This window comes from Priestia flexa (assembly GCF_021441905.1).
In the GTDB taxonomy this organism is placed as follows: domain Bacteria; phylum Bacillota; class Bacilli; order Bacillales; family Bacillaceae_H; genus Priestia; species Priestia flexa.
This window is the reverse complement of sequence record NZ_CP090431.1, coordinates 1,153,289-1,210,959: the sequence shown is the minus strand read 5'-3', so window position 1 is coordinate 1,210,959 and position 57,671 is coordinate 1,153,289. Positions and strand designations below refer to the sequence as shown.

Annotated in this window: 57 protein-coding genes, 1 other RNA gene, 1 pseudogene, 1 riboswitch and 1 other annotated feature (2 of these 61 running past the window's edge); of the genes and pseudogenes, 8 read left to right on the top strand and 51 right to left on the bottom strand. The window is 38.2% G+C overall.

The features are described from left to right. The 8 genes from LZP85_RS06130 to LZP85_RS06100 form a co-directional block, all read right to left on the bottom strand. On the bottom strand, positions 1-43 hold the beginning of the coding sequence (locus LZP85_RS06130; protein ID WP_226639455.1) for an alpha/beta fold hydrolase. It extends 659 nt beyond the left edge of the window; only the first 43 of its 702 coding nucleotides appear in the window; the start codon lies at positions 41-43; its stop codon lies beyond the left edge, outside the window. Continuing rightward, the gene (locus tag LZP85_RS06125) at positions 33-263 is read right to left on the bottom strand and encodes a hypothetical protein (RefSeq protein WP_224840117.1); all 231 of its coding nucleotides are present in this window, start codon (positions 261-263) and stop codon (positions 33-35) included. Before LZP85_RS06125 ends, LZP85_RS06130 begins: the two co-directional genes overlap by 11 nt. A 60-nt stretch (positions 264-323) precedes the next feature. Continuing rightward, positions 324-1,556, bottom strand: coding sequence for an MFS transporter (locus LZP85_RS06120; RefSeq protein ID WP_025910318.1), 1,233 nt, complete (start codon positions 1,554-1,556; stop codon positions 324-326). A 56-nt stretch (positions 1,557-1,612) separates the two neighbouring features. Further along, positions 1,613-1,848, bottom strand: a binding site (T-box leader). Between the two features lie 72 nt (positions 1,849-1,920). Beyond that, positions 1,921-3,120, bottom strand: coding sequence for an MFS transporter (locus tag LZP85_RS06115; protein ID WP_226639454.1), 1,200 nt, complete (start codon positions 3,118-3,120; stop codon positions 1,921-1,923). A 209-nt stretch (positions 3,121-3,329) separates the two neighbouring features. Beyond that, on the bottom strand, positions 3,330-3,461 hold the full coding sequence (locus LZP85_RS20730; RefSeq protein WP_257788887.1) for a hypothetical protein: 132 nt from the start codon (positions 3,459-3,461) through the stop codon (positions 3,330-3,332). A gap of 220 nt (positions 3,462-3,681) precedes the next feature. Continuing rightward, positions 3,682-4,281 (bottom strand): response regulator transcription factor, encoded by a 600-nt coding sequence (locus LZP85_RS06110; RefSeq protein WP_025910316.1) that lies wholly within the window; start codon positions 4,279-4,281, stop codon positions 3,682-3,684. Further along, complete coding sequence (locus LZP85_RS06105) at positions 4,278-5,423, bottom strand: sensor histidine kinase (RefSeq protein ID WP_119544098.1); 1,146 nt, start codon at positions 5,421-5,423, stop codon at positions 4,278-4,280. The genes LZP85_RS06110 and LZP85_RS06105 overlap by 4 nt, the downstream gene beginning before the upstream one ends. A 76-nt stretch (positions 5,424-5,499) precedes the next feature. Then, positions 5,500-6,552, bottom strand: a complete 1,053-nt coding sequence (locus tag LZP85_RS06100; protein ID WP_119544099.1) for a Delta(5) desaturase DesA — start codon at positions 6,550-6,552, stop codon at positions 5,500-5,502. 397 nt (positions 6,553-6,949) lie between these two features. On the opposite strand from LZP85_RS06100, the gene LZP85_RS06095 reads away from it, so the two are divergent. After that, entirely contained in the window at positions 6,950-7,132 is a 183-nt protein-coding gene (locus LZP85_RS06095) for a DUF3231 family protein (RefSeq protein WP_309599134.1), read from the top strand. An 87-nt stretch (positions 7,133-7,219) separates the two neighbouring features. Here LZP85_RS06095 and LZP85_RS06090 read toward each other — a convergent pair whose 3' ends face one another. Next, complete coding sequence (locus LZP85_RS06090; RefSeq protein ID WP_076513218.1) at positions 7,220-8,011, bottom strand: histidinol-phosphatase HisJ family protein; 792 nt, start codon at positions 8,009-8,011, stop codon at positions 7,220-7,222. Between the two features lie 219 nt (positions 8,012-8,230). On the opposite strand from LZP85_RS06090, the gene LZP85_RS06085 reads away from it, so the two are divergent. Together LZP85_RS06085 and LZP85_RS06080 are read left to right on the top strand one after the other, a co-directional pair. Then, positions 8,231-9,100 carry a permease gene (locus tag LZP85_RS06085; RefSeq protein ID WP_226639453.1) on the top strand — a complete coding sequence of 290 codons (870 nt, stop codon included), beginning with the start codon at positions 8,231-8,233 and terminating at the stop codon, positions 9,098-9,100. Between the two features lie 12 nt (positions 9,101-9,112). Continuing rightward, positions 9,113-9,952: a TIGR03943 family putative permease subunit gene (locus tag LZP85_RS06080; RefSeq protein WP_234562077.1), complete on the top strand. Its 840-nt coding sequence runs from the start codon at positions 9,113-9,115 to the stop codon at positions 9,950-9,952. A gap of 42 nt (positions 9,953-9,994) precedes the next feature. On the opposite strand, the gene LZP85_RS06075 is transcribed toward LZP85_RS06080, so the two are convergent. From LZP85_RS06075 to LZP85_RS06030, 10 genes are all read right to left on the bottom strand, one after another. Continuing rightward, on the bottom strand, positions 9,995-10,543 hold the full coding sequence (locus LZP85_RS06075) for a calponin homology domain-containing protein (RefSeq protein ID WP_025910306.1): 549 nt from the start codon (positions 10,541-10,543) through the stop codon (positions 9,995-9,997). 122 nt (positions 10,544-10,665) lie between these two features. Next, on the bottom strand, positions 10,666-11,385 hold the full coding sequence (locus LZP85_RS06070; protein ID WP_061784825.1) for a serine hydrolase: 720 nt from the start codon (positions 11,383-11,385) through the stop codon (positions 10,666-10,668). A 62-nt stretch (positions 11,386-11,447) separates the two neighbouring features. Further along, the gene (locus LZP85_RS06065; protein ID WP_025908189.1) at positions 11,448-12,458 is read right to left on the bottom strand and encodes an ABC transporter ATP-binding protein; all 1,011 of its coding nucleotides are present in this window, start codon (positions 12,456-12,458) and stop codon (positions 11,448-11,450) included. 12 nt (positions 12,459-12,470) lie between these two features. Next, positions 12,471-13,379: a C40 family peptidase gene (locus LZP85_RS06060; protein WP_119543044.1), complete on the bottom strand. Its 909-nt coding sequence runs from the start codon at positions 13,377-13,379 to the stop codon at positions 12,471-12,473. A gap of 17 nt (positions 13,380-13,396) precedes the next feature. Continuing rightward, a complete protein-coding gene (locus tag LZP85_RS06055) occupies positions 13,397-14,323 on the bottom strand; it encodes a S66 peptidase family protein (RefSeq protein WP_062954732.1) in 927 nt (308 codons plus the stop codon). A 102-nt stretch (positions 14,324-14,425) separates the two neighbouring features. Continuing rightward, entirely contained in the window at positions 14,426-16,045 is a 1,620-nt protein-coding gene (locus tag LZP85_RS06050) for a peptide ABC transporter substrate-binding protein (protein ID WP_119543043.1), read from the bottom strand. A 43-nt stretch (positions 16,046-16,088) separates the two neighbouring features. After that, on the bottom strand, positions 16,089-17,087 hold the full coding sequence (locus LZP85_RS06045; RefSeq protein ID WP_076513229.1) for an ABC transporter ATP-binding protein: 999 nt from the start codon (positions 17,085-17,087) through the stop codon (positions 16,089-16,091). Between the two features lie 7 nt (positions 17,088-17,094). Then, positions 17,095-18,039, bottom strand: a complete 945-nt coding sequence (locus tag LZP85_RS06040; RefSeq protein ID WP_374955882.1) for an ABC transporter permease — start codon at positions 18,037-18,039, stop codon at positions 17,095-17,097. A gap of 2 nt (positions 18,040-18,041) precedes the next feature. Next, entirely contained in the window at positions 18,042-18,971 is a 930-nt protein-coding gene (locus LZP85_RS06035; RefSeq protein ID WP_119543041.1) for an ABC transporter permease, read from the bottom strand. A gap of 15 nt (positions 18,972-18,986) precedes the next feature. After that, the gene (locus LZP85_RS06030) at positions 18,987-19,811 is read right to left on the bottom strand and encodes a M55 family metallopeptidase (protein WP_025908196.1); all 825 of its coding nucleotides are present in this window, start codon (positions 19,809-19,811) and stop codon (positions 18,987-18,989) included. 320 nt (positions 19,812-20,131) lie between these two features. Here LZP85_RS06030 and LZP85_RS06025 point away from each other — a divergent pair, with 320 nt between their 5' ends. Next, the gene (locus LZP85_RS06025; RefSeq protein ID WP_182840826.1) at positions 20,132-21,427 is read left to right on the top strand and encodes a purine/pyrimidine permease; all 1,296 of its coding nucleotides are present in this window, start codon (positions 20,132-20,134) and stop codon (positions 21,425-21,427) included. Between the two features lie 42 nt (positions 21,428-21,469). Here LZP85_RS06025 and LZP85_RS06020 read toward each other — a convergent pair whose 3' ends face one another. Then, positions 21,470-25,645 (bottom strand): C39 family peptidase, encoded by a 4,176-nt coding sequence (locus tag LZP85_RS06020; RefSeq protein ID WP_119543039.1) that lies wholly within the window; start codon positions 25,643-25,645, stop codon positions 21,470-21,472. 219 nt (positions 25,646-25,864) lie between these two features. Here LZP85_RS06020 and LZP85_RS06015 point away from each other — a divergent pair, with 219 nt between their 5' ends. Continuing rightward, the gene (locus tag LZP85_RS06015) at positions 25,865-26,239 is read left to right on the top strand and encodes a DUF4183 domain-containing protein (protein ID WP_234562075.1); all 375 of its coding nucleotides are present in this window, start codon (positions 25,865-25,867) and stop codon (positions 26,237-26,239) included. A gap of 54 nt (positions 26,240-26,293) precedes the next feature. Here LZP85_RS06015 and LZP85_RS06010 read toward each other — a convergent pair whose 3' ends face one another. Together LZP85_RS06010 and LZP85_RS06005 are read right to left on the bottom strand one after the other, a co-directional pair. Further along, positions 26,294-26,674 (bottom strand): DUF4183 domain-containing protein, encoded by a 381-nt coding sequence (locus tag LZP85_RS06010; RefSeq protein WP_119543037.1) that lies wholly within the window; start codon positions 26,672-26,674, stop codon positions 26,294-26,296. A gap of 98 nt (positions 26,675-26,772) precedes the next feature. Further along, the gene (locus LZP85_RS06005; protein ID WP_119543036.1) at positions 26,773-28,002 is read right to left on the bottom strand and encodes a bacillibactin exporter BcbE; all 1,230 of its coding nucleotides are present in this window, start codon (positions 28,000-28,002) and stop codon (positions 26,773-26,775) included. A gap of 321 nt (positions 28,003-28,323) precedes the next feature. On the opposite strand from LZP85_RS06005, the gene LZP85_RS06000 reads away from it, so the two are divergent. Further along, positions 28,324-29,541, top strand: a complete 1,218-nt coding sequence (locus LZP85_RS06000; RefSeq protein ID WP_206782947.1) for a NupC/NupG family nucleoside CNT transporter — start codon at positions 28,324-28,326, stop codon at positions 29,539-29,541. A 33-nt stretch (positions 29,542-29,574) separates the two neighbouring features. On the opposite strand, the gene LZP85_RS05995 is transcribed toward LZP85_RS06000, so the two are convergent. The 4 genes from LZP85_RS05995 to LZP85_RS05980 form a co-directional block, all read right to left on the bottom strand. Further along, complete coding sequence (locus LZP85_RS05995; protein ID WP_035320105.1) at positions 29,575-29,847, bottom strand: hypothetical protein; 273 nt, start codon at positions 29,845-29,847, stop codon at positions 29,575-29,577. 202 nt (positions 29,848-30,049) lie between these two features. Further along, positions 30,050-30,322, bottom strand: a complete 273-nt coding sequence (locus LZP85_RS05990) for a DUF2564 family protein (protein WP_025908203.1) — start codon at positions 30,320-30,322, stop codon at positions 30,050-30,052. 55 nt (positions 30,323-30,377) lie between these two features. After that, positions 30,378-30,560: a zinc-finger domain-containing protein gene (locus tag LZP85_RS05985; protein WP_025908204.1), complete on the bottom strand. Its 183-nt coding sequence runs from the start codon at positions 30,558-30,560 to the stop codon at positions 30,378-30,380. Positions 30,561-30,587: 27 nt separating this feature from the next. Then, positions 30,588-31,241, bottom strand: a complete 654-nt coding sequence (locus LZP85_RS05980) for a ribonuclease H family protein (protein WP_061784817.1) — start codon at positions 31,239-31,241, stop codon at positions 30,588-30,590. A 203-nt stretch (positions 31,242-31,444) separates the two neighbouring features. Here LZP85_RS05980 and LZP85_RS05975 point away from each other — a divergent pair, with 203 nt between their 5' ends. Continuing rightward, positions 31,445-31,843, top strand: coding sequence for an RNase H family protein (locus LZP85_RS05975; RefSeq protein ID WP_119543035.1), 399 nt, complete (start codon positions 31,445-31,447; stop codon positions 31,841-31,843). A 9-nt stretch (positions 31,844-31,852) separates the two neighbouring features. Here the strand turns inward: LZP85_RS05975 and LZP85_RS05970 are convergent, their stop codons facing one another. From LZP85_RS05970 to LZP85_RS05935, 8 genes are all read right to left on the bottom strand, one after another. Beyond that, positions 31,853-32,119, bottom strand: a complete 267-nt coding sequence (locus LZP85_RS05970; protein WP_242529579.1) for a DUF6123 family protein — start codon at positions 32,117-32,119, stop codon at positions 31,853-31,855. 73 nt (positions 32,120-32,192) lie between these two features. After that, positions 32,193-32,651 carry a divergent PAP2 family protein gene (locus LZP85_RS05965; protein WP_061784838.1) on the bottom strand — a complete coding sequence of 153 codons (459 nt, stop codon included), beginning with the start codon at positions 32,649-32,651 and terminating at the stop codon, positions 32,193-32,195. A gap of 96 nt (positions 32,652-32,747) precedes the next feature. Beyond that, positions 32,748-33,077: a hypothetical protein gene (locus LZP85_RS05960; RefSeq protein ID WP_119543034.1), complete on the bottom strand. Its 330-nt coding sequence runs from the start codon at positions 33,075-33,077 to the stop codon at positions 32,748-32,750. A 172-nt stretch (positions 33,078-33,249) separates the two neighbouring features. Further along, positions 33,250-33,513 (bottom strand): YpbS family protein, encoded by a 264-nt coding sequence (locus LZP85_RS05955; RefSeq protein WP_025909382.1) that lies wholly within the window; start codon positions 33,511-33,513, stop codon positions 33,250-33,252. Between the two features lie 13 nt (positions 33,514-33,526). After that, on the bottom strand, positions 33,527-34,279 hold the full coding sequence (locus tag LZP85_RS05950) for a DNA polymerase beta superfamily protein (protein WP_167556153.1): 753 nt from the start codon (positions 34,277-34,279) through the stop codon (positions 33,527-33,529). 1 nt (position 34,280) lies between these two features. Further along, on the bottom strand, positions 34,281-37,907 hold the full coding sequence (locus tag LZP85_RS05945) for a dynamin family protein (protein ID WP_226639451.1): 3,627 nt from the start codon (positions 37,905-37,907) through the stop codon (positions 34,281-34,283). A 374-nt stretch (positions 37,908-38,281) separates the two neighbouring features. After that, positions 38,282-38,848: an isoprenylcysteine carboxyl methyltransferase family protein gene (locus LZP85_RS05940; protein ID WP_119543031.1), complete on the bottom strand. Its 567-nt coding sequence runs from the start codon at positions 38,846-38,848 to the stop codon at positions 38,282-38,284. Between the two features lies 1 nt (position 38,849). Further along, positions 38,850-39,938, bottom strand: a complete 1,089-nt coding sequence (locus LZP85_RS05935; RefSeq protein ID WP_119543030.1) for a type III polyketide synthase — start codon at positions 39,936-39,938, stop codon at positions 38,850-38,852. A gap of 201 nt (positions 39,939-40,139) precedes the next feature. On the opposite strand from LZP85_RS05935, the pseudogene LZP85_RS05930 reads away from it, so the two are divergent. Continuing rightward, a pseudogene (locus LZP85_RS05930) lies at positions 40,140-41,512 on the top strand (IS1182 family transposase); the annotation flags it as partial. 223 nt (positions 41,513-41,735) lie between these two features. Here the strand turns inward: LZP85_RS05930 and LZP85_RS05925 are convergent. From LZP85_RS05925 to LZP85_RS05845, 17 genes are all read right to left on the bottom strand, one after another. After that, complete coding sequence (locus LZP85_RS05925; RefSeq protein ID WP_119543029.1) at positions 41,736-42,275, bottom strand: GNAT family N-acetyltransferase; 540 nt, start codon at positions 42,273-42,275, stop codon at positions 41,736-41,738. Positions 42,276-42,568: 293 nt separating this feature from the next. Next, positions 42,569-43,879 carry a nucleobase:cation symporter-2 family protein gene (locus LZP85_RS05920; protein ID WP_119543028.1) on the bottom strand — a complete coding sequence of 437 codons (1,311 nt, stop codon included), beginning with the start codon at positions 43,877-43,879 and terminating at the stop codon, positions 42,569-42,571. 1 nt (position 43,880) lies between these two features. Further along, positions 43,881-44,474: a xanthine phosphoribosyltransferase gene (locus tag LZP85_RS05915; protein WP_025909375.1), complete on the bottom strand. Its 594-nt coding sequence runs from the start codon at positions 44,472-44,474 to the stop codon at positions 43,881-43,883. 107 nt (positions 44,475-44,581) lie between these two features. Further along, positions 44,582-44,683: riboswitch (purine riboswitch) on the bottom strand. 125 nt (positions 44,684-44,808) lie between these two features. Further along, positions 44,809-46,326 carry a carboxypeptidase M32 gene (locus LZP85_RS05910; protein WP_119543026.1) on the bottom strand — a complete coding sequence of 506 codons (1,518 nt, stop codon included), beginning with the start codon at positions 46,324-46,326 and terminating at the stop codon, positions 44,809-44,811. 143 nt (positions 46,327-46,469) lie between these two features. Then, positions 46,470-48,407, bottom strand: a complete 1,938-nt coding sequence (locus tag LZP85_RS05905; RefSeq protein ID WP_061785351.1) for an ATP-dependent DNA helicase — start codon at positions 48,405-48,407, stop codon at positions 46,470-46,472. A gap of 208 nt (positions 48,408-48,615) precedes the next feature. Next, entirely contained in the window at positions 48,616-48,801 is a 186-nt protein-coding gene (locus LZP85_RS05900) for a hypothetical protein (RefSeq protein WP_119543025.1), read from the bottom strand. A gap of 147 nt (positions 48,802-48,948) precedes the next feature. Continuing rightward, the gene (locus tag LZP85_RS05895) at positions 48,949-49,431 is read right to left on the bottom strand and encodes a hypothetical protein (RefSeq protein ID WP_119543024.1); all 483 of its coding nucleotides are present in this window, start codon (positions 49,429-49,431) and stop codon (positions 48,949-48,951) included. A gap of 104 nt (positions 49,432-49,535) precedes the next feature. After that, complete coding sequence (locus LZP85_RS05890) at positions 49,536-50,681, bottom strand: THUMP domain-containing class I SAM-dependent RNA methyltransferase (protein ID WP_061785354.1); 1,146 nt, start codon at positions 50,679-50,681, stop codon at positions 49,536-49,538. Between the two features lie 165 nt (positions 50,682-50,846). Further along, positions 50,847-52,511, bottom strand: a complete 1,665-nt coding sequence (locus tag LZP85_RS05885) for a glycoside hydrolase family 13 protein (protein ID WP_206782945.1) — start codon at positions 52,509-52,511, stop codon at positions 50,847-50,849. 135 nt (positions 52,512-52,646) lie between these two features. After that, the gene (locus tag LZP85_RS05880; RefSeq protein ID WP_025909369.1) at positions 52,647-53,273 is read right to left on the bottom strand and encodes a response regulator; all 627 of its coding nucleotides are present in this window, start codon (positions 53,271-53,273) and stop codon (positions 52,647-52,649) included. A 22-nt stretch (positions 53,274-53,295) separates the two neighbouring features. Then, a complete protein-coding gene (locus LZP85_RS05875; protein WP_061785355.1) occupies positions 53,296-54,324 on the bottom strand; it encodes a sensor histidine kinase in 1,029 nt (342 codons plus the stop codon). Further along, positions 54,321-55,037, bottom strand: coding sequence for a cell wall-active antibiotics response protein LiaF (gene liaF, locus LZP85_RS05870; RefSeq protein WP_061785356.1), 717 nt, complete (start codon positions 55,035-55,037; stop codon positions 54,321-54,323). The genes LZP85_RS05875 and liaF overlap by 4 nt, the downstream gene beginning before the upstream one ends. Positions 55,038-55,160: 123 nt before the next feature. Further along, positions 55,161-55,784, bottom strand: coding sequence for a PspA/IM30 family protein (locus tag LZP85_RS05865; RefSeq protein ID WP_119543021.1), 624 nt, complete (start codon positions 55,782-55,784; stop codon positions 55,161-55,163). Positions 55,785-55,796: 12 nt separating this feature from the next. Then, the gene (locus tag LZP85_RS05860) at positions 55,797-56,150 is read right to left on the bottom strand and encodes a lmo0954 family membrane protein (RefSeq protein ID WP_224840119.1); all 354 of its coding nucleotides are present in this window, start codon (positions 56,148-56,150) and stop codon (positions 55,797-55,799) included. Positions 56,151-56,341: 191 nt separating this feature from the next. Beyond that, positions 56,342-56,724, bottom strand: an RNA gene (rnpB, locus tag LZP85_RS05855) — RNase P RNA component class B. A 68-nt stretch (positions 56,725-56,792) separates the two neighbouring features. Further along, entirely contained in the window at positions 56,793-57,128 is a 336-nt protein-coding gene (gene gpsB / locus LZP85_RS05850) for a cell division regulator GpsB (RefSeq protein ID WP_025909364.1), read from the bottom strand. Between the two features lie 103 nt (positions 57,129-57,231). Continuing rightward, positions 57,232-57,671 carry the 3' portion of an SLOG family protein gene (locus tag LZP85_RS05845; protein ID WP_025909363.1) on the bottom strand. 112 nt of this gene lie beyond the right edge of the window, so 440 of the gene's 552 nt are visible here — the last part of the coding sequence; the start codon falls outside the window, past its right edge — the gene reads right to left on this strand; it ends in the stop codon at positions 57,232-57,234.

Sequence of the window (57,671 nt, the reverse complement as noted above, 5' to 3'; positions counted from 1 at the left end):
CCACAACTACGACTTTGTACGTATGTGATAACTCAAAAATCAACAGCTGGAGCAGGTGTTCCAAGGCCAGCTAATAATACAATTGTTTGTTTCCCTTTACCTTTTTGATAGATATGCATCTGCTTTCCCTTTACTTCTACAAGCTCTCCTAATGGTGGATATCGTTTGTCTTCCACAACAGTCAACACTTGATGCAAGGTTATCCATGTTACACACGCTACAGCTAAAGATATACTTACTCTTTTTATTATTTTTTTAAACATATAAGCCCTCCTACGATTTAACTATTAATAAAACGTTTGAAGACTCATTTAGTTGCTTATTCATGTACTCACTTTTTCTACACTAACGTTTTTTCTTTGAACAAGTACCCGTAAGCTACAAGTCCATACTGCCAAAGCTACAATAATCATTAAAGCAGCTCCTATTATAACGACCAAGCGTATGGAGATCACTTCTACTAAAATGCCAAACAATGCGGTTACAATAATAATACATAGACTTTCTACTAATCCATATAGGCTTCCAACTCGCCCCATTATTTCAACTGGAATATACGTTTGATAAAACGTATAAAATGCCGCGTTCGCAAATGCCATTGCAAACGATATCAAGGCGCATCCGCAGGCAGCTATAAAAAATGTAGTTGAATTTGTAAATAACATATACCCTCCAGCTGTTAGCATGCTCCCCATACCAAGGAGCCAAGATGTAGGAATTTTTTCAACTATTATGGTATTAAGAAGCGCACCGATAAGTACACCTCCACCAGCTATGCTAACCAATAGTCCATACTCTCCCTCTGTTAAACCTAGTTCCTTTACTGAAAAAGCAGCTTCGAGTGAATCAGTTGCGGTCATCAACACCGTCATGAAACTAAAGAGTAAATAAATAAGCATAACTCCCACTGCGTGCCGGCTAAAAGAAAATACAAGATGCCAATCCTGTTTAATCATGTAAAATGATAACCTTTGAACCTTTTGTGTAGTAAACCCCTTTGGCTCTATATTTGGCACAAACCAAAGCAGCAGCGCCGAAAGCACTAATGCGATACTGTTAATGCAAATAGCAGTTGCTGGTGTACCGACCATCACTAATAAACCCGCAACGGCTGGTCCTGTAAAAAATGCTCCTGCATCAAGAAGACTTCTAAGTGAATTGAATCTTTTACGCTTCTCTTCTGGTAAAAACTTTGTTATATACGCCATAGATGTTGGTTCATACGCTGCGCCTACAGCGGTTGTAATTCCAACCAGTACATAGATTACGAGAAGTGAATTTGAAAAAGCCAACCATAAAATAACAGCGGCTTGGATCAGGTTTAATCCAATCATTACGTGCTTTTTGTTTAAACGATCAATGAGACTCCCAGCCCATAGGTTCGTTAACATCGCAGCTGCTGCTCTAACAATATAAAGAGTTGAAACGGCTAGGGCTGAACCAGTGATTTGTAACACAACTAAGTTCAAAGCAATAAAGTAAATCCAACTCCCGATTCCTGAAATGCCAATACTTGCTAGAAGTAATAATCGTCCGCGCAATTCTGTCTTCTTCATTAATTCTCTCCTCCTTTAATCCATAAAAAAAACTCGCCCCCAAGACATAATACTGTCTTGGGGGCGAGTTTTTACCGCGCTGCCACCCCAGTTTATTGACATGTCACCACATCAATCTCATCAGGTACAATCATACCTTAGCTCTGTAACAGGAGCACCCGTCATATCATCCCTTAAATGTTCCGATATGCCTCTCTGAGACTTGGTTCAACAAATTCACTTTGACCCGTTTTCAGCTACCGGGCTCTCTGTGCAAAGCTTATTTATTTACTCTTCTCTTCACCGCGTTTAATTTTTCTATATATTACCACAAACTATTAAAATATGTAAATAAAAAGAAAGAAAGAGACTGCGCTCTTTCTTTTTATTTATTCGCAAGTGCGCTATGTTTTAGTGTACGCTTTTGCCACACTATCGTAATACCGAGCGTTACAAGTAATAAAACAAGACCTAGTACAAACGGATACATAATTTGCACATCAAATAAAACGCCAGCAAGAGTTGGACCTAAAACGTTTCCGATACTCATATAAGCATTATTCATTCCCATTGCAAACCCTTGTTCATTTCCGGCCATTTTTGAAATAAGCGTATTTAAGACTGGACGAAGAATAGACGTTGCAAGGAAAATAATAAGCGAAATGACAAAGAATAAGCTGTAGCTCCCTGTGAATAGTGACAATAGAAATCCAAGTGCTGCCACGCCGATAAAAATGTTTAATACTGCTATTTCACCAAATATACGAACGATGCGATCTACTAGAAACAGCTGTACAATCACGCTAACAATCCCTGTTGCTGTAACCATTAAAGCAATTTGCTGTGGCGTAGCCCCATACTGTTTATCTAAAAATAGACCAAGAACTGACTCATACGCCATTAGCCCAAAGCTCATCACAAGAGTAATAACCAGCGGTATAAAATAAGGCATCTTAACAGAACGTGCTAGTTTCGAAACCATAGATTCATTATCTTGAATAGCTGCTCGTGCTGCTGTAGCTTCTTCTGTTTCACTATTTTCTAATAGCATCATTGAAAATAAAACAGCTACAAGAGATACAAGTGCTGAGACTAAAAATGGAATCTTCAAGCCAAAATCAGCTAAAAAGCCACCAATTCCAGGCCCAATTACAATTCCTAGAGACATAGCCGCTGATACAAGACTGTTTCCTTTTGCACGCTGCTCCATCGTTGTAATATCCGCAACATATGCAAAGATAGCAGGAATAAGTAAAGCTGCACCCACTCCACCAATGACGCGAGATGCATAAAGTAACCAAATGGAATTGACTGCGTAAAAGATAAACATAGACAGCGTTAAGCCAGCAAGTCCATATATAATCATTTTTCGTCGTCCGTATTGATCGGACCACTTTCCTGCAATTGGTGAAAAAATAAGCTGAGCACCTGCAAAAATAGCAATCATTAGCCCCGCTGCAGTTCCCCCCTGATTAATTGACTGTAAATAAGCAGGTAAGATTGGAATAATGATTCCAAAACTTCCAACCGCAATAAACATATTAATCATTAAGATAATGATTTTTTTTCTTTGTTCTCCCGACATTCGAGCTGTCTCTCCTCCTATTAGAACACAAAAATAGCATGCTACAGCAGTATACTTCATGTTCATTTTTTTCTACACGTAGTATAACTTATACTGATAGACATGCTGTTGTCAATTAGTTAATCTATTCTTTTTTTCATATAATAAGCGGTAGCGCCGTTAAGAAACGAAGCGCTACCGCTTATGTATGACGGGATGCTGAACACGTATCAATTTGCTTCTCGTTTAATATGTCTAATCTTTCTTTGAGACTGCTGAAACAAATAAACAAGGTAAGAATGTAATTCGAAGCGATCACCTTGAATGAAGTCACCAAACATTAACTTTTCCTGTTTTACCATTTCTGTTTCATCTCCTCTACTGTTCAATTAACCACAAATATTTCCTATCCATTATGTTTATTTTATTAGCCATTCTTTTTCAATTAAATAATGTTGTGAGAGCAATCAGCTCTTCTGCTTTCATTATAAACGAAATCGCTTACAATGTAAAATAATAATATCAGAAAATTTAGAATAAACACAAAAAAGAGGGCATAGTAATATGTCCCCTTTTTTCCTTTTATTTAAACCAACCTTTTTCTTTAAAACGCGTAATAGCTTCAATGCGATTTTTCACTTCAAGCTTATCCAAGATGGTGGAGATATAGTTTCTTACGGTACCGGTTTTCAAAGACAGCTCTTCTGCAATTTCTTTTGTATTTTTCCCATCAGCTACAAGCTGCAGTACTTCTTTTTCGCGCTCCGTTAGCGGATTTTCTTCCGCATATACATCATCCACAAGCTCAGGAGCATAAATTCGTCTTCCTTGCATTATACTTCGAATGGAACTCGCTAGCTCTTCACTTGGGCTATCCTTCAGCAAGTAACCGCTAACTTTTGCTTTTAACGCTCGTTGAAAATAACCAGAGCGTGCAAAAGTCGTTAAAATAATCACTTTGCAATCGAGTTCTTCCAGCTCTTCTGCTGCTTCTAGCCCTGTTTTAAGAGGCATTTCGATATCCATGATGCAAACATCGGGATGATGCTGACGCGCAAGAGCTACTGCTTCTTCTCCATTCGATGCTTTCCCAACGACTTCCATATCATCTTCTAAGCTTAGCAAAGAGCCTAAAGCACCTAACAGCATCCGCTGATCTTCCGCTATAACGATTCGAATCATTTCTCTTCCTCCTTTTCCACTTGCTTACGCACGCTCGGAACTTTCACAATAATCTTTGTTCCTTCATCTGATTGAATATCTAGCGTTCCGTTTACAAACTCTAATCTTTCTCTCATACCAATAAGTCCATTTCCGTGTTGAAAAGCATCTTTACTTGCAATGCCTTGTCCATTATCTTGAATGGTAATCATAATTTCATCTGTAGATTGTACAATATTCACTTCACAGCAAGAGGCTTTACTATGCTTTACAACGTTTGTTACCGCTTCTTTTAAACACATGCTTAAAATATTCTCTGTCAGAGGAGAAACGTTTGATAAAGCCAATTCATTATGAATAAACTCTATTTCAGCTACGCTAAGTATTTGTTCTACGCGTACGAGTTCCTCTTTTAATCGAATCCCCCTCATCTGAGACACTAGTTTACGAACTTCATTTAACGCTGTTCGTGCGGTTTGCTGAACGTCTTTTAACTCTGCTCTTGCCTGCTCTGGATCTTTATTGATCAGCTTACGTGCCAAGTCACTTTTTAATCCAATTAGGGATAGCTTTTGCCCAAGCGTATCGTGAAGGTCACGAGCAATTCGCTGTCTTTCCTCTTGTTTGACCAGCTCTGAAATTCGCTTATTTGCGTCTTCTAACTGCTCCTCTAAGCGCTCTCTTTTCTTACGGTTATAGATTGTAAATGGAAAGATGATGACGCTCATATAAATGATAATCATAACCGGAAGTTGGCGAACAAACAGCTCTTCTTGAGCAACCATATTATAGTTTAGTGAAATGGCTGTGCTGACTAAATGAATAATATAAAGCGTAATAAATGTAAGCCATTTTTGAACATTTCCTATGAAATAAGCGAGAAAAAAAGCAAAGTAAAAGGAAAAATAAACGTAGCTAAAAAGCGTCGTCATCGCGATGGATATACTAATGAGGAGAATTGTCCATACATAAATAGGCCAGCCTTTTGATATAAAAGCAAACCGATAAAAAATAAAGAAGAGAATCGTTAACAAAATACCTAACACAATCTCATTCATTGAAGAAGACTGAAAAACAAAGTAAAAAGGCAGTAAACTAAAAACTGTCCATATGTAAGGAGACATTCCCGTTATCTTTTGAAAAATTGTATCCTTTTTCTTCATGACGCAAACCCTCTTTTACTTTCATAATTAATGCCATATATGATTATCGTATCATAATCACATATGGCATTGAGTATTATTTTACATTTGCTCTAGAATATACCGCTACTCTTTTTTGTCGTTCTTCACGGCTAAATGTTTTTAGATGGTTAAAACCAACAAATTTCTTTTGATCTTCGTCCCATAAATGAAAGCGTAAAGACTCTAAGCTGGTGCGAAGCGTAATGGTCGGCACATTTTGAAGCGGCTCGGTATTATTATGAGCAGCTTCTAAGTGATAATTCGGAACCCGAGGGCTCAAGTGGTGAACATGATGGTAGCCAATGTTACCCGTTAACCACTGTAACACTTTCGGAAGTTTGTAAAAAGAGCTCCCTTCAACTGCTGCCTGCACGTACTCCCACTCTTCATCTGCCTCAAAGTACGAATCTTCAAACTGATGCTGTACGTAAAATAACCAAACACCTAGTGAACCTGAGATTAAGAAAATCGGACCTTGAACCATTAAAAATGACTGCCATCCTAGTGTTAAACATCCAACTGTCACAATAAGCGCAATCGCAACGTTTGTAATGTACGTATTGATGCGCTCAGCTCGCTTAGCTCCTTTACGATTAAAGCGATTTGTAATCAAGAACACATAGATAGGACCTATCACAAACATCACAAATGGATTGCGGTATAAACGATAAGCAATGCGACGTGAGCGAGGTGCTTCCAAGTATTCGTCTACTGTTAAAATCCACAGGTCACCTATTCCACGCTTATCTAAATTTCCGCTCGTAGCATGGTGGATGGAATGACTGTGTGCCCATTGATTATATGGGAACAAAGTTAAGACCCCTGTAATGGTACCGAGAATTTTGTTGTAGCGTCGATTCTTAAAGAAAGAGTTGTGGCAGCAATCATGGAAAATGATAAAAATTCGAACTAAAAAGCCAGCGGCAACGACTCCGATTGCTAAGGTTAATACATATGAAATCGCTAAGCTTTGATAAGCAAGAAACCATAAAGCAAAAAACGGAACAATAGTATTAATCAGTTGAACGATACTGCTTTTCTCATTTGGCTTTTCATATGGCGCCATTGATTGTCTCAACATTTTTTGTTTTTGTTTTTGTTTAATCATTTGGATTTCCCTTTCACATTCATAATTTATTTAAAATTATAAATATAAAAAGAAACCATGTGTAGTAGTACATGTCACATGACAAATATGACAAATGTCATATTGGCACTCGAAAACCCTTTCATATCCTTAGCATCCATTGTGTTGGTACCTTCGTTTATTTACTTTTATTAATTGTTTGTAAACACATCAACCTCTCTAGAAGCCTGTTATTTCCTGTGTTTTATCCTTAACATCTTTTAATGATGTGAACATTTTGTGACCGTTTGATTAAGCTTGCATGATTCTTTTCATCCACCGTCATAGCTTCAAGTTGCTCGTGTTTAGTACACCTCCACCTACTTCTATTATTCTTTTGTGTAAGTTAGAATGATTCACACATTTAGCAACTAAAGTTATCGAAATCATCTTATGCAATACTAGTAACAAGAACATTCACGGAATAGAGACAAATAATATTGGAATGCAGTTAATTACTGGTTTTGCGCAATGTGCAGAGAATAAAGAAGTAAAGCAGTATTTTGTAAGAGGAAAAGAACTTGCTAAGCTCAATAAAACCAAAACCGCATTCACAAAATAGTAATCAAAAAAAGCCCGTAAGCCTTCTACATAAAGACTTCTGCGGACTCTTATTGACAAATATTCTCTTCTACATTCAACTGGTCTTTTAAATCGAAATGGCACTTGGCTGGCGCTTGTCATACGTAAAGACGTAGCGGAATCCGCATTCCTTCGCAAGCGCTATTGCTTCAGAAATATGGTCGCCAACCGTTTCAACTTTATGAGAGTCAGAACCTACCGTTAGCAGTTCTCCTCCAAGCTCTTTATATAATTTTAATACAGCTTGAGAAGGTAGGGGCTCCGCTAAGCTGCTTCGCATTCCCGAAGTGTTAATTTCAATTCCAATATTGCGTTCAATCGCTTTTGTTAAAATGTCCTTTAGTTGTGGCTTAAATTGGTCAAAGTCATAATTCCCGTGCACTTTTATTGCATAGCGCTTCATTAAATCAATATGAGCAAGCACATCGATATCAGCATGCTTCACTAGATTGTAGAGTTCTTCAAAATAACCACCGTATACTTCTTCTACTGTTTTATGTTGTAAATATAAGCGGAGCTTTTTGTCATTGATGTTATGAACAGATCCTAGGATAAAATCTAGCTGAAGCGGCTCTAATACCTTTTGATACTCACTTTTTAATAAATGCGGCTCACAAATTTCAATTCCTGCTTTTATAACTAGCTTTCCTTCAAACTGCGCACGACACTGTTCAATGTCTTTTATATAACGTTTTAAATTAATATGTCCATATGTAGGAGCAAGTGGATTAAGTGAATAATGTTCTGTAAAGCAAATTTCGTTAATATTACGATGGATAGCTTCTGTGCATACCTCGTTCATAACCGCTTTTGAATCGAATGAATGATTCGTATGATGATGATAGTCCATAATGTACATGTTTCGTTCCTCCTATTCTTCTCCTGAAATCGTATCTTAGCAAAGCTTCCCGCTCTTTACAATACTACCCGTTATAGGACTAACTCAACTATTCAAACTAGACAATTAGGTGGATATTCATAAATTCTTTTACATTTAACTATTTTTATATTAAACTATTTTCTGTAAAAGTTGAATGCGCGCAAATTTATTTTCTTAAGACAAAATTGGAGTGGTACTATGAGTTCATCCTTGTTGCAGCTAAACACAATTTTTATCAGTATCCTAATTGAAGCCCTTCCTTTTGTGTTATTGGGTGTATTTATTTCTGGAATTATTCAAATGTTTATTACAGAAGAAATGATGGCAAAAGCCATACCAAAAAATAAAGTAGGCGCTGTTTTTTTAGCAACTTTTATAGGCGCTTTATTTCCAGCTTGTGAATGTGGAATTGTACCTATTACAAGGCGATTAATGGCAAAAGGCGTACCACTATACGCTGCGATTCCGTTTATGTTTACAGGTCCTATCATTAACCCAGTTGTTTTGTTTTCTACATATGTAGCGTTTGGAAACAACTGGGCCGTTGTATGGGAGCGTAGCTCTGTGGCGCTCGTCGTAGCAATTATAGTCGGCATGCTGCTGACGTTTCAATTTAAAACAGATCAAACGAAGCATAGCGTATGCGTTGACGTTCAGAAAAAGACATTTGGCCAAAAGTTAGTAGGAACCATCCAGCATTCCATTGATGAGTTTTTTTCAGTCGGTAAATATTTAATCATTGGAGCGCTTATTGCGGCTAGTATGCAAACGTTTATGAAAACATCCATCCTGTTAGACCTTGGGCAACAGGATTGGTCGGCTCATTTCGTAATGATGGGACTAGCATACCTTTTATCTCTTTGTTCGTCAGCGGATGCGTTTATTGGAGCATCTTTTCAAAGTACGTTTCAAGATAGCGCCATTGTTGCTTTTTTAGTATTCGGACCAATGTTTGATATTAAAAATACGTTAATGATGCTGAGTCAGTTTAAAGCAAAATTTGTGGGCATTTTATTTATTTACACATTTATAGCTGTCTTTGTTTTTTCTATGCTACTTGTCAGATAAGGAGGAAGCGCGATGATTCGAATTTTAATTTTAATTGGCTTTACGTTTGTCTTCATGCACCTGCATGCCACAGGAGATATTTCAAAGTACATTAATATGAAATATGCGTGGATTTCATACAGCACAATTTTCCTCCTATGGTTTATTACCATCGCTGCTTTTATTTTTTATATGAAAGGCGATGAGCATGAACATGATCACGGAGATGGCTGTGATTGCCACGGGCATTCACACGCTCCGCGCAAGCGAGATAAATTCCTTTATCTCATCTATATCGTACCTATTATCACCGCTTTATTTTTACCAATTTCCAAGCTGGATTCTAAGATTGTTGAAGCGAAGGGATTTAATTTTCCAATCTATGAAAAAAACAGCCCTTACGATCAGCATCAATTCCTGGAGCCTGATACAAGCAGCTTTTACGGTGAGGAAGCTTATGATAAAATGATTCGCCAAGATTTGAAGCAGTTTGGAAAGAATAAAAAGCTTAATTTAGAAGACACAGAGTTTTTAAACGCGATGGAAACTATTTATAATTACCCTGGTGAATTTACGGGTAAAACCATTCGGTTAAAAGGGTTTTTATATCGTAATGATGAGCTCCCAAAAAATCAATATTTTCTTTTCCGCTTTGGGATTATTCATTGCATTGCTGACTCTGGAGCCTTCGGAATGCTTATTGAATTCCCAGATGACGTATCGTTTCAAAATGATGATTGGGTAACTGTGACAGGTGAAATTGATACGATGTATTATCAGCCGTTTAAAAAAACATTACCGATGATTAACGTAACGAACGTTAAAAAAGAACAGGAACCTGATGACCCTTACGTTTATCGAAACAATCAATGATAAAAAAATCACGTAACGTTTTCCATGTTACGTGATTTTTTCTTATCGACTTTTTTGCTGAGCCTCGAGTAGCTGCGTGTATAAATGCTGTACTGCCGTTGAGATCGAGTCATCATATCCCACATGATCATAATAGACAGCAATATTTTTTAACATCTCGTACGTTTGCGGGTCTAAGCTCACTTCAAGCGTAACCTTCTTTGAATCAAAAGGATTTGGCACTTCTGGCTCTTCCGCATCTAAGGACGCATGTTCCGCAATTTGAATTGCTTGTTCGACATTTTCAATTTTCCCGTACTGCTGCACCCACTTGCGCCCCATAAAAACAGTATCCTGAATAAATTGCCGATTAGTAGGCGTATCCTTAATATTAAACTGATGATTATGCACATATACAGATTGATATAAGATGACGCTAATAACTTCATCTTTTAATTTTAACTTTCTCAATTCATCAATTAAGTCCGCCACATACTTTGGAAGCGGACAAAACGTTCCCCTTACTTCTTTTATTAAATCCATTGCAATTGACTCTGTTGAATTGCGCTTAAACGCTTTTATAATATCAACCATTGCCGACTCGTTTGTCATACCTACACCACCATTATGGTTAAATACTGTCGTTAGTAAATTCAACCAAAAATTAATTATACAAATCTATTATATAAAAAATATGTGAAAGTTTGTATAGGATGAATGATTGATTATACAATTTATTGAGTAAGCACTTCGCTAATAATCCGACCGAGATCTGCAATTAGCCTCCGTCCATACTCGTTATGTTCAAGTCCATCAATTAATACCACAGCATAGCACCTTTTATGATGCGTAAACAGCACACCGCAATCGTGCGTTATTCCGCGCAAATGTCCAGGTTTATTTAAAATAAAACACTCTTCATTCAGCATAGAAGGTAGTTTATCCCGCATTCGCTGGTTAAGTAAGCTTCCTTTTAAAAAGTCACGCGAATCTTTAGAAAGAACGTCCTCTCTATAGAGTACTTTCAGACATGTAAGTAAGTCCGCTGCTGTTATGACGTTATCTCTTCCTTCCACAGCCGCTTGAGCATCCATCATCTGACGATTGAGCTGGGTGTTTTCTAACCCTAAATCATTAATACAAGCTTGTATGCGGTCTTGTCCCAAAAGGTCAATTAACATATTTGTAGCCGTATTATCAGAAAGAATGAGCATCAACAAAACTAGCTCTTTCACTGTAACGGTCGGTAAGTAGGGATACACATGTAAGATTCCATCTCCTCCTACAAGATCCGATTGTTTAACAGCTATGGTCTGCTGAACTAAAATAACGCCGGAATCAATTTGGCGACACGCTTCAACTGCAATGAGCAGCTTAATAGTACTAGCAGACGGATACACGTTTGTCGCTCCTTGCTCGATCCTTTCTTCAGGAGTTTCAAAGAGATAGCTCACTCTCCCCCTATACATGGACGACCATTGCCGAACGGTAAAACGAATTTTTTCTTCCACTAGACTCATAGTTTGCTTGCTGCAATTTCAGAGGTTAAATCTACAATCCCTTCGTTATAAAGGTGACACGCCACAAAATGATTCTCTCCAACCTCCTGCCACTCCGGTTTCATATTTGCACACGCATCCATCGCAAACTGACATCGCGTTCGAAATACGCATCCGGATGGCGGATCAATTGGGCTTGGTAGCTCTCCTTGTAGTACAATGCGTTCGCGCGCATCTTCAATATCAGGGTCTGGTATTGGAATGGCGGATAAAAGGGCTTTTGTATAAGGGTGTAATGGTTTGTTATATAATGAATTACTTGTTGTCAGTTCAACGAGATGACCTAAATACATAACGCCAATACGGTTGCTAATATGCTTAACCATTGACAAGTCATGAGCAATAAATAAATACGTAAGCCCTTTTTCTTCCTGCAATTTCTTCAGTAAATTAACAACCTGAGCCTGAACCGATACGTCCAAAGCGGAAATGGGCTCATCTGCAATAATACATTCGGGGTTTAGAGCTAAAGCCCGTGCAATGCCAATTCTTTGACGTTGCCCCCCACTAAATTCATGAGGATAGCGATTGGCATGATCACGATTCAAACCAACATCTTCTAAAAGTTCATAAACGCGCTCTAAGCGCTCTTTTTTATTAGAATATAACCCGTGAACCTCCATTGGCTCTGAAATGATTTCCCTTACTGTAGACCTTGGGTTTAAGGACGCATACGGATCTTGAAAAATCATTTGCATATTTCGCTGAAACGTAAATTTCTCTTTTTCAGATAGTTTATGCACATCTTTCCCTTTATAAAGTACTTCACCGCTCGTTTTCTGATAAAGACCAATAATCGTCCGTCCTGTCGTTGACTTTCCGCATCCAGACTCTCCTACTAATCCAAACGTTTCACCTTTTTGAATGGAAAACGAAACATTATCTACAGCCTTTAATTCTTTATTTTTAGCAACAGGAAAGTACTTTGTCATATTTTTCACTTCGAGAATAGGCTGTTTCTTTGTCATTTCATTTCCTCCTTATGTCCAGTAGCGACGTATTGCGCAAATTTCATCTTCGTATTCCATTCCTTTAATAGGAATAACCTCAACAGTTTTACCCGTTTTCGGCGAATGAATGATTTGACCATTTCCATAGTACATAGCCACATGATGTACAAAACCCTTTCCTTGTTCGTAAGCAAAGAATAATAAATCTCCTGGCTTCATTTCTTCATATGCAACCCCTTTGCCACTTGTAGCCTGATCGCTTGCATCGCGAGGAATCGTATATCCATTCGCTTTATGAAGGGAGTAGGTAAAGCCTGAACAGTCAAAGCCATATGAGCTCATTCCTCCCCATAAGTAGGGAAGGTCTAGAAATCGCTTTCCCTCCAACACGAGATGCTCTCCCGATTTTGTTGGATGCTGTTCTGTATCAGCTTGAACTACATTAACATCCTTAGTCAGGAGGAGACCTTTTCCAAGCGGCGTCTCTACTTCAACATGTTCGTTTAGGTGTTGAAGCACAGGTAAAGTCGTTCGATAGCTAAGCATCAGCTCTGTTTGATTATTAATTACTAAAAGCGTTTTTTTGGCCACTACCTGAGCATATGAGTCTTGTTTTTGTACGTCTACTGACTTTAATTGACTTGCGGGAACCCAACCAGGATACCCTGCATCATTCTTTTTAGAAGGCTGACTTGGAATAAGGACGTAGCACCAATCTCCTTCCTGCTTAATAACCTCGACCTTTTCACCAAATAAAAGCTGCGTTTGGACAAGGTTTTCGTTGCATAAAGCGAGACGTTTTTCATACGTTAAACGATATAACCACTCTTCTATATCAACAGGTGCTTCTAGTGCGACCTTATCAAGGCTGCGAGGTGATTCTGTAGATGTCCACACCGTTGCAACTGACACTGTGACAACGTATCTCTTAGCATCCATTGTATCCTCTCCCTTTATTAATCTACTTTCACGCCGGCTTCTAACTCTACCATTCGCTCATAGGTTGACATTGTTGCATACGCCCCAACAGGCACCGCAATTTGTGGCGAGCAGTGTCCGATTAAGAACCCTTTCATAATCGGCTTTTTCAAACCTTTTAACGGCTGTAATAAAGCTTCTTCTAATGATAAAGAGTTTTCTTTTTTTAACGGTTCACACTTATGAAAATCGCAAAGCATAATGCCTGCTGCGTCTTCAAATTTCCCAGCAAGCTTTAACTGCGTCATCATCCTGTCAATGCTGTACGGCTCTTCTTCAATATCTTCAATAAATAAAATCTTGCCCTTTGTATCCACTTCAAACTCTGTACCGAGTGAACTTGCTAATAACGTCAGGTTGCCACCAATTAGCTGGCCGCTTACCTCCCCCTGTTCGATAATCTGGAGCGGGGTAATTTGGTCAGTATAATATGTTGGCTGAGGGGTAAAAAGCTGTTGAAAAGACTGCTTTGTTTGTTCTTTTACATCATCTTTTCCGATATCAGATGACAGCATTGGCCCGTGAAACGTAATAAGTCCTGTTTTTTGAGAAATAGCCGTATGTAAAAATGTAATATCGCTATAGCCCCAGAATATCTTTGGATTGTCTTTAATGAGCTCATAATCTAGTAAATCTGCCATTCTAGCCGTTCCGTAACCGCCGCAAGCACAAATAATCCCCTTGACGTTTGGAGTAGCAAAAAAAGCATTAATATCCCCCGCACGCTGTTCATCTGTTCCTGCAAGGTAGCCATTTTTTTCATAAACTGATTTTCCAACTTGAACCTGAAGTCCTAAGCTTTCTAGGTACGCAATTCCCTTTTTTAACTGCTGTTCTTTTGGTGGGCTAGCTGGTGATACAACGCCGACGATATCTCCTTTTTTTAAAGCAGAAGGTTTCATCATTTAAAAGCACCCTTTCCCTTTATGTAATGAAGAGGCTGTGCGAAATAGAGAAATTGCTCCCATTTTGCACAGCCTGCTTATTCACTACTTTATGAACGATGTTTATTTTTTATCCGCCCATTTTAACTCTAAGTAACCAACTGGATGACGAACAATTCCAGATACGTTTTCGTTTGTCAAAAATACGTAGTTATAGAAGTGAATTGGGATAATTGGCATTTCATCAAATAATAGTTTTTCAGCTTCATACATTAGTTCAAATCGTTTCTTTTCATCAGCTTCATTCTTTGCTTGTTGAATTAATTGATCATATTTTTCATTACTCCAAGCCGTACGGTTCATTGAATGGCCTGTTTGGAAGTTTTCTAAGAAATTGATTGGATCTGCGTAGTCAGCTAAAAACGAACTACGAGATAATTGGAATTTCAGTGCTTTTTGCTCTTCTTGGAATACGTTCCACTCCATGTTCGCAAGCTTCACATCAACACCTAAATTTTCTTTAAACATTTGTTGCAGTGCTTCAGCAATTTTCTTATGCGTATCATCTGTGCTATAAGTTAGCGTGACTTGAGGTAGCTTATCGTATCCTTCTTCTTTCATTCCTTTTTCTAAAAGCTCTTTTGCTTGTTTCACATCTGTTTTGACAAGATCACCGCTTGTTTCACGGAAATCAGAGCCGTTAGCATCATTAAACCCTTTTGATACAAAGCCATAAGCCGGCTCTTCTTTGTTTTTCGTTACATAGTTAACAATTTGGTCTTGATCCACAGCTAAAGCAAACGCCTTACGAATATTGACATTTTGGAACGGCTCTTGATCTAGATTAAGACGATAGAAATAAACACCTGCTTGATCTTTAATGTCTAGACTATCATCTTTTAACAACTGATCACTTAAATCCGCTGGAATTTCAGATACATCAAGCTCACCGTTTTGGTACATTTGATATTCTGTATTTGTATTTTCCACCATTGCCCAGTTAACTTTATCTAACTTCACACTTTTCGCATCCCAATACTGATCGTTTCGCTCCATAACGATATTGCTGTTATGCTTCCACTCTGTCAGCTTAAATGGACCATTTCCAACAAAACTTTTCGCTTCAGCAAACCACTTAGGGTTTTCCGTTGCTACTTTTTCATTGATTGGGAAAAATGCAGGATTTGCAATGACGCTTAAAAAGTACGCTTGTGGACTCTTTAACGTTACTTCAAACGTCTTATCATCTACTGCTTTTACTTTTACGTCCTCAGCTTTTCCTTTTCCTGTATTAAACTGTTCTCCACCTTCAATAAAATAGCCTAGGAAAGCAGCTGGAGAGCCTGTTTCAGGGTTTAATAATCGTTTCCATGCAAATTCAAAGTCTCCTGCCGTTACGTCATCACCATTCGACCACTTTGCATCTTCACGAATATGAAATGTATAAACTTTACCATCTTCTGATACGTCCCATTTCTCAGCGATTGCTGCTTCTGGTTCATGCTCTTGCCCTAATCTTGTTAAGCCTTCCATTAAGTTGTTTAACATTTGCCAAGAGTACGAGTCAAAACCAATTGGTGGATCAAAAGAAGTTGGTTCTGCACCGTTATTCATATACAATACTTTACCATCTTCCTTCTTACTACCACCTTCAGGCTCGGCACCTGAATCGCTTGTTGCCGTACAGGCAGCGAGCGCAAATACTAAAATAGACATCATCACGACAGACATAATTCGTTTCATCTTGTTCCCCCTGTTCTCTTTACCTATTTATGTATCTATAAGGCTAGCTTATAGTAGATACTAGTTTTTTGGCTCTTTCATCTTGCAGCCAACAGCTGACTGAATGCTCATTCCGAAACAAAATTTCACCAGGATACACGCGATCACACACTTCCATTGCGTAAGGACACCTAGCAGCAAACGAGCATCCAATAGGAGGTGCAAATAAGTCTGGCGGCGAACCAGCAATTGGCACGAGGTCTCCACCACTCAAATCGAGACGTGGCACAGACTGTAAGAGACCTTTTGTATATGGATGCTGCGGTTGATAAAAAATATCTCTCCGCTTTCCTGCTTCAACGATTTTACCTGCATACATGACGGCTATTCGGTCTGCGACTTGGGCCACAACTCCTAAATCATGCGTAATCAAAATAATGGATACACCTGTTTTTGCTTGAATCTCTTTAAAAAGCTCTAAAATTTGAGCTTGAATCGTTACGTCTAAAGCCGTTGTCGGTTCATCGGCAATGAGTACTTCCGGTTCACATACAAGAGCCATGGCAATGACAATCCGCTGTCTCATACCTCCGCTAAATTCATGAGGATATTGTTTCAAGCGCTCTTTTGGATTTGGAATTCCAACTAAATTAAGCATGTCTAGTGCTTTTTTATTCGCTGCTTCTTTTGTAATATTTTCATGCTGCATCATGCTTTCTGCAATTTGTTGCCCTACCGTAATTGTTGGGTTCAATGCAGTCATTGGATCTTGGAAAATCATTGAGATATCCGCGCCGCGTATCTTTCTCATTGCCTTTTCAGAAAGCTTTGCTAAATCCCTTCCCTTAAATAAGATTGATCCTCTTGTAATCTTTCCTGGAGGATTTGGAATCAACCTCATAATGCTTTGAGAAGTTACGCTTTTCCCACATCCTGACTCGCCTACAATCGCGAGCGTTTCGCCTTTATATAAATCAAACGACACGCCTCTAACCGCTTGGACCTCACCGCCATATGTAGCGAATTTCACAGTTAAATCTTGAACTTCTAAAACTTTTTCCACTGCGCTTCTACCTCCTTAACTTTGGATCAAGGGCATCTTGTAAACCGTCCCCTAGCACGTTAAATGCAAACATGGTGATGGAAATAAAGAAAGCCGGGAAAAATAAGCGCCACCAATAGCCAGATAAAATAGAAGATAAACCGTCGTTTGCCATTACCCCCCAGCTGGCAAAAGGCGCTTGAACACCTAATCCTAAAAAGCTTAAAAACGCTTCGGCAAAGATAGCTGTTGGAACCGTTAATGTCATTTGAACAATAATGAGTCCCATTGTATTAGGTAACAAATTTTTCTTAATAATTCTGGCTGTTTTTGTGCCAAATGTTTTGGAAGCAAGCACAAATTCATAGTTTTTTATTTGCAGAACCTGCCCTCGGACAATTCGGGCCATTCCAATCCACCCTGTCACGGAAAGTGCAAGGATGATGGTTGATAAACCAGGTCCCATCACCACCATTAGCAAGATGACGACTAGCAAGTAAGGAAGACCATATAGGACTTCAACAATACGCATCATCACGTTATCTGTGCGACCGCCTTTATAGCCAGCAACTCCTCCATAAATAACGCCGATTATAAAATCAATTAAAGCAGCCATTACTCCAACGAATAATGAAATTCTTGCTCCATACCACGTTCGAGTAAAGACATCCCGTCCTAAATCATCTGTTCCAAACCAGTGTTCTTTTGAAGGTGGCTGATTTTGATTCGCAAATGCCGTTTGCGTGACGCTGTGGGGAGAAATCATCGGTCCCATAATGGCCATGATGACTAATAAAACTAAAAAGATTAAACCTAGCATTGCTAGCTTGTTTTTCACTAATCGTAGCCATGCATCATGCCAATAAGACAAGCTAGGACGCACAACAGCTTCAGCCTCGGTGCGATCTTTTTGCTTTGGTACAAACCATTCATCAGGAATGTTTACTGGCTCTTGTGCTTTCAAATCACTCATGCTCATCCTTCCTTTCGATGTAGTTTAATTCTTGGATCTAAAATGCCATAGGCAATGTCTACTAAAAACAGCATAAAAATTAAAATGGCGCTATAAAACACTGTCGTTCCCATAATGACCGGATAATCACGCGTGTTTATACTTTCAACAAAGTATTTTCCCATACCAGGTATAGCAAAAATCTGTTCAATAACAAACGTCCCTGTCAGTACGCTAGCAGCAATTGTTCCCAACACCGTTACAACAGGAAGCAACGCGTTTCGCAAAGCATGCTTAAATACAATCTTATAGGGGGAAAGCCCTTTAGCTCTTGCTGTTCGGATATAGTCTTGTGTTAACACTTCAATCATACTTGCACGAGTTAAGCGCGCGATAATAGCCATTGGCCCCGTCGCAAGAGCAAGCGTTGGTAAAATCATATGCTTCGGGCTCGTCCATGTAGCAGCCGGCAAAATCGCCCAATCAACGGCTAGCTTTTGAATAAGCAGCGTTGCCATAACGAAGTTGGGAATCGAGATTCCGATAACAGCAATCGTCATAGCTAAATAATCGACAATTCCATTGCGGCGTAGTGCAGCTACAATTCCAAGCGCAATACCTGAAAATACAGCTACAAGTAAAGTGACCATTCCAAGTTCAAAAGAAACGGGAAACCCGCGCCCCAGCAAATCATTTACTGTTTGAGACGGCTGCTTAATTGATGGTCCAAAATCAAACGTAACAATGGATTTTATGTACATAAAATACTGGACAATTAATGGCTCATTTAAGTGATAGTACGACTCTAGATTTTCTTGTACAGCTTCACTCGTAGCTCGCTCTTCGTTAAAAGGTGAACCTGGTATAGCATTCATTAAAAAGAAGGTTAATGTTACAATGACCCACAATGTGATAATCATTGAAATAAAGCGCTTCACTATGTATGTCTTCATTTTTAATCACACTTTCTAACAAAATGTAGTTCGCATCGCAAGTTCTGTCATAACAAGCATCGCTTGATATGCTTCTAAAATATCTTTCGCTTGAAAGCTAACGGTTGTTGAATTAGGCTCAATTTTTGTACCTGGCATTAAATTGGCCCATTCCGCTTGACCATAATTATTAAATTCGATTCTCAAGGTTGGTTGGGTTGGTGGTAATAAAGGGTTGACTAAGTGTTTGTTTTGAATGGCAATTTCAACTTTTTCTTGAAGTAATTGTTCTGCTTTCTTAGGAGTAAGTGTTTGTGCTGCAGAACGAGAAATGGCTTTTTTAACAATTGCTGTCGTAATGTTTGGAATGAGTGATGTCGCTTCGGTGGTTGTATAATCATCTCCTGCTACAAGTAAGATGGGCACTTCATAATATCCTGCGACGTAAGCATTAAATCCGAGCTCACCAACGGCTACGTCGTTTATATACATATTTCGCACTCCGAAAGTCATAGCATGTGACATAACACCAGGCATTCCAGCGCGTGAATGGTATCCAATAAACATAGCTCCAGCAAATGAATCATCAAGACCTTGAACCATTGAATATGGCTTAACGCTTCCTGAAATTAAAACGGCTTCAGGATGTAGGTCTTCAACTAACAGGTTATTCATACTTGAGTGGCTATCGTTTACAACCACTTCTGTACATCGGCTTTTTAAAGCAGCTGTGATGACAGCATTGGCTTCTTGCGTCATAATGCGCCTACTGCGCTCATAGTTTGCTTCTTGTAAAAAGACGTTGCTTTGATCCACGAGACCAGTAATTCCTTCCATATCAATAGATACGTATAGCTTCATCTTTACACTCCCTTCTTTGTTTAAAAGAGTTAATTGTAGTAAATATTAAGAAAATTATAAAATATTTATTCAATTTTTTCAATATAATATTTATTGTTTTTGGAATAAATTGTTTATTTCTGTCTATCTCTCTATTTACCCTACATATTTCGTCAATTTTTGCACCGTTTCTTTACCTGCGTCGATATACCTACAGCATTTGTTTTCTAGATTAATATAGAGATATCGCTTTCAAAACAACGATTTCGTGGTAAAATGTAAAAAGTTACTAGCTAAAACAAACTAGATTTAGACAGATTAAACATGAGGTGCATACTATGATTCGTACGTCCATTGCTTCTTTACAATGGTTTTTATTTATGATTTCTAATAGCATTATCGTTCCAATTGTCATCGCTTCTCAATTCAACCTTTCACCAACAGAATCCATTGAATTTTTACAGCGGACGCTTTTCATTCTTGGAGCATCAGGCTTACTTCAAATCTTCATCGGACATCGATTACCGATTATGGAAGGCCCGGCTGGCGTTTGGTGGGGCGTATTTTCCCTTTATGCCGGCTTAGGAACAGTTTTATTTGGTTCGGGAACGGAAACGCTTCAGGTTTTACAATTCACGATGATTACAAGCGGGATTATTGCTTTATTAATGAGTGCTTTTGGCCTTATTGATAAGCTAGCAAAATATTTTACCCCAACCGTAACGGGTACTTATTTAATTTTACTAGTAGCACAGCTAAGCGGTTCATTTTTAAAAGGGATGCTTGGCGTAACAAGCGATAACCCTACTATTAAACTTCCAGTCGCGTTAGCTTCAGCTGCTATTTTACTATTGGCTTTTTATATGCTGTCACATCCGCTATTTAACAAGTTTAGTATTATTGCAAGCATCGGCATTGGTTGGGGACTGTTCGCCCTTTTAAACTTAACGGATCAAATTACGTTTCAACCCAACCTCTTTTATATCCCTGAACCGTTTGCTTTTGGTCCCCCAAAAATAGAATGGAGCATGGTAACAACTGCTTTCTTTGTTACGCTTATCTTAATTACAAACATGCTCGCTTCCATACGCGTCGTTGAATCTGTTTATGAACGTAACGGGACAAAAACAAAAGGAAGCTATATCAAACAATCAGGCATTGCTTCAGGCATTAGTCAATTACTTGGAGGCGTTTTCTCTGGTGTCGGGGCAGTTCCAATTTCGGGGTCTGGAGGCTTTATTTCAGCAACTGGTATATACAGTCGTTTACCGTTTATCGTAGCGTCGTTCTTATTATTATTTGTGAGCATTTTTACTCCGCTCACTTCCATTATGTCTAGCTTACCAACAGCCGTGGGCTATGCTGCTATTTTCCCTGTCTTTGCGAGCATGATTGCATTAGGCATGCATGAGTTTTCCAATACATCTGCTCCTTATCAAGCCATGAAAAAAGCTGGAATTCCTCTATTCGCAGGAATTGGAGTTATGTTCTTACCTTCGGAAGCTTTTTCTACACTGCCTCCACTGGTAACGACATTCTTGAGCAACGGTTTGGTGTTAGGTACGCTCATTATTCTTGTTATCGAAGTGTACTCATCTTTTCAAGAACGCCGCCTTTCTAAGAAAAGCAGCCAATAAAAAAAGTGCTTTGCATATGTAGCTGCAAAGCACTTTTTTCATTTACTTAACACGTAGCAAACGAAGATCTTCGTCTCCTTTTGCCATCTCATAAAACTGGCCGCTTTCATCTTGTTCCAATACAAGGTGAAGCTCTTGTTCCGCTTGTTTTATATCTCCTATACTCGCTAGGTAACAAGCTAAATTGTAGCGAATAAACAGGTCATCTTCTTCCTCTAATCGCTTTGCCATAAGCTCCGCTGCAACTTGTGTCTGCCCCGTTAAATGATAGGCAATACCAAGCTCTACATACAGCAAGGTGTTCGTTTGGCCATTTTCAATTCCTTCATTGAAAATGCCAATGGCTTCATCATAACGTTCTATTCGATTATATAGCTTTCCTAATCCAGCATAAACGTTGGGATCATATTTTTGCTGCTTTAAAAGTTGTTTAAACTTTTCCTCCGCTTCTACTTCACTTCCTTGCTCACCGAGTAGAATCGCTTGATATAATAAGAAATCAAAGTTGTAAGGCTCTATATCTAATAAAAATTCGAGAAAAGATAAGCCTTTTTTTATGCTCTCATCATCATGATCGAGATTGATGATAATATGCATTAAATGATGTCCAATACTAAGGTCTTCCGTTTCTTTTAACTTTCTCTCTAACAAAGCAATAGCTTCGTCTTCCATCTGCCTTTCTTCATAAAAGCTTGCTAGCGCATGCACGGCTTGTACATTTGTACGGTCTAGCTTTATAGCCGTTTCATGTAATTCAATGATCATACCGAAAAGTGCAATCATTGTTGCTTTTTCTTTAAACTTTTTAATCGTACGCTTTAGAAATGCGCTTTCCTCTTCTACATCATTAAATTCTTCGACTACTGCTTGCAGTGCGACCGCTGTATTCATATAGATAAATGCCTTTTCTTCCTTTGGGACATTTAGTTTCTTTAAATGAGTAGACAGTGTCAAAAGTTCTTTTCGGGATGGGAAGCATTCCAGCCACGTTGCATAAAACAGCTCTTCTTCCACGTTTTCTTTAATAAGGGTTAGCATAACCAACTTCGCTTCTTTAAGATTTCCTTGTTGAATACACCAATTTGCATAGTGGTGCTGTACGGCTTGTTGATTTGGACTCATCTCTAGCGCTTTTAACAAGTACTTTTCCTCTTGGTCTTTATCACCTTTCGCACCATATACATAAGCTAAACTATCCATAACCCATCCTTGAAGTGAAGGTGTGTCAACGGTTTCTAAATAGTTAATGAGCTCTGCATAGTCGGATTCTGTCTTACACAAATGTGATAAACGCTCCATATTCACATCCAATGGATCGAATTGCAGTACGGTATATAGGTAATCTCTTTCTGCTGCTTCATCTTCTTCCATTCGAGCAATTAGTATTAAGTTCTCATACGCACCGCTGTTTCGACGATCATAATACACGCTTAGCTCATACGCTTCTTTAGCTTTTCCAACTAAATCCATCTCTTTGTAAACTTCACCTAATCGATAGTATGAAAAGCCATTTGGTTCAACTCTCAGCGTCTCTTCATAAAGAGCTATCGCTTCATCATATCGCTTCTCTTCTTCTAACAGTACGCCAGCATAGCATCCATAAAGAATTTCTTTTGGATTCATTTTCCATTCTTGTTTTAAGAAGGTAACTCCTCGTTCTAATTGATCAAAATCATTCATAAATCCAACATACGATTCTAAAGCTTGATCTAAATCCGTCTCTAGGCCAGCAAGACCTTTTTCAATGAGAGAGATTCCAACCTCTATCCCCTCTTGAAGGCCGTTTTCTTTGCAAAAATGTACCAACGCATTCCCAGCGTCTAAATAAGCATCTTGATCGTACTCTTCAGCTATTAAAGCTTGTTCATACAGCTTTAAAGCTCCCGATAAACGGCCAGCTTGCAGATAAGCATAAGCAAGGCCATTTTGAAGCATTGGCGTATCAGCATTTGCAAAGAGCTGAATTGCTTTTTCATATTCTTTGTTTTCAATATAGAGATCTCCAAGAAGACGTGAGAGCGTTTCGTTGCTTTCGACTTGCTTAATTCCTTCACATAAAATAGTCTCAGCTTTTAACGAATCGTCTTTTTCATGTTGATACCAATCTGCTAAGGAAATGTACGGGTAAAGCATATCAGGCTGCAGGTGCTTTGCTACCATAAAGCCTCGATAAGCTTTTTGTCCTTTTTCTAAGCGCTGATCACACTTAGCGCGTTCATACCATAGAAATGCGTCTGTGCGATCATGACGCAATAACTCATCGAAAATAGTTCGAGCTTCTTGAGTCTTTCCGAGGTCATTTAAAATCAGTGCATGATTAACTTTTGAAAATGGCTCTTCATCATAAAAGCTTAGTGAAGTGTGAGACAGTTCAAAAGCGTAATCAACATCGTCTTTATAGAAATATGCAAGAGCTAAATAGCTCAGTACAAGATGCTGCTCAATATCTAGCTGCAATGACCGCTGAAAATACGTAATTGCCTGCGTATACTGATCATCTTCAAAATGAATCCTACCTTTTAAGTAATAATAAAATGAACTCGTTCGTTTTTCTTTAACTTGTTGCAAGAGCTCACCTGCTTTTTGTTTTTCACCCGTTCGGAAAAACGCATAAGCTGTGTGTAGCCTAATATAGTCATTGTTTGGATACGTAGTAAGCAGTTTGTGTAACCACTCGAACGTAACTTGACGACTATCCTCTCGAAAAATGTGCTTAATGCCAAACAAAGGAGAAAAAGGAATATCTCCATGTGACTCTAGAAGCGCTATTAGCTGTTGAATATAACGCTCTTCATCCTGCTCAACTAGCTCTGTTATGCGATATAATTCTTTAAAAAAATAGTGATCACGCTCTGAAAGAAACGCAAGTCCTGCTTCTTCTTTACAAATAGCAATTGATAAATAGCCTGAGTTTACGTAAGCTCGTTCAAACTCACTATACTCAACCAGCTGAGGATTTAAAAAATTAGGATCCTGTACATAGAAAGCCTGTAGCTGATCATTATAACCATATACCACTTGAACATGTGAAGCATGCTCAAATTCTACGCTAACAAGTATTGGTGTACCGTTATGAAGCAGTTGCTTATACGTCTCTATAGTCCCTGTGAAAAAACGACAGCTATAGCCTAGACTTTCCGTATACTCCACCGCGGTTGAAAGTTTTGAACCAAGTTGGCTATAAATATGTTCAGCAATTTCATCTTGTGTCTTGGGTTGGTTAAATAAGCTAAGAATCATGCTTAAGCTTGCCGGAACGCAGTAGTTATCTTTTTGAATAATAGGTTTAATGGGTAACTTCACAGCTTGTCCATCATTCATTAATTTTGCGTACGGCGTATTTTTCAAACTCTCTTCTTGCTCTACTAATACCTGTAGCTTGCTTGCATTTTTTAAATAAAAATAGGCTTCTGCTTTGAGCTGTGTAAAATAAGAATGATACTCTTTTGTAATGAGTATTTGTTCCAAGTCATTAACAGCCTCAAGAAGCTCCTCATAGCACTGTAAATCTTTTAGTTTTCTAACTTTCTCCATATATAATGCAGGTAGCTGAGGATACATGCCCAAAGCTTCATTAATCGTATGTAAAGCTTTATCATGCTCACCTTTTGCAGCGTATAGGTCCGCCAAAAATAAAAAGCACATATCAGATTTTTTATTTTCACCGATACCCTCGCTTAAATAATATTCTGCTTTTTCCCATTCGCCCGTTTGAATATAAAAATAGCCCCATTTATCAAACATTTCGGTTTCATTGTATTGCTCGACTTTTTGCATCCATTCTTTCGCTTCATCAAACCGCTTAATTTCTAACAGAATACGTACCATTAGGAAGTAAGCCGTTTCAATTTGTTTTGGTGTAACTGTATTTAAATCTGTAGTTTTTAATAATAAATCCAATTCTCGCTTTGCTTGTAGCGTCTTTCCTTCACGAACAAATTCATCATATAAAAAGACCGCCATTTGAAATGTGCCAAAATGGCGATAAGCGTATCGAGTAACCACGCTACTATATCGATACATTAACCCGTCATCTAATAGACGAATGAGCTCGTATAAATCATCGCTCGATTGAAACTCAGCAAGCTTTTTCCTTAGAGTAAGATGTGAGGGTGCCTTTTCAAGCTGTTCTAATTCTAAGCGCACAGATTGAAGTCCATCAACAATCCGATGCTCTTCTACATAATCTTTCAACTCTTTTACTGTAATCTTCATCATTCTAGCCACCTCATCTATTCCGCAACCAAATCTTTTAACAGCTCTAATGGTTACTTAACTCTTATCATATCAACGTTTCTACTGTTAGACAATTATTTATTAACAAGGTAATTAACACCATAAACTATCTAATATTAGGGACTTTTTATCGGAAAATTAATATTGTATAAAAAGCAGATTTAATATAAGAAGAACGCGTAAAAAGCGAGGTGTATAACTATGAAAAAAAACAATAAAAATTCTCATTCAATAAGAGCTAAACAAGTTACTGACTGGACGATACGTTCGACAAAGCTTTCAACCAAGTTCTCTTTGCCACCTTTAAAAATCGCCAAAACAAATATCGGTTATTATTATGCCAGAGCAGATGGACAACAGCGCATCTTTACAAATAAAGACCAATTGCCAGGCTACGGAAACAGCGGCATATTGAGCCCTGATTCGGTTTCCTATACTAATTTATTTGTAAACGGAATGCTTCAACCTCCTGCAATTTACAAAGTGGATGAAGGTATACTTGAGCTTTTGTCGACAGATGTCCCTTCCGAGAACACATTAATTTCACTCCAGTTTATTACAATTTATTTAGCTTAAATTCCATAATAAAAAGAAGCAAAAATGTAGCTTTGCTTCTTTCGTATCACTTCATTATGTTGTAACGGTTGTTGAGGAAGCCGGTGTAAAGTTAACAACCTCTACAATAACAGGAGTTCCTGTTAAAATTGATCCGCCTATTGGTACATCAACTGCTACTGAGCCTACGCCCGTAGCACCAGGTGTGTAAGTCGATAACCCTTCCATCTGTAATAAACCATTGATGTACACTTGATAATAGCTATTGCTGCTTTCTAGTGCAGGAAGTGTCGTTGCTGCTGAGCCATCATCCAAAAAAAAGTCAGCAGCATCGATTGTTAGCGTGCCTCCTCCATCCGTTTGTGCAGTCGTAACGTAGAATAACTTTGTATTAACGGGGCTTACGGTTGTAACTGTTGTAGCAGAAGCTAAAATTTTCATAATTTGCAATGCCATCTTCTTTGTCCCTCATTTCACTAATTCATCTTTTCACTCATAGTGTATGGCACAGTAATACAAGTTGTGAGGGACAAACATCTATCTCTAAAATAAAATTAAACCTCAGCTTTTTTAACCTTCACGGCTTCATCTGTTGGTTTGATTGCCTTAAAGACAATGATAGCCCCAATTGCACTAACAAATAAAGACATTTGGAAAACAGCCATATCTGACCATTTCATTAACAATGTATACAATGGGGGTCCGGCAGCGACTCCAACAAAGCGCATGGAACTGTATATTGACGTAATTGTACCTCGCTCTTCTTTCTCAATGCCTTCCGTAATTAAAGCATCTAGACTTGGGAGAGCAACACCTATTCCGATACCGCCAATTACAAGCGTTATGATAATCATGACGATCGAGGTATTAAAGAATAAGATGGGAAAAGAGCAAGTTAATAGAAGAAATCCAAAGAATGAACACCATTTCATCACAACTTTATTCTTACCAATTTTCTTTCCAGCAACATAAGAGGCAATGGATAGTGCAAGCAATGGAATGGCCATAACAAAGCCTTTTTTTGTATTGATAATGTCGTATCTCTCTTCTAGAATTGTTGATAAATAAAAGAGCATTCCAAATAAAACAAGCATGATAATAGCACCTAAAATAAAAATGGCTAACAGCCAGCGAATATTCTTATGAAGAGTACCCTTCACATTTTTAATGAAATCTTTAATGTTTTGTTTCTTTGTATCAGATGATCCTGACTTAGGAGTTTTCACCAAAAAGAGAACAAGTAAGATGGACAATAAACAAAGAATAGGAATAAACCAAAACGGTAAAAACCAAATAAAAGAGGCTAAGAATGAACCTAAAATGGGGCTTAATACTTTACCAAACGTGTTAGCCGTTTCAATTAACCCTAACCCTTTCGTTACTTCCTGTTCGTCCTCAAACATATCCCCTACACAAGGAATCACTACTGGCATGGCACCGGCTGAACCAATCCCCTGAACGGCTCGCCCAATTAGAATAATCCAAAACGGGCTATCCATTTGCCATGAAGCCCACCCCGTAATTGCTCCACCTATCCCTGCTAAAATCAGACTGGGAATGATGACTTTTTTTCGTCCAAAGCGATCTGATAAATAGCCAGCAATTGGAATCAAAAAAATAGCAAATATTGAGTACACGGTAATAATCATTGAGACCTGCATAGAACTGATTTTCAACTGCTTTTCAATGACTGGCAAAACAGGTATGAGCATGGAGTTCCCCAGTGTCATAATAAGCGGAACCGATGCAAGCGCAAGCAAGTCCATTTTTTTTCTACTTTCCATAGCAGCCTCCAGGTAGCGTGATGCTAAACAATTTTAAGCATTTGCCAAACAATGCATATCTATATTTTTTTGCTATTTTATCATTTCCTATTCATGCATAAATCACAATCCTATGATTTAACCATCCCTTGTGTATCAAACCTTTTTAAAAGATTAATCACTCATTTTTTATTCATAAATTATCAAAGTTCGGACAAGATAAAAGAGGAAAAACTCAAAAACCTCTTTCATTTTTCGATAAAAACTATTATATTTAAGTTGTCGTAAGACGTTAGAAGTCTGACGACAACTTGCTAAAAACATAAAGAAAAGGTGGAGAATATGAATTTCCTTTGGGGTCTATTAGGTATTGCATTTATCTTTTTGGTAGCGTTTTTATTATCCAGTAATAAAAACGCAATCAAACCTCGTACGATATTAGTCGGCTTAGCCATTCAAGTTCTATTTGGATTTATCGTCTTAAAATGGAACGTTGGCCGAGCAGCTTTAGAAAAAGTAACAACTGCTGTCCAAAACGTTGTAAACTATGCAAATGAAGGGATTTCCTTCTTGTTTGGTACACTGTCGGATGCAAGTCAGCCTACTGGGTTTATCTTTGCATTTAATGTATTAACGTTAATTATCTTCTTCTCTTCTTTAATTGCGGTTCTATATCATCTAGGAATCATGCAGATTATTATTAAGTTCCTTGGTGGCGGATTAGCCAAACTACTAGGAACAAGCCAAACGGAATCTTTATCTGCCGCAGCGAATATTTTCGTTGGTCAAACGGAAGCACCGTTAGTTATTCGACCATACTTGCCAAAAATGACAAGATCAGAGCTTTTTGCCGTTATGACGGGTGGTCTAGCATCAGTTGCTGGTTCAGTATTATTTGGATATGCAGCTTTAGGTGTACCAATCGAATATTTATTAGCAGCAAGCTTTATGGCTGCTCCAGCCGGATTAATTATGGCCAAAATGATCATGCCAGAAACAGAAAAGACGTCAACAGCTGAAGGCATTGCAATGGAAAAAGATAAAGATACGGTTAATGTGATTGATGCAGCTGCTCGCGGAGCATCTGACGGGTTAAAGCTTGCATTAAACGTAGGAGCAATGCTACTTGCATTCATCGCACTGATTGCATTGTTAAATGGACTTTTGTCTGGAATTGGAAGCCTTTTCAATCTTGAAAACTTTACGCTTGACACCATTTTAGGGTTTGTGTTTGCACCGATTGCGTTTGTTATTGGTGTCCCTTGGAGTGAGGCCGTACAAGCTGCTGGTTTCATCGGACAAAAGTTTGTGTTGAATGAATTTGTAGCGTACTCTTCTTTTGCTCCACAGATTGATCAGCTTTCTGATAAAACGGTCGCTGTTGTCAGCTTTGCACTATGTGGGTTTGCTAACCTATCTTCACTTGCTATTTTATTAGGTGGTTTAGGAAACATGGCTCCAAGCCGTCGCCCAGAAATCGCACGTTTAGGATTCCGTGCTATTCTTGCTGGTACATTAGCTAACTTATTAAGCGCAGCAATCGCAGGTATGTTTATTTAATAGCAAAAGGTGAGACGAATTCGTCTCACCTTTTTAAATCACATCATCATGATACATAAATTGTTTATCAATAATATGTTCAATGTAAATTGTCGTTAACTCACTCTTCTTAACATGAGCGACAATCAAACCTAGCGGATCTCCAATTGTAAAGCTCGTACCATTATGAAATGTAAGCAGTTTTTCATCCAGATGAAGAACGCGCTTATAGATTTTTTCTCTTTCAATATCAGTCCTTTTTTTGGATGCTTCTGTCGTTGAAAACAAAACGATAATTTCATTTCCTTTCACTTGTGTACGGTACACAGCTCTCACTCCTTATCGACAATTAACCTGATAATAAACAGAATTTTTCGATATCTATTTTCATTATACCTCTAAAACAAAGATTAGTAAATACATCCATAATATTACAGATATTTAAATCATTATGTATATCAGTGAAAAAAGCACTCTTTTTATCGCGGTCACTTTACGATGAAAAGAGTGCTCTTCCTCTGTTACAACCTTATTGCTTTGCCTCAGTTAACTGCTGCTCACAAGCTTTTAAATCCGCCATGCACTTTTGAAGAAACTCTTCGTCTACGCCCGTTGCGTTTGCCTGTGCCGCTTCTAATTCTGTGCGCGCGTTTGCTAGAGCTTCTGTTGCTTCACTAAGCTGCTGTGGACTCATGCTCATCGTTGCAGTTCCAATCATTTTTTGCGCCGATTGAATAGAGACTTGAGCTTGTTGCAAATCATTATAACCTGTTGTTACGTCTTGCTTTGAAAAGTTATCCATTCGGAAAACACCTCCTATAGATAGGATAAAGCAAGACGAAAAAAATTATACAGAACTACTTTTTAGTTAATAGCTCTCCGTAATTTTTAATTTTCTCCCCTACCGTACACTCATTAATACAAAACGATTGGGCATACGTTTTTCCGCGTTCTTTATTAAACGTTTTTTTGACAAAGCAGTCATTGCAATAGTAATCTAGAAGCTCTGTTACCTCTTCTAATACTTGCTTTCTTTCCATGCTGCATCTCTCCATTTCAATTAGTACCTATATTCGTTTTCGGCTAGCTATCGTAACTCCTTGTAAGGCTTGTGTTGCAAGCTGATCTGCTTCTTCATTATCTTTGCGTGAAATCGGTTCATAAATTGGTTTAATTCCTAATTCTTGTAGCTTATCTTCAATGCGATCTAAATATTTATTAAAGGTTTCTTCAAAGCAAGGCCATTCACCTGCTAGCTGATTTAATACAACTTGCGAATCTCCTTTAAACGTCACTTGGATGTGATGAACTCCCATTTCTTCTAGCTGCTGTACCGCAAAATAAAAAGCCGCGTATTCCGATTCATTATTCGATTCAATCTGTTCAAGCTGCGTGTTAACTCGAATCCGCTGAGGAAATCCATTTTGTGTAAAGTAAATAACAGCACCGAGACCTGCGACCTGCATGTCGTGGTGAAAGCCCCCATCAAAATATACCGTGATGTCATGAGGTTCCGTTTGAATTTCTTCAAATAACTTTTTGGCTTCTTTTACAGTCCAACGTTGTCCATCTTCACTAATCAAATAAATTTCCTTTGCGCGTCCAGTTCGTTCCAAATCCCCTATGATGATAAACGCTTCGTTTGCATCTGTGAAATCAGAGTAAAACGTCAGTTGCTTTTGTTTGGATGATTTATAGTGCCATTCAATTTGAAATTTCATCTTTCCAGTTCCTTTCATCGGCAATTTTTAAATACCGCACGTAAACTTTTCTACTTTTTTGTATTTTATCACTCATCCTGTCTTTTCATGACAATTATTATCGTGATTTTACTGTAGTTAGCACTAAATTTTTTTATGGTACAATAGAGTTAATTTAATTGCAACTTATCTGACTGACTACGCTATATAATGGAGTGATAACAATGATAGAAGTATACATTGACGGCGCCTCTGCAGGAAATCCTGGGCCATCTGGTGCTGGAATTATTATAAAAGGTAACGGGGAGCACCACCGCTACTCTATTCCCTTACAAGCGATGAGTAATCATGAAGCTGAATTCTACGCCTTAATAAAAGCTTTAGAACTTTGTTTAGAAAAACAGTATACGATGGTTTCTTTTCGAACAGATTCGCAAATTGTAGATGCGGCTATGAACAGAGAATATGTAAAAAATAAAGCTTTTCTTCCTCTCCTCGAAAAAGCCCTAACGCTCTCCAAACAAATAGATTTATTTTTTATTAAGTGGGTTCCAAGCAGCGAGAATAGCGGAGCTGATCAGCTTGCTAGAGAAGCTATTCATCAAAAAGAAGCAGGACTATAAGCTCCTGCTTCAAATCATTCCGGTCTGTTTTAATACTTGCATTGCCTGTTTTCTCGTCTTCACCTTTTGTGCGGCAAGTTGCTCTAGCAGCGCAACAAAAAAGCTACCATCGAATTCCTTTTGCATTTTTAAGGTCCATTCAATGGAGAAAATAACCATTTCATCCGGCATTTTTGTATATTGCTGACCAAATGCAATAAAGCCCTTTGCATCTTCTTTTAAAGAAAAGCCTTTTTCCTCAAGATAAAGAAGGTATTCTTCTAAGGAGTTTACCATTTTTGTCACGATCCGATCCCATCCTTTATAAAGGTTCCTTCTTTATCTTAGCGTATTTATAAAAATTTGACCATTATTTTTCACCAAACAAATAGCCAACTAATCCTATGGTTACACCTAGGAGAGCACCTGCAAGTACTTCTGCCGGCTGATGCCCTAGCATCTCTTTTAGCTTTTGTTCAGTTAAGTCATGAAAGCCTTTATCAGGAAGCCCGGCTAACTTTTCAATTTCTTCATCTAACGTATTTACCTTAATGGTAATTTCACCAGTTTGTCTACGAATCCCTTGTGCATCATACATAACAATAATTCCAAACACGGTTGCAATCCCAAATTCAATGCTAGAAACGCCTTTGGTTAAACCTACATAGGTAGCCAAAGAAGAGACCCCGGCAGAGTGAGAGCTAGGCATTCCCCCCGATGCTCCAATCATTGATACGTCCCATACACCTGTTTGATATTTTTTAATGGGAATTTTTAATGCTTGTGCCAACAATATTGAAGAAAGTGACAAGCCAATACCTTTGTTCAACATGCTCACCTCTTTTACTATTGTGTAAAAAAGAAAATGCCGGAAACATTCACTCGCATCATGAATGTTTCTGGCATTTTCGACGCTCACTATGACTTAGTGATTGTTTTTCTTAGAAGCTTTCTTTTGTGCTTTATTATTCATCTTTGCTGATTCTACTTCAGCATAAGAACCAAATTCTTGGTTATATTGGTTGTTTTTAGCACTTTTAGAAGCTTTAAGCTTTTGGTTAGAAGAATTGTTTTGATTTTGTTGTACATTAAATTCAGATGCAAATTCTTCAGCATGTGCACCGTTTGCTTTTTTAGCAGCTTTCGCTTTTTGAGCTTGGTTAGCTTTGAACTCAGAAGCAAACTCTGTGTTATGTTTTTGTTTTGCATTGTTATTACGTTGTGCATTTGCATTACCTGATTTTGTACGTCCCATTACAATCTCCTCCTTTGTTTGTACCTCGTTGGTACATTCATTAGTATGGATTTGTTTTGAAATCAAATACTGCGAAAAATAAGGTAACACCGGGAGCTAATGGGCAATTTCCCTCTTGTTTTCAATTCAATAAACAAGCGAAAGCCGCCATTAGAAGGCGGCTTTCATTTGTTTAATTATTTAAGCGTTGAACGTATTCTTCGACCATTTCTTTCGTTACAAATTGACGTGTTGGTACAATTCCATTATTTTTTGCAAGCTCATTAATTTGAGCCGTCACAGCGTTAATCGTATCCGTTGAAAATTCTTGGCCTTCTTTACATAAAAGCACCGTTGCTTCAATTGCTTGCTCACGCATTGTATCTAGTCTGACAAATGCTTTAACAAGTTCATGCTGTTTCTTTGAATGTTCTGATATTGCTTTGTGTACGCTCATTTTTGTTCCTCCATTATGTAAGCTGTTGTGCTAAGAATAGGTTAATGTCTTCGAGGCTAGCGTCTTTATCCGGCAAGTTAACAAGTTCGTTTTTAAAATGAGGGAGCTTTTTTTCAAGCAAAGCTTTTATTTCCTTTACCTCACTACTTGTTATGTGTACGACTTGTTTTTTAGCATCGCTAAGCTTTGTAATCACCTGCGCTAAAGGATCAGCTTTAAAGCCGTTAACAAGCTTAAAAAACGACGTAGGCGGTAATTCCCTCCCCTGAATTAAAACGGTTAATGCCATGTATGCCCTAGCCATATGAAGAACAACTTTTATATCCTCTATTGTAACAGAAGATGTCAGATTTCTTTTACTATTTTGATGCAAAAGTTTAAAATAATGAAACCCTAGCGCTTTTAGCGAATACTGTTCCTTCATCATAAAACAAATCTTTTCACGAAACCCTTTCACATTACGATAGCAAACCGATGAGTGTATCCATTCATAAAGAGAAGGATTCGATTTTGTAAAGAGATGCAGTGCTTTATAAACGTCCCACCCTTGAAGATCATAGTTTTTATCTATGCTTGTAATAACGTCTTTAGGTCGATGTAACTCAAGGTAGCGTGCGGACTCATATTTATAAATAAATCGTACATCATAATCACTAGAAGGCGTATGTAATTCATACGCCCGGCTTCCTGCTTCACACGCAAACAAAATCGTGATATCATGCTTTTTCTCAATTGAATCCAACAGTTCTTCGATATTATCGTTCATCTTATGTCCTTTCATTTTGATGAGCTACGACGATGACATTTAGCGTATCAATTGTATGATTTAGCGCTTCAATTGGAAAATCTGCATTAACCGCTGTTTGAAGCTGCTTATAATAATCATACCATTCTTCTAAAAGCGTCGGTTTATACGTTAAAACAAACATGTGAATTTGTTCATTGTAATGATTTTGTAGCTTTATTTGCTCACTGCACACATAATCATCAAGCAGCGGCTCAATTTTAGCTTTTAATCCTTCATGCATTTTAGCTTTTTCATTTTTCTCAAAAAAGCTTTTGCTGTTTTTATAAAGAGCCAAATCCTTCTGGAATAGTTCAAGGTTTTCAAACGAACAGCGACTAACCAGCGTGCTGCCGCTTTCCACATTAATGTCCGGAAGAGCAGGGTGGAATGTTGGTTCGTAGCGCTGCAGCTGCCTCATATTCGTTTGATTCCACTCTTTTGTTAAGCGTTGAATAAATGTTTCTAAACGCAGCGTTGTGGCTTGAATTTCTTGGGTGACATCAAATGCAACTGCTTGTAAAAGCTGGTCAAGACATGCAGCCAACTGTTCTTTCTTATTTCCTTTATCGTCTCTAAGCGTTGCCGGGTTAAACGATTCCTTAAAGAAATCATCATAGCGTTGCAAGACACGCTTTTTCACATAGAAGAGAAGCTCATTGCTTTCCCTTTCGAGCTGCTGCTCTTCATACGTAAATGTCATTTCTGAAACCTTAGCAGAAATTTGTTGATCCTTAATATGAAGAGATTGCAAATAGCGCTGCTTTTCAACCGCAGACTTTGTTTGAACACCTTTAATTTCATTCGTGACGGCAAGTGCTTGATTAAGCTCTTCGTATACAGACGCAACTGCTAGCTGAGTTAGCTCATCTGTAATGAAGTGATAAAATGGTTTTTGGAAAGCCTTAAACATTTTATCTTCTCGATTTGCTAGCGCCTGCAAGCTTGAAATTGGATAGAGGCGTGGAAAGCGAATACCATACTCTTCAAGCTGTGTTTTTACATAATTTTGTACAAGACCTAGCTCTTCATCAGATTGAGCTAAATCAGCTGCATTCAGTAAAAAGAACATTTTGTCTAGTGTAAATACATCTTTTACACGACCAAGCTGAATTAAAAATTCACGATCTGCTTTTGAAAACGCATGATTATAGTACGTAACAAACAAGATAGCATCAGCATTTTTAATATATTCAAACGCAACGCCCGTATGGCGAGCATTGATAGAGTCGGCCCCTGGCGTATCGACAAGCGTAATTCCTAGCTGAGTCAACTCACAGTCATAATATAGGTTAATATGCTGTACAAAGCAGGCCTTCTCTTCCTTAGCTACGTACGCTTCAAATTCTTTAATCGTAACGGTTACTTCAGACCCCATTACGTCCTTAACATCCTCATAGCCTTTTATCACTGCCTGTAGAAATGAGAAATGCAGCTGGTTTTCTTCTTTTACAGTTAATTTTGGCAATAATTCGTTTAGCTCTTCTACGTTTGCAATAGTATGTTTAAACAGCTCCAAGGAACTGTTAATATCAGCTAATAGCTGATCCATCGTTTTCATCAGAACTACGACTGTTCGATGAGGGTAGTCCTTTGTAGGAGGCATAATTTTGTTAATCGTTGCCGTTGTAGGATTCGGTGAAACAGGCAGTACTTTTTCACCGATTAACGCATTGGCAAAAGACGACTTTCCAGCGCTAAAAGCTCCAAATAGTGCCACTGTGAACGTTTGGTTTGCAAGCTTATGACGCTTTTCCTTTAAGCGACCAACAAACTTTTCAAGCTGTTTGAATGTAGAAAGCACCTTTGTCGACTCATCAATATCTCGAATAACCGCGTCGACCTTTGTTTTTGACTGAACTTCTTCCTCTACAGCAACATTTTGTTCTGATGTGACTGTAATAGGAGCTGCTTTTACCTCAACCATTGTTCCCACTTCGATTTCTTCTTGTAATAAGTCTAACAGCTTCACCATTTCCAAAGGTTCAAGAGGCCTTAAGATATTTAGCTTTTGTTTTAAATCTTGCCGCAAGGTTTGAAGATGCTGAGTAGATTTTTGAACTCGTTCGTAGCCCTCAATAATTCGTTGCTCCGTAGCTAACGACTGTTCAATGTTTTGGAGTATTCGTTCTTCTTCTTCTTTCTTTACTTGTTCAATTTGAGTATACAGTTCGGAAAGAATACGATTGGTATTTTTCTTAATTGCATCTACTACATCCTTTGTATAGGTAAGGACATATTCACCATTAATGGTTGCTCCTGTTTTCACAGCATCCACTAAGTCATGTGGCTCAAACGGTACTTCAAACTGCTGAACGCTAGCCAACAGAGAAGAATCTACGAGCTCTTCATCTTGAATGAGCTGCTGCATATACTGCTGCAAGTGCCACTGTAGCTCTGTTTGAACACGCTCTTTCAAATCTTCATAAAAAACCGTTAGCCGCTCTTTTTTTTCTTCTTCTGTTTTCTTTTTTGTAAACCATACGCCCACTTTAAAATCTGGCTTGGTTGTTTCTAAGAATGCCTTTGCTTTCTCTCGCATCTCATAGGGAGCTAAATTCGCATTGTTCATAATTTTAGCTGTTTCGTTTTGATACGTCGTATAAAACGCTGTGCGTTTATGTAAAATCATTTCTCGCTTCGCTATAAGCTCAGCCGCTTCTTCTTTTGCATTTTGATATTCATTTGGACGAAGCTGTGAACGAATATCATCATATTCAAGAAGGCTCTCTTCTTCAGTGCTTTCTGCAAACTGCATGTGATCTTCTACTACCATTTTCATGGAATCCATAATATGTTGACCGCGATTTTCTTTTTTCTCCATCATCGTGTGCAAATGCTTCTTTAAAACAGCCAATTCGTTATAAGGATATTGCTTATCTTTTAAAGATGTATAAAAAATCCCTTTTGGTCGTACATTCCATTTTAAAAACGCCTCTTCTACAGATTCCTTAAACTCTTGGAAAGTAAGCTGATCATCTCGATGCTTATCAACTTGGTTAATAATTAAGAACAGCTCTTTATTGGCATCCTGTAGCTCTTTTGTAAAATGAAAATTAAGCTCTGCCTGTACATGATTGTAATCCATCACGTAAAAAATAACGTCCGCAAGATGAAGAGCAGACTCTGTTGACACACGGTGAGCATCATCTGTTGAATCAATTCCAGGCGTATCCATTACAACAATTCCTTGTGGAATTGCTTCCGTTTCAATCGAGAGATGAATGGACTCTACTTCATCACCATCAACACAAAACGATTTAATTTGTTCATACTCATATGGTGCTTCATAACGTACTGGCTTTTCTTTTCGATAATAAACGGTTGCATGCTCCTCGCCAGCCTTAACAGACACCAAATTAGCACTTGTCGGAATTGGACTTGCGGGCAAAATTGTTTGGCCCATGAGTTCATTAATCATACTTGATTTCCCTGCTGAAAAATGACCACAAAACGCAATAACAAACTCTTCTTTTTCTTGTTTTCTTAATAATTGAATAATTTTTTCCGCTTGCTTTTCATCTCCAGCATTTATAAAAGCCTCATGTAAATGATAAAGAGAGGATTGTAGAGTTTTATACCTTTGATGCTGAACGCTTACTTGAGACATCACTTTCGACTCCTTTTGTTAGGCACTTACAATCGTGCACTTACTCCATTTCTGCTACTTATTCCTCTTTTTATTTTACTTGATTTTAAAGCGTTTTCCTATAAAAAACTGAATTTTCCACTTCCGTTTACTTATGCAAAAAAGCAAAAAAAACTGCCAAACCATTGGCAGTTTTACGTTTATTTATATTCAAAAAATTATACACGCTGCGCTTTTTCAATGTTTTTCATGACATACGTTGCCATACCCGTACACGTTACGAACGCTCCAATTACAAAAAGACTAACCATTATGTCCACCACCGTTTCTTATTGATGAAATTGATAATCTTTATCAGCTACTTACAGTCTATCACGAAAGATAATCATTTTCAATTAGTTTTCTGATTTTTTTAACTGTGGCATAAAACGTAGCTTTCCATCCATGGCTACCTCATAGTCTGTATGTAACTTCAGCGCTTCTTCTTCTTTTACAATCCGAACTGATAGCATCCACATGTTTAATAAACTGAACACTATAAGCGTTAGATACGCTTGAAATAAAAACGGAATTAGAAGAAACTCTAGCGTGACAATCGTATAGTTTGGGTGCTTAATGTATTTGTAAGGGCCCTTTAATACAACGGGAGCTTTTGGCATTACAATAATTTTAGTATTCCAATACTTCCCTAATGAGGTGATAGCCCATACTCTTCCCAGCTGCACCATTAAAAATAAAGTAGCAAATACCCAAAAAGGCGATGAAAATGGATAGTCTATAAGCTGGATTTCTACAAACAACGCCACAAAAAAAGCAACATGCATGGCTACCATCCATTTGTAATGATCTTTTCCCGCTTCATATCCACCGTTTTGTTTCATCCAGGCTTCATTGCGCTTCGCAATTACAAGTTCTCCTAAACGTTGTAAAATAATCAATGCAAAAATGACATAAATAAGCATATTATTCCCTCCATTGAAGTAAGACGAGCTCTGAGCTAAATCCTGGCCCAAGCGCAGTTAACACGCCGTATTCTCCACTTGGAATTTTCTCTTTCATAAACCGATCCAATACGTATAAGACAGTTGCTGATGACATGTTTCCATGATGCTTTAACACATGAAGTGAATGGTCAATCATTGAGCTTTCAAGCGAAAGCGTAGATAGATAAGCTTCTAACACCTTCTTCCCTCCAGGATGCGCCACAAAATGTCGCAAGTCTTGCGTAGTTAGACCGTGACTCGCCAGGAATGTCTGAACTTGATCTCCTAACCAAGAATCAATAATTGTAGGAATGTCTTTTGAAAAAATAACATATAAACCGTTGTTTCGAATATCCCAACCCATAACATCCTTAGAGTCTGGCATTAAAGTAGACTGAGTATGTAACGTTGATGGCAGCGTGTCCAATTGTGAAGCGCTTATGTCTGCTTCATCTCCTGCAATTAAAGCAGCTGCTACTCCGTCAGCAAATAAAGATGTACCAATTAAATTGCTTTTTGAACGATCATTACGCTGAAACGTCAGGCTACAAAGTTCAATGGAAAGCACAAGTACCTTTGCTTTCGGAAACGCTAAGCAATACTCATGTGCTCTTGACACACCTGAAGCTCCTCCTGCACAGCCTAGACCCCAAATTGGAATACGCTTCGTGTGAGGGGAAAAGGGCAGCTCGTTCATAATTCTTGCTTCAATGCTCGGTGTTGCAAGCCCACTAGTGGAGATGTAAAAGATTGCATCAATTTCTTCATAGGGAATATTGTCTGAGAGATAAGCTGAATTTGTTAAGCAATTTTCAACAGCTTTTACGCCAAGTTCAATTGCAGACTCAATAAATGCATTATTTTTCTCTTCAAACGTGTGGTCTTCTTGAAACCAATCCATTCCTTTGGCAAAATGCCTTGTTTCAATCTGACCATTTTCAAATACCGTTAACAAGCGATTAATATCTCGAAATGACTCGGCAAATAGATCCTTTGCAAACTGTGCAGTATCCGATTGCTTTAGCTCATATGGAGGTATACAAAATCCAGTTGACATAATTTTAGGCACCGTTCTCACCTCTTTAATTCGTTATGTATACCTTCTGTAATTTTTTAGAAATTTATTCTTTATGAAAAATAAAAAAAGCTTTTCCATAAGATATGGAAAAGCTTCCAGGCTGTTGAGAAACTTTGTTCTCAACAGCTTTTTTATGTCTGTCTTTTTTTATCAGTGGTAACACTGATAAAAAAAGACTGGAGTTGATGAAACATGATGGGTGCACTTAAAAATCATCGAGATGAACAAGTGATGGTTTCTGTAGAAGATTTAGTTCCTGCCAATCACTTTTTGCGTACAATTGAAGCGACAATTGATTTTAGCTTTATTGAAGAAAAGCTTCTTCCTTATTATTGTGAAGACAATGGACGTCCTTCCATTCATCCCATTACGCTATTCAAAATGATGTTTATTGGCTACTTTTATGGCGTTCGTTCCGAACGTCAACTTGCCAAAGAAATTCAAACGAATGTGGCGTATCGATGGTTCTTAGGCTTATCGTTAACGGATGCCGTTCCTCACCATTCGACGATTAGTTTTAATCGCCGAACACGCTTTTTAGATACGACGATTTTTGAAGACATTTTTGATGAAATTGTTCGCCAGGCGATAGAACATCGCATGGTTGGTGGACGTGCTTTAATGACAGACTCGACTCATATCAAAGCGAATGCGAATAAACATAAATATGAAAAACAACCAAAGAAGTCCCGCCGACAAGCGTATATGGAAGAGTTAGAAGCAGCCGTCAACGAAGATCGTCTTGAAAACGGAAAAAAGAACTAAGTCCTCGAAAGGAAGGCGTTGCCTTACAAAAACAAACCCGCATCAGTACAACGGATCCCGATAGTGGTTTTATGATGAGAGATGGAAAGCCAGATGGCTTTCATTATTTAGATCATCGAACGGTGGATGTCAAACATAATATTATTACAGATACCTGTATTACAGCTGGCAATGTGGCTGACTCTGTTCCTTATCTTGACCGCCTTGACATACAAATAAAAAAGTTTCGCTTTTCTGTTGAAGCTGTTGCATTAGATGCCGGGTATTTTACAAGCCATATTTGTAAACGCCTTTCTGAAAAAGGGATTTTTATGGTGATGGGCTATCGGCGTTTTGGATCGTCAAACAAAGACGTGCCAAAACGTCTGTTTCACTACGTACAGGAAAAAGATGTATTCGCTTGTCCAATGGGGTGCATTTTATCGTATGCGACTACCAGTCGCACAGGAGATCGTACATACAAATCAAATCCAAGTGATTGTGCCGTTTGTCCAATGAGAGACGGGTGTTTTTCCGCTTCCCAAAAACAACGCGTGGTGACACGTCACATTTGGGAGAGATTCAAAGAACAAGCGCGTCTAAACAAGCGCACAAAAGCAGGTAAACAACTTTATCGTATGCGTTGCACGACGATTGAGCGTAGCTTTGCCGACGCAAAAGAGCTAAATGGGTATCGATATGCCCGGTATCGAGGGCTGAAGTCTGTCCAGATGCAGGCGTATCTGACGGCAGCTTGTCAAAACATGAAAAAAATCGCCCATTACCTGACCAAAACAGGTCAGGTAATGGGCGATTTTTATGGAAAACGACGATTTGTTTGTGAAATGTTTACTTGTTTCACTATAAAAAATGAAAAGAGCCTCAGATTGACGAGAACCTTACAGGTTTCTCGTCAATCTGAAAGCTTTTCCATAAGATATGGAAAAGCTTCGTTTTGAAGAAGTTCTATTTGTTGCGCACACGTTTAGTATAACGTATTTTCCCTAGTATTGAACATGAAATTTTTGGGTTTTCTTTATTTATTTAAAAGAATACAGACATATATACTTCGTCCACGTATTTCCCATTAATATAAGCTTGTTCTTTCATAACGCCTTCTGTCTTAAAGCCAACTTTTTCGTATAATTTATACGCCACTTCATTTGAAGTAAACACCGTTAGCGACAATTTATGCATGTCGTTTTCTTTGCACCATTTTAGCGTATAGTCCATTAACTGCTTCCCAATTCCCATACCTTGTACTTTTGAAATTAGCCACGTACGGAAAAGCCCGCTATGACGCTTCATTCGAATTTCACCGCGAAGAACGCGTGCAATTCCAACAACTTCTCCTTCGACTTCTGCAACAACATACATATGCCCTTGCTTTGGTACACTTTCAATAAACTGCTGTTCTTCTTCAACGGTTTTTGGCGCGTCTTTTTGAATAAACTCCCCCGCTTTAATAATCTCTTCTACAGCTGTTGTAATCTCTCTTGCATCACGGGGCTCTGCTGGACGTATTGTTACTTCACGTCCATCCTTTGCTACAAATGTTACCGTATCTTTTTCTGCTGTAATCATCTATATCAACTCCTCTAACCATTCAATAATCACTTGTTGTTAGTGTTCGTTTAATTCTCTACTTTATCATTGGAAATGTTTCTTTTTGCATGTTGTCAGGTAAGCTGATCACTGCACTTTAGATATACCCAAAGCCTTTATATTTGTAAACCTTTTTGGGAAAATTTATTTTTGCATATCCTTGTGCACATTGCAAATGGTTTGCATAAAGTAAAATAAATAGTAATATTCAAATTATTCAATAAAAAAGCTCTCAACGCTTGCCTAACACAAGCATTAAGAGCTTTTTACTTTTATTTTGTTACCATTTCTTTTTGTACAGATGTTTCTGGAGTTCTTACTTTTGAAACCGCCAGTACGTTGAATACAATATTTAAAATAATCGCTGTAAAGCTACCTGCTACAATTCCATTTCCAGTTAGGATTTGAATTCCTTCTGGAAGCTGAGCAAATAAATCTGGTACTACCGTTACGCCAAGCCCCATTCCAATAGAGCATGCGATAATTAACAGATTCTCTTGCTTTTGTAAATCCACTTCGCTTAAAATTTTAATTCCAGATGAGATAACCATCCCGAACATCGCAACCATTGCCCCCCCTAATACAGGGCTTGGAATCACGGTTGTAATCGCAGCAATTTTGGGAATAAGCCCCAGAACAATTAGGATACCGCTCGCTGCAAACACTACGCTTTTGGTGCGAACACCCGAAAGCTGAAGCAGCCCTACGTTTTGTGAATACGCCGTATAGGGAAATGCATTAAACAATCCACCCAGGGTAATAGCTAACCCTTCTGCGCGATATCCACCAGCTAAATCTTTTTCCGTTACTTCTTCTTTACAAATATCACTAACTGCAAAATATACACCTGTTGATTCAACAATCCCTACTAGTAACACCAAAAACATCGTTAAAATAGCCGTTAAATCAAAGGTTGGCATTCCAAAGTAAAAAAAGTGTGGAACGTGGACCCAAGCTTCATCACGAACGCCTGAAAAATCTACTTTTCCCATAAATGATGCGGCAATGGTTCCAACGATTAGACCTGCCAACACAGACACTGATCTCATAAACCCTGTTGTAAAACGATATAATAAAATAATAAGTACTAATACACCAAACCCAAGCGCTAAGTTACTTAAGCTTCCGAAATCAGCGCTTCCTTCTCCACCAGCCAAGTCTTTCATTGCTACGGGAATAAGCGTAATTCCAATAATCGTCACCACAGACCCGGTGACAAGTGGAGGGAAAAAGCGAACAAGCTTACCAAGGTATTTTGATAAAATAACAATCATAAGCCCTGCCACAATTATGGAGCCATATATGCTCGATACGCCATATGAACTTCCGATTTGAATCATTGGACCTACAGCAGTAAACGTACATCCTAGTACAACCGGTAAGCCGATACCAAAGAAACGATTTTTCCACACCTGTAATAGCGTAGCAACTCCACACATGAACAAGTCAATTGCGACCAAATAAGTTAACTGCTGCTGCGTTAATCCAATTGCTCCACCCACAATTAATGGCACAACAATAGCTCCGCCATACATGGCTAAAACATGCTGTAATCCTAGTGATAGCACTTTTCCATTATTCATCTTAAGATGTCACTCCTTGCTTCGTAGGAACAAACGTAACCTGTCCACCTTTTAGTGATTCGATACGTGCAAGCGATTCAACTTTCACACCCGTTTCACGAACTAGGCGACCGCCATCTTGAAAAGCTTTTTCAATGACAATTCCTACGCCCCCAACATCAGCACCAGCTTTTTTAACAATATCCATTAAGCCCAGTGCAGCTTGTCCGTTTGCCAGGAAGTCGTCAATAATTAATACGCGATCAATTGGCAAAATAAACTTTTCAGCAACCGAAATTTCATTTTCTTCTTTTTTAGTAAAGGAATATACTTTTGATGTAATTAATCCGTCTTGTAAAGTTAATGATTTACGCTTGCGAGCAAACACCATTTCCACATTGAGCTTCAGTGCCGCCATAATTGCTGGAGCAATACCAGATGATTCAATTGTTAAAATCTTTGTAATACCTTCTTTTTCAAATCGTTTGCCAAACTCTTCTCCAATTTCTTTCATGAGAACTGGATCCATTTGGTGATTTAAAAACGTATCAACTTTTAAAACCGTATCTGATAGTACAATACCGTCTGTTAAAATCTTTTCTTGTAATGCTTTCATCTTATAATTCCTCCAACTTCTTTTTCACAATAAAAAGCTCAAAAACATAGCTACACCCACGTATGAGTAGAGCAATGTTTTTGAGCTAATCTATAAGACGAAAGCCAAAAGTGTCACCGCTCACTCATAGTCAAACCATTTACGGTGGTTTGGTAGAAACTTACGAGCCATATTCTCGTCATTATATGAGTGCGTTATTGAGTTGTGTTTAGTATACCAATATTCTACATGTTTGAAAACCTTTTTATCGAACGTTTTATATTAAAGATTCTAAAAATGTTCGTGAAAACGACAAAAGAAGATAAGGTTATTCTTATCTTCTTCGTCTTTTCTATTAAAGAGAGTATACTTCCGTGTATTTTTTTTCTAAATAATCAATTAAATAATTGACGTTTAACCCTTCTTCCGTCACGTCATGCAAGATTTCAAGCGGCTTTTTCGTTTTGCCATACTGATGAATATGGTATGTTAACCAATTTGTAATTGCTTTTACGTCACCAGTTTCCAACAGCTCATCATAATCTGGTAAGTCTTTTACCATCGCATTTTTAAACTGAGCTGCGTACATATAACCAAGCGCATAGGAAGGGAAATACCCAAAGCTTCCACCTGCCCAGTGTACATCTTGAAGTACGCCTTCTCCATCATGATTTGGGCGAATGCCTAAATACTCTTCATATTTATCATTCCAGATCCCAGGAAGATCCTTCACTTCAATGTCACCATTTATTAATCCTTTTTCAATTTCATAGCGAATCATAATGTGAAGTGGGTACGTTAACTCGTCCGCTTCGATACGAATCAATGAGGGCTGTGACTGATTAATTGCCCGATAGAAGTCTTCTAATGATACGTTCTCAAACTGACCGCTTGAATACTGTTTAATCACGTCATAGTTACGCTTCCAAAATGAAAAGTTTTTACCCACAAATTTTTCATAAAAAAGGGATTGTGACTCATGAATGCCCATTGATGTGCCTTCACAAAGCACCGTACCAACTAGATCTTCTGAAATATTTTGTTCGTATAGAGCATGACCACATTCGTGAATGGTACCAAAGATTGCCGTTCGAAAATCCTTTTCATCATATTTAGTTGTAATTCTTACATCTCCTGGATTTAAGCCTGTTGCAAACGGATGAACCGTTTCGTCTAAGCGACCAGCTTCAAAATCGTAGCCGAGCTCTTTTAAGATGGCTAAACTAAATTCACGCTGCTTATCTTTTGGAAAAGTTTCAAATAAGAAACCTGTTTCTGGCTTATTAGGTGAAGCAGCAATCTTTTGTACAAGCGGCACAATTCGATTGCGGAGCTGCCCAAACACATTGTCTAAGATTTCTACCGTCATTCCAGGTTCAAAAAGATCTAGTAAGCGGTTATATTTATTACCTTCGTATCCCCAATACTCTACAAATTTTTGGTTGAACGCTACGATTTTCTCTAAATACGGTTGAAACATCTGAAAATCTGCTTTACCTTTCGCTTCTTCCCACACAGATTCAGCTTTAGAGGTTAAAATAACGTATTCTTTATATTCGTCAGCCGGAATTTTTTTATTAAGCTCATATTCCTTTTGACATTCTTTTACCGCTTTCTTTGTCGTATGGGATATGTAATTTTGAGCGGTATCAGTAGTCAACTGCTGAATGAATGAAGCCATTTCATTAGAAACAGATAGTTTAAACGCTTCAGAGGACAGCATGCCAATTACTTCTGAGCGCTGCTCCACTCCTTTTTTCGGTGCACCTGTGCGCAAATCCCAGTACATAACACCCATCGCTTCATGATAACTTTTGATTTTCTTCATCAATTCATGAAAATCTCGCTCTACAAGCTGAATATTTTCCTTCATAAAAAAACCTCCCCTTTTTACTTACTAGCTTACTATGCACTTATGTCATATAGTAGAGAATCGTTACATTCTCTGCTTTTAGTTTAAAGGTTTTAAACAAAAAAGGATAGCCGTCTGCATAAGACGAGCTATCCTCATATTGTTTAAACGCGAGCTTTTATCGCTGTAGGTAAATTCTTTTCAATAATGGCTTGAACCTTCTCATCCGTATTTTCCGGCATAAAAATAGTAATTAGGCCTTCATCTTCATGCGAACGAATCAATCGTCCCACGCCTTGCTTTAAACGAAGCAGCATGTAAGGCATATCCGCATCCCAAAATGCATCTGCAACCTGCTTTCGTTTTGCTTCAAAGACCGGATCATTTGGCGGATATGGAAGTGACCATAAAATAACATTTGAAAGTGATGGACCTGGGATATCAAGACCTTCCCAAAGGTGAACCGCACATAAAATCGTTTCTTCTTCACGTTGAAATTGAGAAACTAGCTTGCTAATTTCTTGATCTCCTTCAAATAAAAACGTGTATTCACTTAGCTCTTTAGATGCTTCTTTAAATAAAGCTAGCTCTTCACGTGTATTAAATAGTAGCAGGGCTCGTCCATTTGTTCTTTCAAGCTGTTTCAGCGTATAACCATATTTTTCAGCAAATGCTTCACTGCCAGCTGCTACCATTTTACAGGTAATGTCCATCTTTTCATCATAATCAAACGGAGACTCTACTGAAAATGATAAAGGTTTTCCAATCCCTAAACTGTATGCTAAATAATCAAATGATGAATTATCTGAAAGCGTCGCTGAGGTAAAAATATATGGAATCTTCTTAGAGAATACGCGCTCTTTTAATACATCTTTAACAGCTTGTGGCATAATAACGAGCGTTAGCTGCCAATCTTTTTCTTCAAGCCAGTAAATTGCATTTTCATTCTCCATAAATAGACGCATTGAATAATCAATTTGATCTAAATACTCATCGACAATGCGAAGCGTGTATTCATCTACCGTATAGGTTTCACTTTCAAAAACAAGTTCGTTTCCAATATGCTCCAAAAGACCAAGCAGTTCTTTTCCAACCTTTTGCACACGGCTTGTACGCTCAATTTGCTTTCGATTAGATCCAACGATATCTTGACTTGCCTCACTAAGCGCATCAAAAAATAGCGAATAAACATCGATTGTATGCTCAATTTTTAATGCTAGTTCTTCACGCACATCATTTTCTAATAAACGTGTTAATAAGTTCTCAAGCGTATCTTCTTTAATACGGTACGTCAATGCCTTTTGCGCTGCAAATTCAAGCAGATGTCCCTCATCAAACACTACGCAGCTACTTTCTGGTAAGAGCGGTAGCTGACCCTCACGTTTACGAGCTTCAACAGTCCAAATATGCTCCATATAAAAGTCATGAGAGCAAATAATTAAGTCTGTCGCTTTGCGGTAGTGTTCACGTGATAGAGTTAAACCACATCGGTGGCGCTGATCACAAGAAGAACAATCTTGGAAAGAATCCCAGTTAATCTGCTGCCACTCTTCATCGGTTAGATGTGAATACTCTTTACGATCTCCATAATGATAAAACGACTGCATACCGCTATGATCATGTACAAAATCAGGTAATGTTTCGTAAATTTCTTCAATGTTTTCATTATCCGTTCGGCTTGTAACTGCATCTAGTTTCTTTAAGCAAAGGTACTGATCTTGCGATTTTGCAAGGCGAACATCCATGTTGATATCAAGGATTTTTGATAACTTTGCGATATCTCCCTCAGCCTTTACGAGCTGCTCAATCAATGTTTCATCCGCACAGGCAATAATAGCAGGCTTGCCAACATAGCGTGCGTAGCAAATCGCATACAATAGATAAACAATGGTCTTACCCGTACCTACTCCTGCTTCTGCAAAAATAACGTTTTTTTCTTTAAACGCGCGCTCAATTTGAAAGGCCATAAAGATTTGCTCGTCTCGAAGCTCTAACCCTGCATCCGGAAGGTGATCGTAAAAAACGTCCCCAATCCATTCATTTAACTTATCAAAAAAATTCTCATCTCGTCCAATTGTAAAAGGCAATCGCTCTCTCATCATTGATTAATGACTCCTTTAACTATGTAAATATAAACCTTTCAAAAGGTAAATTCATTTATTTTTTCTCTGTAAATAACTAACTGAAGCAAAACTTAATTATCTAGTATTGAGAAAGGATTGTCAATATCTATTCTAGTGTCGTAAACAATAAAAAGCTCTGCAAAAGCAGAGCATAAGGTATTAGTATCATATATAAGAGCTATTCGCATTAAGAAAGTGGGCGAAAACAAGAGTCCGTGGATGAAATAAAATTTAAAGCAGCCTCATATTCAGCTTTAGCTTGCTCAAACTGATTCAAAAGATCTGGAGAAAGTTCTCCTCCTTGCTGTATATGCTGATAGCTATTTTCTAACGCTTGACGAATTATTAAGAAATGCTCGTTTGGTCGGACCATTTCCAACACTCTCCTTCTCTCTATAAAAATAGTTATAAGCTTATTGTATACAGAAACCGTTTCATTTATTCATAGAAAAAATGTCAGATAGAGATGAACTTTCTTTACTGAATATGACATCTGGCGCAGTAAAATAAAGAAGATCCATCACGGTGATGGATCTTCCTTATTAGCTTTTTCAACGATAAAATACTGAAATCCATACATCAGTACAGCTTTGAAAAGAAAAATGCTGAGAAGTTGCGGCTTTTTAATCGTTCCAAATCGAAACATCTTCAGCTTCTTTGTCATAGTCTGAAACGGGTAAACAAAAAGCCAATCGGTAATTAAATTCAACAGCATATATAGGCCAAAGCGTCCGTATGTAAGCCTCATAATCCAAAAAGAGCCTGGAATGAAAGGGCCCAAAACAAGCGCCATTTCTCCTGTAAGATAGCGTAAAGGAGGCCTTGGAAAGGACCACCATTTGAATTTTTTAGCTACAAAGCTTTCCATAAAAATAAATACGGAAACGAACGCAACTGCATATTTATATCTTTTAATGTATTTCACACCCAAAAAAGGAACTGTTAACCAAGACAATACAATCATACTACCAAAGAATATTTTTGCTTCTTTAAATATCTTCAACTGCCCCACCTCTTTTTGTAGTATGCGCAGAATAATTTGGATTATTGAAGATTGTCCATAAAAAATACACATGCTAAAACTTGAGCATGTGTATTTTAATTAGATTAATTTGTTTTGCGAGGTGGACGTGGTCCCCAATATTGATAATAGTCGGTTTTGATAAATCCGTTAAAGAGTTTACGCTTTTTAGTCGCGGGCTTGCCGTAATACTGTTCAAACTGCTCATGGGATGTAAGCATGAAAACAGACCACGTATCAAGCTTAGCAAACGCATCGCCCATTTCTGCATACATTGCTTCAACAGAAGGTCGATCACTTAAACGCTCTCCATACGGTGGGTTTCCAACAATAATCCCGTATTCCTTCGGAGTCGTGAAGTCACGCACCTGCATTTGCTTAAATTGGATTAAGTCTCCGAGACCAGCTTCAAATGCGTTTTGCTGCGCTACTTTTATCATACGGTGATCGATATCATGCCCAGCGATATCTAAATCTTGATCATAGTTTGCTAATTCCTCTGCCTCATCACGTGCTTTATCCCAAATCTCTTGAGACATCCAAGGCCACTCTTCTGAAATAAAGTCACGATTGAAGCCAGGTGCAATATTTTGACCAATTAGAGCTGCTTCAATCGCAATCGTTCCTGAACCACAAAATGCATCAACAAACGGACGATCAGGATTCCAAGGCGTCAGCATAACCAGTGCTGCAGCTAACGTTTCTTTTAACGGTGCCTCACCTTGTCCAACGCGGTAACCGCGCTTGTGCAAACCTGCTCCACTCGTATCGATTGTGATTGTTGCAATATCTTTTAACAGCGCTACTTCAATTTTAAACGTCGCGCCTTTTTCTTCAAGCCAGCCTGTTGTGATATTATGATGCTTTTTCATTTTATCAACAATGGCTTTTTTCACGATACTTTGGCAATCAGATACGCTAAACAGCTTCGATTTCACTGATTTACCCGACACAGGGAACTGAGCATCTACGGGTAAATAGCGTCCCCAATCAAGCGCTTTTGTTTTTTCAAATAATTCATCAAACGTACGCGCTTTAAATTGACCAACTTCAATTTTCACGCGGTCTGCTGTGCGCAGCCATAGATTTGCTCTCGCAATTGCTAGCTCATCGCCTTCGAAGATTACTTTTCCATTATCTACTTCACATTCATAGCCTAATGCACGAACCTCTTTCGCTACAAGTGATTCAATTCCCATTGCAGCGGTTGCAATAATTTTATATTTTGTCATTTTTCAACCTCATTTTACTGTCTAATAATGAATACTACGTGTAAAAGTACCATATCCACTTGCGGTAGTCAAAAGCTTTCAAAAAGAAAATGCTTAAACTCACTAAAAAAGGCCCACATATGTGAGCCTCAAAATAAGCGCAATCGTTTGCACTAACCTTTATTATCAAACAAAATAAACACGCGTTTCATATGGGCGTAATGTAAACTCTTGAATCGTCTCTTCTGTTGCTACTTGATAATTGTGAATAAGCAGCTCTTCTTCATTAGTTTTTACTTCTTTTGGCAACTTAAACTCTTGCTCTTTAGAAGATACGTTGCAAATAATAATTGCTTTTTTATCATCTAGCGTACGCGTATATGCATAAATTGCTGGATGATTTTCTAGCAACAAGTCATACGTTCCGTAGACAAATACTTCATGCTGTTTGCGTAGCGTTACAAGCTTCTTGTAAAAATTTAAAATCGATTCCTCGTCTGACAGCTGCTGCTCCACGTTAATGTCAACATAGTTTGGATTCACTTTCATCCAAGGTGTTCCTGTTGAAAAACCAGCGTTTGTCGTACGATTCCACTGCATCGGTGTACGTGAATTATCACGACCTGTTTCCCAAATCACTTTCATGATTTCTTCATGATTCTGACCTTTTTCACGTTGAATACGATAGTAATTCACCATACCGACATCATTATAATCTTCAATGCTGTTAAACTTTACGTTTGTCATTCCTAACTCTTGGCCCTGATAGATAAAAGGTGTGCCCTGCATTAAGAAATAAAGTGCAGCTAAGCATTTTGCGCTTTCTTCACGGTATTTCATACTACCGAATTTATTAATAGAACGAATATGGTCGTGGTTCTCAAGATAAAGTGCATTCCAACCACCAATTTGAGCTAAGCCTTTTTGCCAATTCGTTAAAATTGTTTTGAACTCAACTAAATCCAGAGGTTCACTTTCCCCTTTGTCCCACAGTCCCATATGTTCAAATTGAAAAATCATATCGAATTTACCGTTTTTAGCGCCTACCCATTCGTCAGCATCGTCCCACGTAACGCCATTTGCTTCACCAACTGTCATAATATCGTATTTAGCAAATGTCTCTTCTTTTAATTCTGATAAATGCTCTTGAATACCAGGACGATTCATATGGCCCTCAAACGAAGGTACGTAATCTAACCCTTCTGGATTTGGTAGGTCTGGAAAACCAGGCACTTTTTTAATATGTGAAATAGCATCTACTCGGAATCCATCAATTCCTTTATCCAACCACCAATTCACCATGTTATATAGCTCTTCTCGAACCGCTTTGTTTTCCCAGTTTAAGTCCGGCTGTTTCTTTGAAAACACGTGCAAATAATATTCTTCTGTCTCATCATCAAATTCCCAAGCAGAACCATTGAAAATCGACTCCCAGTTGTTTGGTTCATTGCCATCGTTACCTTCATGCCAAATGTAGTAATCACGATACGAATTATCTTTTGAAGAACGTGCTTCAACAAACCAAGGATGCTCATCAGATGTGTGATTAATAACTAAATCCATAATTAATTTCATATCTCGTTTATGAACTTCTTCTAACAGCTCATCAAAATCCGCCATTGTACCAAAGTCGTTCATAATATCTTGATAATCACTAATATCATAACCATTATCGTCATTTGGTGATTGATAAATTGGACAAATCCAAATTACATCAACACCGAGGTCTTTTAAATAATCAAGTTTTGAAATTACGCCTTGAATATCACCAATTCCATCTCCGTTTGAATCTTTAAAACTACGTGGATAGATCTGATACGCTACGGCTTCCTTCCACCATTTCTTTTCCATTTGTTCAACTCCTCACAACATTCCCTACAAGTAAGCGCTAGCATATAAAGCGCTATCATCATTTTATACTGAAATGCAAGAAAAAAACAGCTATTTTATAAAAAAGAAGCGAAGGTCTTGTTTGAACCTTCGCTTTTATTTAATTAACTTATGTTGAAAAGCATAGATAACCGCTTGCGTACGATCTTGCACATCGAGCTTGCTTAGTAAATTGCTCACATGGGTTTTAACCGTTTTTAAAGCAATGAATAGCTCATCGGCAATTTCTTGATTTGTTTTACCCTGTGCCATAAGCAAAAGGATTTCCATTTCACGTCCTGTTAACAGCTCGTGCGGAGAAGATGGGCGACGCATTCTCGTCATCATTTTCCCGGTGACCTCCGGCTCAAGCACAGCCTCTCCTGCATATGTAGCGCGAATAGCTTCCGCAATTTTGCTTGCTTTAGACGTTTTTAACAGGTAGCTGGATGCTCCTGCCTCAAGTGCTGGATACACTTTTTCATCATCTAAAAAGCTCGTCACAATAATGATTTTGGCTTCACTCCAATGGTCAACAATGTGTTTTGTTGCTTCAATACCATCCATACCATCCATGACCAAATCCATTAAAATGATATCCGGACGGTGCTTTAGCGCTTTTTCTACCGCTTGCTGACCGTTAGCAGCTTCGTCGACGACGTGAATATCTGCCTGAGCAGATAAATACGCTGAAACGCCTATTCGTACCATTTCATGATCATCAACTAACAATACGTTAATCATGAGCAACTCTCCTTTCTTCAGTCTATTCGTTATGAATGAGCGGGACCTTTACTTCTAACTTCGTCCCTTGATTTGGCAAACTAACAATTTTTAAGGTAGCTCCTACTTCAACGGCTCGCTCATGCATATTTTGCAATCCATAAGAGCCTACTTTTTCCATTTCTACATCAAAACCGATACCATCGTCTTCAATACGTAGAATAACTAAGCTGTCACGCTGAACGAGCAGTACCTTCAGCATGGATGCTTTAGAATGCCTCAGTGCATTGGAAACAGATTCTTGAGCAATTCGAAATAGATGGTCTTCTACTCCTTTATCTAGTAAAAACTCTTCTACATTCCACTTAAGCTCCATCGGAACTTTTTGAGCAAGTTCTAATAAAAGTTCTGTAATGCCCTCTTGCAACGATTTTCCTTTTAATGCAGCTGGTCGCAAATGTAGTAGCAGTGCCCTCATTTCTAACTGCGATTGATTAATCATTTCTTCTACCATTTTTAACTGCTTGCTTTTCGGAGAATCTTCATCCGTTGATTCTGTTAAAGCTGACATGAGCATGGATGCGGCAAACAGTTGCTGACTCACAGAATCATGAAGCTCACGAGCTAATCGATTTCGCTCTTGCACAATGACTTCTTGAACTCGCTTTTGCTGATCCTCCACTTTTTCATTAACCATTTTTTGCGATTGTTCAACCTGCTCGCTCATTAAGCGTTGAACTTCTTTTACATTAGATAAAATACCTTCTACTTCTTGAACCGTTGTTTTATCATTTCGATCTTGATATTGACGGTTTTTCATCTCACGCAATCGATTCTCAATCACTTCAAGCTGTTGCCTCCAAAGCAATCCAGAAACGCCTCCAAAAATTGCTCCTATCGTTAGACTACTCGTGATGGAGAAAAGAATAAAAGGAACGTCAAACACTTCTCGTTCCCATAGCTCTGTAAACCGTTGGATAGGAAACGCCATAAACACGCTAATTATCATTGTAATAAACGTTGTAAAGGCTATCGTGATTCCCCATAGTAACTGGCGCTGAATAACGCTCATATTCGCTTCACCTCTAAACTTCCAACGCCCATTGAAATCATTACTTTTATTTTTTGTGATGCCTCATCAAATTCTGGCGTTTTCATATACACGTTTTGAAGTGGCGCAAAAGATTGCGCATGATCAAAGATTGTAACTGCTCCAGCCATAGAAGAATGATTAACCGAAATTTCTGTTTCGTATGGAATAAAAATGGTCACGTTACCCGCTAGTTGTCGAATAAAAATAACCGATTCACCCTTTGGAAGCACGGTGTAGCTAAGATCAATTACCACATCGCTCCACACATTTTGAATATTAATGTCACTCCATTCGTAAACGGTTTCGTCTGTTCGCTGTCGCGATATAAATGAATTTTTCAACAGCTGCCTTTGCGCTCGCAGGGATTCTCGACTTTCTGTTAAAGGCGTAATATATACCGGTTCTTTTTTAGACTTAACAAAATGAAATAAATAATAGAAAAAAATTGCAATGACCAAAAACTGAAATGCGACTGTATTAACTAAATTTAAAATCGCACCAATGATTCCTATCCAAAATAAGATTTTACCTGAGCGCCTTGGTAGACGTTTTCGCCCTATATAGATAAAAGCACCAGCAACGAGGAGTGCAAAAATAAACCCGCTATGAAAAAAGACAACTTCAACAAATAAAATAAATAGAGCTGTAATGATTATTAGATTGAAGTATCCATTGTCTACAATTCTTTTCATGCCGTTCTCCTCCTTTCGCTTTGCAGGCATTTCCTCTTGATGAAAAAGGCGTAGCTACTACTACGCCCTTTTTAGAATATCACGTTTTGTCTATGAGATTACATTTTTTCATCCTAATTAAACTTATTTTGCTTCTTTTTGTAAAGCTGCAATTTTGCTGTCAATTGTTTGACGATAATAATCGGTATTAATTTGATTTTCTAATTGATCAATATAGTTTTCGATATCCGAAAACTTAGAATATTCACTTGATGCTAGTTCATCGTTGTTTAAAACAGTGTTCATTCGATGATTTGCTCGCGCAACATTTTCACGCCCCATCAGTTCCATTCGGCGAATATGCATATCCTTCAGCTTGTGCTTCATTTCTTCATATTTACGCTCTAATTCATCAAGCTGCTTGGTGACGTGCTGAACCGATATGTTCAAGCGTTCTGTACGCTCTTCATATTGAGCATGCTCTTTTTGAACAAATTCATACAGCTCATTTTCTTGAGCTTGCAGAGCTACTTCCGCTTGCTGCTGGCGCTTTTCTTTCATTGCCGATGCTAGCTTATATTCACGCACAAGCTGTTCTTTTAATAGGTGCTGACGTTCCACCAACTTTCGAACTCGTTCTGTTTCTTCTTCGCATTGGCGCAAATAGTAATTCAAAGCTGCAATTGGGTTTTTTTCTTGCTTTTGGTCAAGCATATTGTGCAAGTCCGATGAGATTGATTCTTTCATACGTGTAAAAATATTTTTCATAACGTTCACTCCTTAATAAGATTGTTTATTTAATTCTGTCCATTGGTTTTCAAAGTTTTGAAATGGATCCTCTGTTTTAATTTCTTTCACGTCATTATCGTTCCACTTGGTGTATACAAAGTAAAGCGCAATGGCTGCTAAGATACCGAAAAATGCTGGTACGTTAGCAATCATGCTCAAGATAACAATCACACCAAGTACTGCAAAAGCTGCTTTCTTAAATGAAGATGTTGCTTTTACTACCTGCTTCCATACACCATATAAAATGACAAGCCCTAGTAGCATTAGCATCATCGGTCCTAAATTAGCAATAAGCACAACCGCTGCTATTAGGCCCAGAATAAATAGTCCAAATTTTTTCATCATGTTGCCTCCTTTCTTTTTCTATTCTCATCTTACCTACAATTCTTTCTTTCCAAAACGAGCTTAAGCTTGATTTTCATCTAAGACCTGAGGCTTAGTACAGAAAAAAGCACACAAAAAAAGCTCTTCATGATATGAAGAGCTGGTGCGAATATATTTGGTTAACAACTAGTGTCGACTGCTGTTCAATAGCGTTCTGTAAGCCATGTTTTGTTCCTTTGTACTACAAGCGGCTAGCTACCTCGTACTCCGGTGGTAATTATCTATCTACAAAATGCGTGCATTTTGTCCTTCCCTCTGTTCAATTCCTTTGGGAAAGTTCCCCTACCATTATTTGGGTTTCTCGCTCGTGGGGTTTACCTCGTTCCACTCTCATTATTTCTAATGAGACTTCGTCACTGTGGCACTTTCAGAGTATTCAAACCATATCCTAAGACTTAGGCTTTTTCCCCGCCGTTAGCAGTTACGCTACCCTAGCTTATGACTTCACTAGGCACGAACACTACAAGCATCTCAGCCTGTGCGAGCATGGACTTTCCTCTACATCTTCAAAGAGATGCAGCAATTACCCAAACGCTATTGATTACGACCTTTCTAATTATAATAAAAATAGGAGTTAATTGCAACTCCTATTTTTATTCTTCATCATTCGTATAGCTTGCTACCAAATACATGCTTTTCAAGATTAGACAAACGTTTTAAAATATCAAAGTTTGTCGTACCAGCCTGCTGTTGTGCTGGTGGCGGCGTATAAGACGGTGCCGTTGTAGATTGTGGACGTTTTGATAACTCTTCCACTTGCTTTTTTAAGCGTAAATTTTCTGCCTGTAGTAACTCGATTTCTTCATGAAACGCTTCATAATCTTTAATAATGGAGTCTAAATATTTATCGACTTCCTCTTGATTATAGCCTCTCATTCCTGTTTTGAACTCTTTTTCCAAAATTTCTTTTGCTGTTAAACGAATTTTATCAGCTAACATTTCAATCACCTCGAATACAATAAACCTCTTGTTTATTATAAACCATTTTTTCAGAAATAGCTCAACTTGTCAATTTATCTTGCAAAATGTTTTTCAATATTGTTTAAAAAGATGAAAACTTCTCCTCTTCAACTATATCTTGTAAATCATAGGATGTAATGGTGATAATCGGGTATTCACTCTTTTCAGCCTTATCTTGGGCTACTTTTAGCATAAATTTTGGGCTACCCTCATGCTCTTCATCATATACAAGGCAAATCCCATCGCTTTTTTCAATTAAAAATTGATTTTTCAAGCGGAACTGATTAGGACTTTCATACTTCTTTTTTGTAATGCTATCCACAAAATCAGCTTGGCTCACGATAAATTCATAAAGTTCTTTATTCGCTTCGTTCCACTTCTCTTCCTGATCTAAAAAAGGGGTTAATACACCAAGCTGTAGCTGGGGGTATTCCAGCTGCAGGTCAAATATCACTTCAGCAGCCCACAATTCTACACCGAGCTGGCCACTGATTAGGACCCATTCAAGCCCTTCTTCAATGA

What these genes read in the sequence shown, in the direction of transcription:
- LZP85_RS06085 (WP_226639453.1), top strand. Translation starts at nt 8,231, where the DNA reads ATGAGTTCATCCTTGTTGCAGCTAAACACAATTTTTATCAGTATCCTA.
- LZP85_RS05960 (WP_119543034.1), bottom strand. Translation starts at nt 33,077, where the DNA reads ATGGGACGTACAAAATCAGGTAATGCAAATGCACAACGTAATAACAAT.
- LZP85_RS20730 (WP_257788887.1), bottom strand. Translation starts at nt 3,461, where the DNA reads ATGGTAAAACAGGAAAAGTTAATGTTTGGTGACTTCATTCAAGGTGAT.
- LZP85_RS05910 (WP_119543026.1), bottom strand. Translation starts at nt 46,326, where the DNA reads ATGAAGGAAAATATTCAGCTTGTAGAGCGAGATTTTCATGAATTGATG.
- LZP85_RS06035 (WP_119543041.1), bottom strand. Translation starts at nt 18,971, where the DNA reads ATGAAGACATACATAGTGAAGCGCTTTATTTCAATGATTATCACATTG.
- LZP85_RS06015 (WP_234562075.1), top strand. Translation starts at nt 25,865, where the DNA reads ATGAAAAAAAACAATAAAAATTCTCATTCAATAAGAGCTAAACAAGTT.
- LZP85_RS05990 (WP_025908203.1), bottom strand. Translation starts at nt 30,322, where the DNA reads ATGGATAACTTTTCAAAGCAAGACGTAACAACAGGTTATAATGATTTG.
- LZP85_RS05900 (WP_119543025.1), bottom strand. Translation starts at nt 48,801, where the DNA reads ATGGTCCGACCAAACGAGCATTTCTTAATAATTCGTCAAGCGTTAGAA.
- LZP85_RS05885 (WP_206782945.1), bottom strand. Translation starts at nt 52,511, where the DNA reads ATGGAAAAGAAATGGTGGAAGGAAGCCGTAGCGTATCAGATCTATCCA.
- LZP85_RS06060 (WP_119543044.1), bottom strand. Translation starts at nt 13,379, where the DNA reads ATGGATGCTAAGAGATACGTTGTCACAGTGTCAGTTGCAACGGTGTGG.
- LZP85_RS05950 (WP_167556153.1), bottom strand. Translation starts at nt 34,279, where the DNA reads ATGAACGATAATATCGAAGAACTGTTGGATTCAATTGAGAAAAAGCAT.
- LZP85_RS06055 (WP_062954732.1), bottom strand. Translation starts at nt 14,323, where the DNA reads ATGATGAAACCTTCTGCTTTAAAAAAAGGAGATATCGTCGGCGTTGTA.
- liaF (WP_061785356.1), bottom strand. Translation starts at nt 55,037, where the DNA reads ATGAAAAGAATTGTAGACAATGGATACTTCAATCTAATAATCATTACA.
- LZP85_RS06040 (WP_374955882.1), bottom strand. Translation starts at nt 18,039, where the DNA reads ATGAGTGATTTGAAAGCACAAGAGCCAGTAAACATTCCTGATGAATGG.
- LZP85_RS05975 (WP_119543035.1), top strand. Translation starts at nt 31,445, where the DNA reads ATGATAGAAGTATACATTGACGGCGCCTCTGCAGGAAATCCTGGGCCA.
- LZP85_RS06105 (WP_119544098.1), bottom strand. Translation starts at nt 5,423, where the DNA reads ATGAAGAAAAAGGATACAATTTTTCAAAAGATAACGGGAATGTCTCCT.
- LZP85_RS05955 (WP_025909382.1), bottom strand. Translation starts at nt 33,513, where the DNA reads ATGAGCGTACACAAAGCAATATCAGAACATTCAAAGAAACAGCATGAA.
- LZP85_RS05940 (WP_119543031.1), bottom strand. Translation starts at nt 38,848, where the DNA reads ATGCTTATTTATGTCATTTTTGCATTGATTATTTTACAACGTTTAGGA.
- LZP85_RS05920 (WP_119543028.1), bottom strand. Translation starts at nt 43,879, where the DNA reads ATGAATAATGGAAAAGTGCTATCACTAGGATTACAGCATGTTTTAGCC.
- LZP85_RS06125 (WP_224840117.1), bottom strand. Translation starts at nt 263, where the DNA reads ATGTTTAAAAAAATAATAAAAAGAGTAAGTATATCTTTAGCTGTAGCG.
- LZP85_RS06000 (WP_206782947.1), top strand. Translation starts at nt 28,324, where the DNA reads ATGAATTTCCTTTGGGGTCTATTAGGTATTGCATTTATCTTTTTGGTA.
- LZP85_RS06090 (WP_076513218.1), bottom strand. Translation starts at nt 8,011, where the DNA reads ATGTACATTATGGACTATCATCATCATACGAATCATTCATTCGATTCA.
- LZP85_RS06065 (WP_025908189.1), bottom strand. Translation starts at nt 12,458, where the DNA reads ATGACAAAGAAACAGCCTATTCTCGAAGTGAAAAATATGACAAAGTAC.
- LZP85_RS05880 (WP_025909369.1), bottom strand. Translation starts at nt 53,273, where the DNA reads ATGATTAACGTATTGTTAGTTGATGATCATGAAATGGTACGAATAGGC.
- LZP85_RS06010 (WP_119543037.1), bottom strand. Translation starts at nt 26,674, where the DNA reads ATGGCATTGCAAATTATGAAAATTTTAGCTTCTGCTACAACAGTTACA.
- LZP85_RS06050 (WP_119543043.1), bottom strand. Translation starts at nt 16,045, where the DNA reads ATGAAACGAATTATGTCTGTCGTGATGATGTCTATTTTAGTATTTGCG.
- LZP85_RS06030 (WP_025908196.1), bottom strand. Translation starts at nt 19,811, where the DNA reads ATGAAGCTATACGTATCTATTGATATGGAAGGAATTACTGGTCTCGTG.
- LZP85_RS06020 (WP_119543039.1), bottom strand. Translation starts at nt 25,645, where the DNA reads ATGATGAAGATTACAGTAAAAGAGTTGAAAGATTATGTAGAAGAGCAT.
- LZP85_RS05985 (WP_025908204.1), bottom strand. Translation starts at nt 30,560, where the DNA reads ATGGAAAGAAAGCAAGTATTAGAAGAGGTAACAGAGCTTCTAGATTAC.
- gpsB (WP_025909364.1), bottom strand. Translation starts at nt 57,128, where the DNA reads ATGTTAGCTGATAAAATTCGTTTAACAGCAAAAGAAATTTTGGAAAAA.
- LZP85_RS06005 (WP_119543036.1), bottom strand. Translation starts at nt 28,002, where the DNA reads ATGGAAAGTAGAAAAAAAATGGACTTGCTTGCGCTTGCATCGGTTCCG.
- LZP85_RS05865 (WP_119543021.1), bottom strand. Translation starts at nt 55,784, where the DNA reads ATGAAAAATATTTTTACACGTATGAAAGAATCAATCTCATCGGACTTG.
- LZP85_RS05980 (WP_061784817.1), bottom strand. Translation starts at nt 31,241, where the DNA reads ATGAAATTTCAAATTGAATGGCACTATAAATCATCCAAACAAAAGCAA.
- LZP85_RS06080 (WP_234562077.1), top strand. Translation starts at nt 9,113, where the DNA reads ATGATTCGAATTTTAATTTTAATTGGCTTTACGTTTGTCTTCATGCAC.
- LZP85_RS05925 (WP_119543029.1), bottom strand. Translation starts at nt 42,275, where the DNA reads ATGATTACAGCAGAAAAAGATACGGTAACATTTGTAGCAAAGGATGGA.
- LZP85_RS06110 (WP_025910316.1), bottom strand. Translation starts at nt 4,281, where the DNA reads ATGATTCGAATCGTTATAGCGGAAGATCAGCGGATGCTGTTAGGTGCT.
- LZP85_RS06100 (WP_119544099.1), bottom strand. Translation starts at nt 6,552, where the DNA reads ATGATTAAACAAAAACAAAAACAAAAAATGTTGAGACAATCAATGGCG.
- LZP85_RS05890 (WP_061785354.1), bottom strand. Translation starts at nt 50,681, where the DNA reads ATGACAAAATATAAAATTATTGCAACCGCTGCAATGGGAATTGAATCA.
- LZP85_RS05970 (WP_242529579.1), bottom strand. Translation starts at nt 32,119, where the DNA reads ATGGTAAACTCCTTAGAAGAATACCTTCTTTATCTTGAGGAAAAAGGC.
- LZP85_RS05915 (WP_025909375.1), bottom strand. Translation starts at nt 44,474, where the DNA reads ATGAAAGCATTACAAGAAAAGATTTTAACAGACGGTATTGTACTATCA.
- LZP85_RS06075 (WP_025910306.1), bottom strand. Translation starts at nt 10,543, where the DNA reads ATGACAAACGAGTCGGCAATGGTTGATATTATAAAAGCGTTTAAGCGC.
- LZP85_RS05875 (WP_061785355.1), bottom strand. Translation starts at nt 54,324, where the DNA reads ATGAGCGTTATTCAGCGCCAGTTACTATGGGGAATCACGATAGCCTTT.
- LZP85_RS05945 (WP_226639451.1), bottom strand. Translation starts at nt 37,907, where the DNA reads ATGTCTCAAGTAAGCGTTCAGCATCAAAGGTATAAAACTCTACAATCC.
- LZP85_RS05905 (WP_061785351.1), bottom strand. Translation starts at nt 48,407, where the DNA reads ATGATGAGAGAGCGATTGCCTTTTACAATTGGACGAGATGAGAATTTT.
- LZP85_RS06115 (WP_226639454.1), bottom strand. Translation starts at nt 3,120, where the DNA reads ATGTCGGGAGAACAAAGAAAAAAAATCATTATCTTAATGATTAATATG.
- LZP85_RS05860 (WP_224840119.1), bottom strand. Translation starts at nt 56,150, where the DNA reads ATGATGAAAAAATTTGGACTATTTATTCTGGGCCTAATAGCAGCGGTT.
- LZP85_RS06120 (WP_025910318.1), bottom strand. Translation starts at nt 1,556, where the DNA reads ATGAAGAAGACAGAATTGCGCGGACGATTATTACTTCTAGCAAGTATT.